The 57,671-nt window shown below is 34.6% G+C and carries 46 protein-coding genes (2 of these 46 cut by a window edge); 29 read left to right on the forward strand and 17 right to left on the reverse strand.

What is annotated here, in order from left to right:
* Nucleotides 1–5,897, forward strand: the 3' portion of a protein-coding gene (locus FGF67_RS12935; protein WP_139698181.1) for a S8 family serine peptidase. 1,576 nt of this gene lie to the left of the window's left edge; 5,897 of the gene's 7,473 nt are visible here — the last part of the coding sequence; its start codon lies beyond the left edge, outside the window; it ends in the stop codon at nt 5,895–5,897.
* Between the two features lie 107 nt (nt 5,898–6,004).
* Nucleotides 6,005–6,370 (forward strand): hypothetical protein, encoded by a 366-nt coding sequence (locus tag FGF67_RS12940; RefSeq protein ID WP_139698182.1) that lies wholly within the window; start codon nt 6,005–6,007, stop codon nt 6,368–6,370.
* A 472-nt stretch (nt 6,371–6,842) separates the two neighbouring features.
* Here the strand turns inward: FGF67_RS12940 and FGF67_RS12945 are convergent, their stop codons facing one another.
* Together FGF67_RS12945 and FGF67_RS12950 are read right to left on the reverse strand one after the other, a co-directional pair.
* Nucleotides 6,843–7,622, reverse strand: a complete 780-nt coding sequence (locus FGF67_RS12945) for a S1/P1 nuclease (RefSeq protein ID WP_139698183.1) — start codon at nt 7,620–7,622, stop codon at nt 6,843–6,845.
* A gap of 79 nt (nt 7,623–7,701) precedes the next feature.
* A complete protein-coding gene (locus FGF67_RS12950; RefSeq protein WP_139698184.1) occupies nt 7,702–9,414 on the reverse strand; it encodes a hypothetical protein in 1,713 nt (570 codons plus the stop codon).
* Between the two features lie 158 nt (nt 9,415–9,572).
* Here FGF67_RS12950 and FGF67_RS12955 point away from each other — a divergent pair, with 158 nt between their 5' ends.
* The 4 genes from FGF67_RS12955 (at nt 9,573) to FGF67_RS12965 (ending at nt 14,163) form a co-directional block, all read left to right on the forward strand.
* Nucleotides 9,573–10,151 carry an RNA polymerase sigma factor gene (locus FGF67_RS12955; protein ID WP_139698185.1) on the forward strand — a complete coding sequence of 193 codons (579 nt, stop codon included), beginning with the start codon at nt 9,573–9,575 and terminating at the stop codon, nt 10,149–10,151.
* On the forward strand, nt 10,151–10,324 hold the full coding sequence (locus FGF67_RS17450) for a hypothetical protein (RefSeq protein WP_199240688.1): 174 nt from the start codon (nt 10,151–10,153) through the stop codon (nt 10,322–10,324). Before FGF67_RS12955 ends, FGF67_RS17450 begins: the two co-directional genes overlap by 1 nt.
* 20 nt (nt 10,325–10,344) lie before the next feature.
* Complete coding sequence (locus FGF67_RS12960; protein ID WP_139698186.1) at nt 10,345–11,172, forward strand: mechanosensitive ion channel family protein; 828 nt, start codon at nt 10,345–10,347, stop codon at nt 11,170–11,172.
* A 378-nt stretch (nt 11,173–11,550) separates the two neighbouring features.
* Complete coding sequence (locus FGF67_RS12965; RefSeq protein WP_139698187.1) at nt 11,551–14,163, forward strand: MGH1-like glycoside hydrolase domain-containing protein; 2,613 nt, start codon at nt 11,551–11,553, stop codon at nt 14,161–14,163.
* Nucleotides 14,164–14,312: 149 nt separating this feature from the next.
* On the opposite strand, the gene FGF67_RS12970 is transcribed toward FGF67_RS12965, so the two are convergent.
* Nucleotides 14,313–14,798, reverse strand: a complete 486-nt coding sequence (locus tag FGF67_RS12970; RefSeq protein WP_139698188.1) for a threonine/serine exporter family protein — start codon at nt 14,796–14,798, stop codon at nt 14,313–14,315.
* 11 nt (nt 14,799–14,809) lie between these two features.
* Nucleotides 14,810–15,580, reverse strand: a complete 771-nt coding sequence (locus tag FGF67_RS12975) for a threonine/serine exporter family protein (protein WP_139698189.1) — start codon at nt 15,578–15,580, stop codon at nt 14,810–14,812.
* Between the two features lie 229 nt (nt 15,581–15,809).
* On the opposite strand from FGF67_RS12975, the gene FGF67_RS12980 reads away from it, so the two are divergent.
* Entirely contained in the window at nt 15,810–16,448 is a 639-nt protein-coding gene (locus FGF67_RS12980) for an outer membrane beta-barrel protein (RefSeq protein ID WP_139698190.1), read from the forward strand.
* A 59-nt stretch (nt 16,449–16,507) separates the two neighbouring features.
* Here the strand turns inward: FGF67_RS12980 and FGF67_RS12985 are convergent, their stop codons facing one another.
* Nucleotides 16,508–17,860: a DEAD/DEAH box helicase gene (locus tag FGF67_RS12985; protein WP_139698191.1), complete on the reverse strand. Its 1,353-nt coding sequence runs from the start codon at nt 17,858–17,860 to the stop codon at nt 16,508–16,510.
* 38 nt (nt 17,861–17,898) lie between these two features.
* Entirely contained in the window at nt 17,899–18,789 is an 891-nt protein-coding gene (locus FGF67_RS12990; protein ID WP_139698192.1) for an aldose 1-epimerase family protein, read from the reverse strand.
* 79 nt (nt 18,790–18,868) lie between these two features.
* Here FGF67_RS12990 and pabB point away from each other — a divergent pair, with 79 nt between their 5' ends.
* Nucleotides 18,869–20,161 carry an aminodeoxychorismate synthase component I gene (gene pabB, locus FGF67_RS12995; RefSeq protein WP_139698193.1) on the forward strand — a complete coding sequence of 431 codons (1,293 nt, stop codon included), beginning with the start codon at nt 18,869–18,871 and terminating at the stop codon, nt 20,159–20,161.
* Here the strand turns inward: pabB and FGF67_RS13000 are convergent.
* The gene (locus FGF67_RS13000) at nt 20,158–20,850 is read right to left on the reverse strand and encodes a hypothetical protein (protein ID WP_139698194.1); all 693 of its coding nucleotides are present in this window, start codon (nt 20,848–20,850) and stop codon (nt 20,158–20,160) included. The two genes, pabB and FGF67_RS13000, sit on opposite strands and share 4 nt — an antisense overlap.
* A gap of 122 nt (nt 20,851–20,972) precedes the next feature.
* Here FGF67_RS13000 and tilS point away from each other — a divergent pair, with 122 nt between their 5' ends.
* The 11 genes from tilS (at nt 20,973) to FGF67_RS13055 (ending at nt 34,558) form a co-directional block, all read left to right on the forward strand.
* The gene (tilS, locus tag FGF67_RS13005) at nt 20,973–22,295 is read left to right on the forward strand and encodes a tRNA lysidine(34) synthetase TilS (RefSeq protein WP_139698195.1); all 1,323 of its coding nucleotides are present in this window, start codon (nt 20,973–20,975) and stop codon (nt 22,293–22,295) included.
* Complete coding sequence (ade, locus tag FGF67_RS13010) at nt 22,292–23,911, forward strand: adenine deaminase (RefSeq protein WP_139698196.1); 1,620 nt, start codon at nt 22,292–22,294, stop codon at nt 23,909–23,911. The genes tilS and ade overlap by 4 nt, the downstream gene beginning before the upstream one ends.
* A 7-nt stretch (nt 23,912–23,918) precedes the next feature.
* A complete protein-coding gene (locus FGF67_RS13015; RefSeq protein WP_139698197.1) occupies nt 23,919–24,887 on the forward strand; it encodes a YheT family hydrolase in 969 nt (322 codons plus the stop codon).
* Nucleotides 24,888–24,985: 98 nt separating this feature from the next.
* Complete coding sequence (locus FGF67_RS13020; protein WP_139698198.1) at nt 24,986–25,447, forward strand: (2Fe-2S)-binding protein; 462 nt, start codon at nt 24,986–24,988, stop codon at nt 25,445–25,447.
* A 21-nt stretch (nt 25,448–25,468) separates the two neighbouring features.
* Nucleotides 25,469–27,694 carry a xanthine dehydrogenase family protein molybdopterin-binding subunit gene (locus FGF67_RS13025; protein WP_139698199.1) on the forward strand — a complete coding sequence of 742 codons (2,226 nt, stop codon included), beginning with the start codon at nt 25,469–25,471 and terminating at the stop codon, nt 27,692–27,694.
* Nucleotides 27,695–27,716: 22 nt separating this feature from the next.
* Nucleotides 27,717–28,742 carry an XdhC family protein gene (locus FGF67_RS13030; RefSeq protein WP_139698200.1) on the forward strand — a complete coding sequence of 342 codons (1,026 nt, stop codon included), beginning with the start codon at nt 27,717–27,719 and terminating at the stop codon, nt 28,740–28,742.
* 3 nt (nt 28,743–28,745) lie between these two features.
* Nucleotides 28,746–29,372: a nucleotidyltransferase family protein gene (locus FGF67_RS13035; RefSeq protein WP_139698201.1), complete on the forward strand. Its 627-nt coding sequence runs from the start codon at nt 28,746–28,748 to the stop codon at nt 29,370–29,372.
* A 180-nt stretch (nt 29,373–29,552) separates the two neighbouring features.
* Entirely contained in the window at nt 29,553–31,037 is a 1,485-nt protein-coding gene (locus tag FGF67_RS13040; RefSeq protein WP_139698202.1) for a xylulokinase, read from the forward strand.
* Nucleotides 31,038–31,064: 27 nt separating this feature from the next.
* Nucleotides 31,065–32,390: a xylose isomerase gene (gene xylA, locus FGF67_RS13045; RefSeq protein WP_139698203.1), complete on the forward strand. Its 1,326-nt coding sequence runs from the start codon at nt 31,065–31,067 to the stop codon at nt 32,388–32,390.
* Between the two features lie 2 nt (nt 32,391–32,392).
* Nucleotides 32,393–33,772: a D-xylose transporter XylE gene (xylE, locus tag FGF67_RS13050; protein ID WP_139698204.1), complete on the forward strand. Its 1,380-nt coding sequence runs from the start codon at nt 32,393–32,395 to the stop codon at nt 33,770–33,772.
* A 264-nt stretch (nt 33,773–34,036) separates the two neighbouring features.
* Entirely contained in the window at nt 34,037–34,558 is a 522-nt protein-coding gene (locus FGF67_RS13055; protein WP_139698205.1) for a lactoylglutathione lyase family protein, read from the forward strand.
* On the opposite strand, the gene FGF67_RS13060 is transcribed toward FGF67_RS13055, so the two are convergent.
* Nucleotides 34,534–34,896 carry a winged helix-turn-helix transcriptional regulator gene (locus FGF67_RS13060; protein WP_139698206.1) on the reverse strand — a complete coding sequence of 121 codons (363 nt, stop codon included), beginning with the start codon at nt 34,894–34,896 and terminating at the stop codon, nt 34,534–34,536. The genes FGF67_RS13055 and FGF67_RS13060 overlap by 25 nt on opposite strands.
* Nucleotides 34,897–34,968: 72 nt before the next feature.
* Nucleotides 34,969–35,994, reverse strand: coding sequence for a LacI family DNA-binding transcriptional regulator (locus FGF67_RS13065; protein WP_139698207.1), 1,026 nt, complete (start codon nt 35,992–35,994; stop codon nt 34,969–34,971).
* A gap of 98 nt (nt 35,995–36,092) precedes the next feature.
* On the opposite strand from FGF67_RS13065, the gene FGF67_RS13070 reads away from it, so the two are divergent.
* The 10 genes from FGF67_RS13070 (at nt 36,093) to FGF67_RS13115 (ending at nt 51,913) form a co-directional block, all read left to right on the forward strand.
* Entirely contained in the window at nt 36,093–38,387 is a 2,295-nt protein-coding gene (locus FGF67_RS13070) for an FdhF/YdeP family oxidoreductase (protein ID WP_139698208.1), read from the forward strand.
* Nucleotides 38,388–38,545: 158 nt separating this feature from the next.
* Nucleotides 38,546–41,059 (forward strand): nitrite reductase large subunit NirB, encoded by a 2,514-nt coding sequence (nirB, locus tag FGF67_RS13075; protein ID WP_139698209.1) that lies wholly within the window; start codon nt 38,546–38,548, stop codon nt 41,057–41,059.
* Between the two features lie 135 nt (nt 41,060–41,194).
* Complete coding sequence (nirD, locus tag FGF67_RS13080) at nt 41,195–41,572, forward strand: nitrite reductase small subunit NirD (RefSeq protein WP_139698210.1); 378 nt, start codon at nt 41,195–41,197, stop codon at nt 41,570–41,572.
* Between the two features lie 23 nt (nt 41,573–41,595).
* Nucleotides 41,596–42,180, forward strand: coding sequence for a DUF4202 domain-containing protein (locus FGF67_RS13085; protein WP_139698211.1), 585 nt, complete (start codon nt 41,596–41,598; stop codon nt 42,178–42,180).
* A gap of 10 nt (nt 42,181–42,190) precedes the next feature.
* The gene (locus tag FGF67_RS13090) at nt 42,191–44,008 is read left to right on the forward strand and encodes a sensor histidine kinase (protein ID WP_139698212.1); all 1,818 of its coding nucleotides are present in this window, start codon (nt 42,191–42,193) and stop codon (nt 44,006–44,008) included.
* On the forward strand, nt 44,001–44,390 hold the full coding sequence (locus tag FGF67_RS13095) for a RidA family protein (RefSeq protein WP_139698213.1): 390 nt from the start codon (nt 44,001–44,003) through the stop codon (nt 44,388–44,390). The genes FGF67_RS13090 and FGF67_RS13095 overlap by 8 nt, the downstream gene beginning before the upstream one ends.
* 52 nt (nt 44,391–44,442) lie before the next feature.
* On the forward strand, nt 44,443–45,108 hold the full coding sequence (locus FGF67_RS13100) for a response regulator transcription factor (RefSeq protein ID WP_139698214.1): 666 nt from the start codon (nt 44,443–44,445) through the stop codon (nt 45,106–45,108).
* Nucleotides 45,109–45,406: 298 nt separating this feature from the next.
* Complete coding sequence (locus FGF67_RS13105; RefSeq protein ID WP_139698215.1) at nt 45,407–46,834, forward strand: MFS transporter; 1,428 nt, start codon at nt 45,407–45,409, stop codon at nt 46,832–46,834.
* A gap of 124 nt (nt 46,835–46,958) precedes the next feature.
* Nucleotides 46,959–50,480 (forward strand): nitrate reductase, encoded by a 3,522-nt coding sequence (locus FGF67_RS13110; RefSeq protein WP_139698216.1) that lies wholly within the window; start codon nt 46,959–46,961, stop codon nt 50,478–50,480.
* A complete protein-coding gene (locus FGF67_RS13115) occupies nt 50,480–51,913 on the forward strand; it encodes a rubredoxin domain-containing protein (protein ID WP_139698217.1) in 1,434 nt (477 codons plus the stop codon). Before FGF67_RS13110 ends, FGF67_RS13115 begins: the two co-directional genes overlap by 1 nt.
* A 43-nt stretch (nt 51,914–51,956) precedes the next feature.
* Here FGF67_RS13115 and FGF67_RS13120 read toward each other — a convergent pair whose 3' ends face one another.
* The 8 genes from FGF67_RS13120 to moeB all read right to left on the reverse strand — a co-directional run.
* Complete coding sequence (locus tag FGF67_RS13120) at nt 51,957–52,484, reverse strand: hypothetical protein (RefSeq protein ID WP_139698218.1); 528 nt, start codon at nt 52,482–52,484, stop codon at nt 51,957–51,959.
* 21 nt (nt 52,485–52,505) lie between these two features.
* Nucleotides 52,506–53,234 (reverse strand): methyltransferase family protein, encoded by a 729-nt coding sequence (locus tag FGF67_RS13125; RefSeq protein ID WP_139698219.1) that lies wholly within the window; start codon nt 53,232–53,234, stop codon nt 52,506–52,508.
* Nucleotides 53,235–53,336: 102 nt separating this feature from the next.
* Nucleotides 53,337–54,200, reverse strand: a complete 864-nt coding sequence (locus FGF67_RS13130; protein WP_139698220.1) for a helix-turn-helix domain-containing protein — start codon at nt 54,198–54,200, stop codon at nt 53,337–53,339.
* A 41-nt stretch (nt 54,201–54,241) separates the two neighbouring features.
* Nucleotides 54,242–55,249: a GTP 3',8-cyclase MoaA gene (moaA, locus tag FGF67_RS13135; protein ID WP_139698221.1), complete on the reverse strand. Its 1,008-nt coding sequence runs from the start codon at nt 55,247–55,249 to the stop codon at nt 54,242–54,244.
* 54 nt (nt 55,250–55,303) lie between these two features.
* Complete coding sequence (moaCB, locus tag FGF67_RS13140) at nt 55,304–56,215, reverse strand: bifunctional molybdenum cofactor biosynthesis protein MoaC/MoaB (protein WP_139698222.1); 912 nt, start codon at nt 56,213–56,215, stop codon at nt 55,304–55,306.
* A gap of 97 nt (nt 56,216–56,312) precedes the next feature.
* Complete coding sequence (locus tag FGF67_RS13145; protein ID WP_139698223.1) at nt 56,313–56,597, reverse strand: four helix bundle protein; 285 nt, start codon at nt 56,595–56,597, stop codon at nt 56,313–56,315.
* Between the two features lie 28 nt (nt 56,598–56,625).
* Entirely contained in the window at nt 56,626–57,069 is a 444-nt protein-coding gene (locus FGF67_RS13150; RefSeq protein WP_139698224.1) for a molybdenum cofactor biosynthesis protein MoaE, read from the reverse strand.
* Nucleotides 57,059–57,671 carry the 3' portion of a molybdopterin-synthase adenylyltransferase MoeB gene (moeB, locus tag FGF67_RS13155; protein WP_139698225.1) on the reverse strand. It continues 485 nt past the right edge of the window, so 613 of the gene's 1,098 nt are visible here — the last part of the coding sequence; its start codon lies off the right edge, out of view; its stop codon occupies nt 57,059–57,061. Before moeB ends, FGF67_RS13150 begins: the two co-directional genes overlap by 11 nt.

Consider the following 57,671-nt stretch of genomic DNA (forward strand, 5'->3'; position numbering starts at 1 on the left):
ATGAAATACGATTAGCATGGACAGTGCCTAATGATGATGACGGATTTAGTCCTAGTTATTATTATTTAGCAATAGGGGAAGAACCCATAACGGCATCTAATTTTGAAAATCAAGGCCTCTTTTTGGTAGAAAATAATGTTGAAGCAGGGCAAACGTTCAATATAAATATTGGTGGCTTAATAAAAGAAACAGATTACTGGTTTGCGGTTAAATCTTTAGATCAGTTTGAAAATATTTCAGAGATCTCTAATATTCTGGCTACAACAACCTCTAGTGAGCCACATTTTATGGAATCGACCAAAAGTATCGATTTGACCATTGATGTAACCGATAATCCGTTGGCAAATGTCCCTGTTACTTTTTCAAACATTTCTGAAGGAATTATTTACTGGGAAAGCTTAATTTCTAACGAAACCTATTTCAGACCTCTAGAAACCGCCAGTGCTTCAGCTAAAACGGTCACATATAAATCCGATAGTATAGCAAATACTTCCAATGATGATTTAGGTGAGCCATTTGAAGCTATTCGCTATTTAACAGATAGTGACTTGTCTCAGGCCTCGCTATCATCCTTCGAGCACTGGAAAAATGATACTCCAGAGTATATCGCAGGGTTGTCATATGAAAATGGTACACCTCCAGCATTCTTAGCCGGAACAGGTAATACCAATGCGGGGTTAATTATGGGAACACGATTTGATATTCCGTACGATTTTTCATTTAATTTAACGCACCTTGAAGTAGCATTATTTCCTGAAACTAATGAGTTTCCTATCACTATTGAAATTAGAAAAGGTTCAAGAAATGATATGAATAAGGCTGAAACTGTATATCAGCAAGAATATTATCCTGATGTGGCGAACGAATTTAAGTATTACAGAATTCCTATTTATAAGCCACAAAAGTTTCAGGATAATGAATCGTTTTGGGTGGTGTTTAATTTCCCAAAGGAGATGCTTAATCCTCAGGTGATGCAATTTGGTGGGGGAGAGTTTAATGAACGTTTTGTTGTGTCTAGAGATAATGGAAGAACCTATATTATAGCAAGAGATTTATTGTTCAGACCGGCTATTCCTATGCTTAGAGCATTTAGTACGGGAGAAAACGGATCATTTGTTTTTCTAGATCCTAATAACGGTGAAATTCAGGAGTTCTCAAATCAAGACATAAATATTACGGTTGATGCAAATAATTTAACTAATGGCAATCATTTAGCATCGGTTGGTGTTTTAACAAACGATATTCATAAACCTGTCGTAAATATTGAACTAAAACTAGAAGTAGTTGGCCAGGTAGCCGTTGTTGACAATACAGCATTACATGAATATGAAGTATTTACCAACGTAGAAAATGATCTTGAATTAGAGGTTGAAAATAAGGGATTATCAAATTTTGAAGTGTATGGTTATACGGTTGAAGGAGCAGGAAATACTGAAGTATATGCAGATACGTTGATTGTGAATCCTGGAAATTTAGATAAGGTACCGTTTAAATATACACCAAGTCTTGAAGGCGCTATTAATGATAAAATAACGCTTAACACAAATATTGGCGATTTACCTTTTGCCTTACGCCTCATTAGTGAGCAAGGACCAGACATTGCGTTGAGTGTATCAGCTTCAACAATTGATGTTAATTATGAATCAAAAAGACAAGTGTCATTGTCTATTACAAATAATGGAACTGGGGCTTCTTTAAATTATGATTTGAATCATTACAATATTGCGAATAAAAACTCTGGTTTAATGGGGCAGAAGCTCCATTATACTATGAGTTCTTCATTAGATATTGATGGCCCGGCGGCAAACTTGTGGGATGATATTTCAGACTTTGGTACTGTGTTTTCAAGAGAAGAATTAAGAAATGCAATTCCTTTAGGTATGAAATTCCCATTCTTTAATCAAATGATGGAATCGCTAAGTGTTGATCTTTTAGGAACTGTAAATCTGTTTGGTTATAGAGCCTTAGTACCACTGAACATTCAGGGATCACCTTTAAATGTTAATCGATTAATTTATCATGCTTTTGGTGATAAAATTGTGTTAACATTTGAATGTCATTTAATGCGAAGTGGCTCTAAAGGGTATGCACATTATGGGGATACCGTAGAGTTTCAGGTTGTATTGTTTAAAAATGGCGCTATAGAATATCGTTATAAGGATGTAGATGACGTAACGCCAGATAAAGATTATACCATTTACGTGCAAGGGATATTGTCTGAAGATAAGCTAACGTTTAGAGATTACGGTGATACCCAAGAATTAGTAAATGGGTTGGTTGTAAGGTTTACGCCAGACCGAACTATTTCCATGATTGGAGAAACCAACAAATTAGAAGGAACCATTTTAAGTGGAAATACCGAAGTGGTCAATTTAAATATAGAACCTAAAGCTTATGGCTTAACTGAAGGCACCTACAATGATACTATTGTTGTTTATAATAATACAGCGGCAAAATTTAATAAAGTGCCTGTAGTGATTAATGTTTCAGGAACACCAGAAGTTACGGTTAATGATTCTGTTCATTTTAAAGAGCCAGTATTTATTGGTGCTTCGAAAACTAAGTATTTAAAGGTTGAAAACAAAGGGGCGCAAGCTATTAATATAACGGCATTATCATCTGGTTTAGCGCAGTTTACCATAGATGCTTCAGTGTTGCCAATAATGTTAAATGCCACATCTAATGTAATGTTACCCGTAACATTTACTCCTACAAATTCTAATGAGTTAGTAGGCAATGTAACGGTTGGCTTTGAAGATGGTTCTATTCAACAAGCGGTTTTAAGGGCTAAGGGGCTAGATGATGCGCACTACACACATGATTTACCACTACCTATTTCCGTGAGTTTAGGAGGTGGAGAAAAAACATCGGTACCTTTTAATATTACAAATACGAGTAGTGCTGTGGGACTGGAGTATGTGTTTAGAAACAGCACATTTGCATCGGTAGCGAATGAAAGTACTGGTAAGGCCATAGGAGCAAATAACAGAAAAGCAACTGAAGATTATGGGTATGCCTGGAAATTAAGCGATTCCTTAAAAGTGTTTCATAAATGGGACATGATTGATTTAAATGAAGGCAGATTAGAGCTAGAAGAAAATGGGTATACCTCTGTAGAATTACCTTTTGAGTTTCCATTTTATGGTGAATATTATAGTACTATTTGGATTTCTATTAACGGATATATCTCCGTTAAGAAACCAAGTAATCAACCAGGAGAACCAACCTTTGTAATTGGAGATGATTTCAATGGGGTTATAGCACCGTTATGGACTAATTTAAAGCTACTAGAAAACAATAATGGCTTAAATTATAAACTTGAAGATGATACATTGGTAGTGCAGTGGTATAAACTAGTAGGGCAAAATGCTTCAATGAGCCCTGGTGAAGTGTCTTTTCAAGTAGAAATAAATAATGACGGTTATATTAAATTTCATTATGACGATATTGAGACTTGGGGCGGATTAATACAATATGGTATTAAGAGTCCAGATGGTACTGAGTTTCTTCAAGAGGAAAAAGCATTAATAATGAGTTGGGCTAATATAAAAAACCATACCTCATACATTATAGCCCCACCACAGGTAGGAAGCGTTAGTACCCAACAGCAAGAAGCTTTAAACCTAACGGTTTCCGCTGAAGACATCTATTATCCTGGAATTTACAGTGATACTATTAGCTTAGTGTCAAATAGTAATAGTCAAAAAACTTTGGAAGTTCCAGTTGAAATACATGTTACAGGGGCGCCAAAAATAGCCGTTACTGACACGCTAAGTTGGGATAATATTGTTTTTAGAAATAACTTAATCTTAACTAAAACGCTAAAAATAACCAATAAAGGATACGATATTTTAAAAGTAACGCAAATCGCTTCTGAAGGCTTAGATGGATTTAATTTGTATGATGAAGCAGGTAATAAGATTATTAGAAGCAGTTCGGGTGTATTATTGAGTGCTATCAATATCAAGCCATGGGAAACTGTTACACTTACTGCAGAAATTGCGGTGTTGGTCAACCAAAACCAAATTGGGAAGATTATTTATACCAGTAATTCAGGTGCTGATGAAACGGTTGTAGAAGCTGCCATTGTAGATTCTCCAATGTTTAGTTGGAATGCTCAAGATCAAGAGTATACACTTACAAATATAGAGAAAGAGGTTTATACCTTTAATATAGAGAATAAAGGTGATTCAAAGTTATTCTATAATTTATCACCTGCAACGGTACCACAAGTTGCTCCTACGCCAACAGAGCCTTATATCTCTGACCTGGAAGGAGAATATGATTTGCAAAAAAGGGTGACCGTTGATTCATTAGCTATTGAAACCAAAGAAGTTGGTGATGGTGTGTTTACACCGTTTGCAGTAGGGGCTAATTTGGCATTCTCTAATCGGTTTACAGCTCCGACAGGTGGTTTTAGTTTAACCCATGTTAGAGCCTATACGTATTTAGATAAAATTGAAGAGCTTATCACTGTAATGGTTTATAAAGGAGGCGATTTGCCCCAAGATGGTGTAAAGCTATACGAACAACAATTTGTAATTAATCAAAGAGTAGATAGTGAATGGATTTATTTCCCTCTAGAACAACCATTTTTCATACCAGAAGGAGAACAATTTTATATAATAGTTACACTTCCTGTTTCTAATAAATATATGGGATTTGATAATTCTGAAGACGAATCTATCCTTGAGGAGAGTTTTTCAGGGGTATATCAAGGTAATGAAAAGTATTACTGGTGGGCAAATTATGTACAAAGCATGCGTGTTCTCTGGAAAATAAGACCCTTAACGGCATCAGGTAAAAACCAGTGGTTAACTCTAGATACGTATGAAGGCGAGGTTTTAGGAGGAGAAACAGTAGCTATTAATGCTACCATAGACCCAGAAATAGCTGGGAAAGGTACACATTCAGGAAAGATTATAGCAACCTCTAACGATATTAATAATCCAAGAGAGGAGGTAACTATTACCTTAAATGTGAATGGGGCTCCAGAGTTAAATTTCTATCCGAATATTTATAAAGATACTTTGAATCTTGTTGAAACCGAATCTAAAGTGTTTAATTATTTATTTGAAGATGTTGAAGGAGATGCTATTACTGTTTCTATTGATGATAGTATTAAAGGTATTGAATATGAGTTGACACAGACCGATGCAAACACAGCTCAGGTTACTGTAGAAACAGATTATGAAAGCGAAGGGAATTATAAAGTACCGCTAGCTTTTACGGATGCCGTAGGCAATGTGACTAATGATACGATTGTAATTAACGTAATTGAGAAAAACCGTGCTCCAATTTTTAATACAGATTATGAGGTTGTTACCCTTAATCTCGCTGATAAAAATAGTGCAGTAACCATAGATCCTAACGAGATTTTTACAGATCCTGACGGTGATGTTTTTCAGTTCTTAGCTGGTAATTATAATCCAGAGGTTGTTGATATGGCCTTTGGAAATCAGTTCATAAACTTAAACCCTATAAAAGTAGGCACAGGGCAATTGGTTTTTGCTGCAGATGATGGTAAGGAAGATGGTTTTGTAATTCATTTGGTTTACGTAAATGTAATTGATGATTCAGAAACGGCGTCGGGTGTTCCAGATGGTTTGTTTAATGATGTCCATTTTGATGCATCAGATTTGCCAGCCATATTCACTCCAAATCCAGTAGTGAACGGAATGGCTAAACTGTATTACAAACTAGATGAAACTGCTGATGTGAGTATTCAACTATTTAATTCAAATGGCCAATTACAATACACAACAAGCAAATCTAATGTGCCAGTTGGTGAACATGTGGAAGTATTATCATTGAATAAGCTAGCACCAGGTTTTTATATCTGCGTGTTAAATGCAGAGGATAAGGCGTATAAGAGTTTTAAAATAATAGTGAAGTAAAATTTATAATAAAATGGTTGGAGCATACCATGTGTTCCAACCATTTTAAAAGTTAAGGGATTGATTGACAATAACCAATTAACACCACATCGTTTAACTGAGTTAGTATGTATTGGGATAATTTAAAAATATTAAGGAATATGGGGAATCATAATCTAAATTCATCAAAAGACTCACCTGAGGAAGAGTATGAAATTATTAGTGCAGAAGCAAGACATTGTCATGGACAGAAGAAGGTAACAGGTGAATTAATGATTACTAATAAGCGCATTGTATTCTCTTCAAAACAAAATGAAGATGTTGTATTGGGCTTAGATGAGATTGAGTTAGTAAAGTCAAATAAACATTTATTTGCTGTAAAAGATAAACTTACCATTATTGGTAAGAAGAAAGAAAATGTATTCTGTCTTAATTATTCAGAAGATTGGATGGAGCTTATTCAATCTTTACTGCATTCAAGTGCGAATCATTAACAGAAAGAGTATTTAAAAACCTATGACATTTGAATATCTTATAATTTTGGGACTAGCCGCTTATTATATATTTTTCTATTTAAAAAATAGAAGATATAATACCAATACTACTATGAAATTTTTAGCTGCTTATAGTGCTTTAATAAGCATCATATTATTGTCCTTTCTAATTGTTTTTGATGGCTTTGATTTATTGTATGCCATGGGGTGGAGTATATTTCAAATTCTATGTGTTATGTTTCTATGTTGCTTGCCCTGTAGTATGTATTATATATATCTTTCAAAGGCCAAGCGGTTTGGTTGATGCAGATACCTTTAACGATTATACCTATTTGAACAGTTTATAATACTTAATAAAATAATTCATTTAGTAATCATCGCAGATTTCTGAGTTAGTCCGAAAAACCTTGTAACATTGTTATGAGGTTTTTTATGTTACAAAAAAAGAGCGCTGTTTGTGATTATTTAAAAACTAAAACAAATCATTCATAACCTTGGCAAGCCTGATACCTGCAATTTGTAATTGATTTCTAACCGTTTTAAAATGATCGTATGAATAGCGGTATCTTAAATTGTCACCAGGTTGGGCAGACTTGTAAACCGTTTTGGTGAGTTGGTGTGTTTCATTAACCCAATCAATTATAGAACCTTCTTGGATTGCTTTTATTTCCTTTTTTGATTTTATGTCAGCATTTTCAGCTAATTCGGCATAACTCATGCCATAGTGTTCAATCATTTCAGAATCCCAAACACGGTGTAAATTAGAATCTTCATAAAACCATTGCACTTTAAAGTCGTTTCCTCCTTTGTCTTCCTGCAGCCCCACATGCATCGGTTGATGCAAATCACCAATTAAGTGCACTAAAAGTTTTAAATAAAACGCTTTATCTTCGTCTGAACTGTTTTTATCTGTAATTACATTTTTACAATGCTCAATACCTGATACTAAATCGCCATTAGGGTTTTTTTTAGAAGTTTCATAATCCTGATTAAAAGGCATGTTGATATAATGCCAACTGTAAAATTTATTATAACGTTTATCTGATTTTATTTCATCTGCATAGGTAGAAACAAAGGCTAACGACTGTCTTTTTAGTAAGCGTTTTACTTCTCTTTTAGTTTTTCCTTTTAAATAACTATCAGCTATTTTACCTACTACACGATGACCTGTTGGACCCCAAAAGTCGTCAGCGCTTGCAGTTGCGGTACATAAAACGAATGCAGTAAAAACAAAGATATAAATAGATTTCATAAATTAAATTTTGACAAATTTATAAATTCTATTCTGAAGCCATCAGGAAGAATGATTTTGTTAACAATAGTTTAATTTTTTATAAAATGTCAAAATCAGCAAAAGCCCAACTTTTTAAAAGTTCTTTATTAATTTGTTCTAGATTTTCTTGGTCATTTATAGCGGTATAGGCCTTTTTTAGCCCATGATGTGCCCATCCGTTTTTAGGAAAGTAAAATAAGTCTTTTTTATATGTTTTTATGGCGTCTTCATATTGTTTAGCTTGTATTTGAACTTCCCCTAAATGATGTCTTATCGAGAAAAACCAGTCTGGAGGTTCATTATAATTTAAGGCATCTTCCATGGCTACAGTTTCTTTAAGTGTTTTTATGCTATCGGTTAAATTGCACTCATGTGCCATAATTTCAGCATTTAAAACATTATAGGCTATATTTACTAAATCAGCGACATTGTTGATTTCCCAAATAGTGATTTCTTTTAGTTGGGCATTATTTTTTAATGTATTTAAAGCGTTTAATTCTGCTTTGGCTTGTTCTATATTGCCTTTTCCTAAGTACGCCATACCTTCCGCATAATGTCTTATAGCTTTTGGATATGGTAAATTGTAAGATTCAAGTTTCATATTCAAAATAGCATCCCACATTTTAAATTTAATAGCAACGTAGTACGGTATGGAGTAATAATGTTGCAAAGTGCCCCATCCAGGTTCTTTCATAATATCGGGGTGTACATGATTAGATACCTTTTGAGCCCCTATCATGGCCCAATAACTATTACCTTCAAGGGTTGCAGTAGCAGCCAAAAAATGATAATTATGCGGGTAATACCCTAAAGGATAAGCACCTTGAGCATGGCAAGCCGAAACATATGTACTATCAGCTTTTACTGCCGCAATATTAGAGAGTGTGCCTTTATGATATTCGCCAGTTCTTATATAGGTGTGAGAAGGCATGTGTAATAGGTGACCAGACCCAGATACCAGACCATCATCAAATAATTGAGCAGATGTATTGGCTCTTTCGGGGGTGTTAGACATTTCAACAGCATGAATATAAAAATGATGCGCTCCTGGGTGCTTTGGGTTGTGTTTTATAATGTCTTCCAGCGTAGATACAATCTCTGGAGCCCATGGTTTTGGTTGTCCGGATTTATCAAAAAGATCCCAAGGATGTAAATTCATCAAAGATTCTACATAAAATGTTTTAATTTCGGCATCCTCGGGGTATTTAGCAGACAGCTTTTTCAAGGCATTGGAATAGGTAATATCTAAAGGCATTCTGTCTTCAGGTGGAACAGGAGCGTAGCGTTTAGCCATTACTTCAATAAACGCTTGTTCTTTTTTTGAAGCATATTTTGAAAGCGATTTGGCCTTTTGAATAGCTTCATATGCACGTTCATAATTATCGGGTTCCATCCCTGCATTATAGTTTGGACCTAAAACGTATGCAAATCCGAAATAAGCCATGGCACAGTCTGGCTCTAATTTTGTTGCATAATAAAATGAACGGGCTGCTTCGGCATGGTTAAAGGCATAAGCAAGTGCTAACCCTTGGTTAAAATAACGTTGCACTAATTCATTACTTGTTGTTATTGGATAATTTACAACATCATATCCGTCTAAAAGGGGGGCTACATTATCCGCTGTATACCATTTTGCATCTGTTACAGGTGGTGCACATTTATATTTTGAACTAGACGTTTTAGTAACCACAAGTTCAACAGGTTTTTTTTCAGGTTTTTTGCAGGCTGTAAACAAAACTAGGGCAGCTAAAAAAATGAATATGCTTCTCATGGTTTTGTAAATATTTGATTTTTAATGGTTTGTTTGAAATAAAGTTATGCAAATTTTACGTAAGTTTAAGATAAAACCAGAATAATTGATTTGATTGTGTGACCTCTTTATAAAAGTTGTGTCTTATTGTGTGAACCGTTAATTGGCGTGAGCTACATTTGAAAACCATAGACAACATTAATAAATTATCTGATGAAGATTTGGTAGATGCTATTGTAAAAACCAATAATACCTTACTTTTTGAAATTTTGTATGATAGATATGCAGATGTAGTTTACAATAAATGCTTTAGTTTTTCTAAGCATTTAGATGAAGCAAAAGATTTAACACAAGATGTTTTTTTGAAGCTTTTTGTTAAACTGTCAAGTTTTAAGGGAAAGTCTAAATTTTCAACTTGGTTGTATGCCTTCACCTATAATCATTGTGTGAATTATGTAACCAGAAATTCAGCTAAAAAAATTGAAAAACAGTCAGTTCAAATTGAAGATATTAAAAATTTATCGCTAACAGATCAAAAAGAAGAGTTTAGCTTTTTAGCCATGAGGGTAGATAAGTTGAAGTTGGCTTTAGAATTAATTTCTCCCGAAGAAAAGATGATTTTGTTGTTAAAATATCAAGATCTTTTATCAATAAAAGAAATAGAAAGTGTTTTAGGTATTGGTGAGAGTGCTGTGAAAATGAGAATAAAGCGCGCTAAAGATAAATTAAAGACTGTTTATAATGACAATATAGAATAATGGATAATCCGTTTAAACAATTAAATCAGCCGCTTAAGGAAGTTCCAAAAGAACTTAAGTCGAAGGTAATGAATGATATTGCTGTGGCTAAGTTGTTAATGGATTTGGCTATGTTATTTTCTGTTGATGCTGCAAAAATTATTGAACAAACTATGAAGAAAAGAAAAAATTAACTGAACTAAACGATATTAAAATGGAGAAAATAACAGCATGGAATGACGGTGTTATAACATCGCTATCTGCAATGACAGGAGAAGTAGCCAAAGTTATCCCTAATATTTTGGGAGCTATAGTGGTTTTGGTTTTAGGTTGGTTGCTTACCAAGGTTATTGTTAGTATTGTGAAAAAAGCACTCAAACTAGCAAAAGCCGATAAACTTGATGATAAGATTAATGATATTGAACTTTTTGGAAGTAAAAAGTTAAACTTCAATGTGATTACCATCATTACAAATTTTGTAAAGTGGATTTTCTATTTCATCATATTAATTGTAGTTACAGATATTTTAAATTTAACCTTAGTTTCAGAGGAAATAAAAAACTTTTTGGGGTATGTGCCGCGGTTATTTTCTGCATTAATCATTTTTACCGTTGGGCTGCTTTTAGCAAACTTTATTAAAAAAGCTGTTGTAGCATTTTTTGAATCCATGGATTTGTCTGGAGCCAGACTGATTAGTCAAATCGTATTCTTATTGCTAATCATTTTTATATCCATTACTGCGTTAAATCAAGCAGGAGTAGATACGGCCATAATAACCAGTAATATTACATTACTACTTGCTGGTTTTTTGCTAGCTTTTGCACTAGCTTTTGGTTTAGGAGCCCAAAGGGTTATTACAGAATTATTAAAAGCTTTTTATGCAAGGAAAACTTATGAAATAGGACAATATATTGAATTTAATGATATACGTGGTGAAGTGTTATCAATAAACCATATTTCGGTAACTTTAAAAACAAAAGAAGGAAAACTAATTGTTCCTATTAGCGATATTGTAGAGAGCCAAGTAAGTGTTCGGGATTAACTTTAAGTTAGGGTTAAAATTTGGTTGGTTACTTTTCTGAACACCGAATATCTCTACCGTCCCTTTTCATTAATTTGAAAAGGGACTTTTTTATATACATTGATACCTGAAAAATATTTACAATAACAAATGCAGCATTGAATTTTAAAAAAGGATGAATTGATATTAAAAACATGATTCAATTTTGAAAATGAAAAAAAACTGCATCAATTCTATGAATAAAGCAATACTTAAGTAAGGGTACAAGAAATTAATGAAATAAATATTATTTTTACCTCATACCTAGTAGCAGATGGAAGCTTTTAAATGAGCAAACCGCCCCACTAACATCAGTTAATAGCATATGTAAATCTGCAAGGCAAGATAATTTTGTAATTTATGAGTAAAGGAAAAGAAGCAGAAAGATTGGCTACGCAAAATCCATACAATAATTGGAAAAAATGGGGGCCATATTTAGCAGAAAGACAATGGGGAACCGTTAGAGAAGATTATAGTTTACATGGCACAGCTTGGGATTTTATTGATCATGATAAAGCCAGAAGTAATGCCTACAGGTGGGGAGAAGAAGGTATTGCTGGATTTACCGATTGCCGCGAAATTTTATGTTTTGCCCCTGTTTTTTGGAATGGTAAAGATGCTATTTTAAAAGAACGTTTATTCGGACTTACCAATAACGAAGGTAATCATGGCGAAGACGTTAAAGAACTGTACTTTCATCAAGTATCTTCACCAACGCACTCATACTGTAAATATTTATACAAGTACCCTCATAAGGCCTTTCCCTATGGAGAGTTGATTGAAAAAAATAGAAGGGAACGGTACGAAACAGAGTATGAATTATTAGACACAGGATGCTTTAAAGATAACGCCTATTTTGATTGTTTTGTAGAATATGCTAAAGCAGGAATCGATGATATTTTAATGAAGATTACTGTGGTGAATCGTGGTAAAAAGAAAGCTCCCATTCACATATTACCCCATTTATGGTTTAGAAATTTTTGGAAACATAATGAGCGTTTTGAAAGACCTAGTATGAATGCTATTAATTCAGAAACGGTACTATCTAGAAGTATTAGAAACGGACGTTATTATTTATATCATGAAAAAGGCAAGCAGTTATTCTGTGAAAATGAAACAAACAATCAGCGCATTTATAATGTTTCAAATCATACAGAGTATGTTAAAGATGGCATAAATGATCATGTTGTAAATAAAAAAGCAACGGTAAATCCAAAGAAAGAAGGATCTAAATTTGCGGTATGGCATAAGTATAACTTAAAACCAGGAGAAGAAGTTTCAGTTAAAGTAAGGCTCAGTAAAAAGAAGAAAGAAGATCCTTGGGCAGATTATAATGCTGTTTTCAATGAAAGACAGAAAGAATGTGAAACGTTTTACGATACTATTCTTGATTGCAACGTACCAAAAGCACATAAACATATAGCGAAAAGAGCCTTTTCAGGGTTACTCTGGACCAAGCAATTTTACTACTATGATGTTTTTAAATGGCTATTTGGTGGCCCAGAAGAGCCTTCTCCAGTTAGGCATAACCCAAGAAATTTTAATTGGCAACATTTAACTAATAGACATGTTATTTCTATGCCAGATAAATGGGAATACCCTTGGTATGCAGCGTGGGATTTAGCATTTCATATGGCTTCTTTTGTTGAGATTGACCCCGACTTTGCTAAAGAGCAACTATTACTTGTTTTACAGGAAAATTACATGCATCCTAATGGGCAAATTCCAGCCTACGAATGGAATTTTAGTGATGTAAATCCTCCTGTTCACTCTTGGGCTGTATGGAATGTTTATGAAAAAGATAAAATAAAAACAGGCAAAGGCGATATTAAGTTTTTAGAAAAAGCGTTTCAAAAGTTACTTATCAATTTTACATGGTGGGTAAATCAAAAAGATAAAAACGGAACTGATTTATTTGAAGGCGGATTCCTAGGGCTTGATAATATTGGTGTATTTGACCGAAACCATATGCCGCAGGGTATTACGAGAATGCAACAGGCCGATGCTACAAGTTGGATGGCCATGTTTACTCTAAACATGATGCGCATGTCTTTAGAATTGGCTAAAACAAATAAAATTCATGAAGAGTCTGTTTCAAAATTTTTTAGACATTTTTTAAACATTGCCTGGGCCATGCATCACATAGGGAAACGCGATATTTCACTTTGGGATGATAAAGATAAATTTTACTATGATGTGGTTGAGATGGCTAGTGGTGTTACAGATAGATTGAGAGTGCGTTCGTTAGTAGGAATTATACCTCTTTTTGCAGTAGATGTCATTCATCAAGATTTGTTCGCTCAGTTAAAAAAGTTTAGGGTTAGAGCTGCAAATATTGTTAGAACACGGCCAGACCTAGCTTCGCTAATTTCTAATATAGAAGAAACAAATGCTGATGGTAACTACTTGTTTTCAATAATGCGCGGGTATAGACTAGAGCATTTACTAAAGCGCATGTTGGATGAGGATGAATTCTTATCAGATTATGGTATCCGTTCACTTTCAAAATACCATGAAAAGCATCCATTTGTATTCGTACATCACGGGTTGCATCAAATTCAATATGAACCAGGAGAAAGTCAATCTAATATGTTTGGTGGTAATTCTAACTGGCGCGGGCCTATTTGGTTACCATTAAATTATATGATTATTCAATCCCTACGTAAATATTATGAATACTATGGTCCAGAATATGTTTATGAGTTTCCAACAGGTTCAAGTAATAAACTAAACTTGAAAGAAATAGCAAACGAATTAAGTAAACGATTAATAAAGCTTTTTGAACGTAATAAGAAAGGCAAGTTTCAATATCATACAGATGATGAAGACAAAGTGTTTACTAATGATGAACATTTTAATAACGAACACTTTTTTTATGAATTCTTTAATGGTGATACAGGTAGAGGACTAGGGGCGTCGCATCAAACGGGATGGACGGCACTTATTGCCAACTTAATCATGGAAATGGAATAGTTAAAAAGATTGATTCATACAATACAAACCGCAAGTAAATAGTGATTAGCCAAGCCTATCTTACCCTGAGGAAGGCTTTTTACTTCCATAGTATTCAAGAATTAATAAAGTGTTAGCACTCAAATATAAAGCAGCTGTTTTTTCTATTTTTATTTTAAGCTTTTTACACTGCTTTTGTTTAGTATTAACATGGGCAAAGAAACGCCTATGGTTAGTGACAGTAAAATATAAATCATTTGAAAACCATTAGCAAAAATTGCATCAATTAGCATAAGTCTTTTGCCTTCATCGGTTTCAATAAAAACAAAATTCATGATAGATAAAATAGTTTCATAAGCAAAATACCCTGGTATCATAGGGATTACAGCTGGTATAGAAAACACGACTGGTGGGTGATGTATTTTGTGTGCAATAGGAATGCTAATAAACCCAACAAATGTGGCTGCTACTAAACTTGATAAAGCAACATGACAATCAAAATACAGTAAAAAGAATTTTATAAGTCCGGCAGAAGAGCCTAACAAGAAAATGGTAAATATGGTTTTTTTGGGCACATTAAATATAATGCCAAACCCTAAAGCAGCAATACCAGACCAAAAAGAGACTTCTAATAAACGTAATAAGAGATCAATCATCTAATTAAAATTTATTTATTAATTGAAAAAATATACATGGCTACAAAAAGACCTGTAGCAATGGCAAGTACGGTCATAGTACCAACAACAAACCGTACAATACCGTTTAATATGTTGCTTTCTAGTAAATCGGTGAATGAATTAATAAGGGCCACACCAGGTACTAAAAAGAGAATGGACGTGGCTAAAGCTGTTTCTGGGTTTGTTCCAATATTAAAAACAACACCTAAAGAGGCAACTAAGGAAGCTGTGAGTGAAGCTAGAAAAATTCTAACATACATATTGTACTTTAATTTATGAGCCTGTTGCGACACCAATAACGCGATAAAAGCGCTAATAAATGCGACTAACATGTTGAGGTAGTCTCCCTTAAAAATATTACAAAACCCTGCTACGGCTAAGCTAACAGCAACAAGAACTACAATTTTTGGATATCTTCCTAAGTTCTTAATACGTTCTATTTCAGCTTTAATTTCGTCTAAAGACCAGTTTTCATGTGTAGCTGTCCAGCTAGCTTTACTAATTTCAGAAATCGTTAAAAAATTTAACGCATGGTGCGGTAGGTTTTGCACCTTGGTTATTGTTTTTTGGGATGACTTATCAGTTAAAGTCATGATAATGGTTTTTTGATTTATCCAACTGTGGGTATCGATGTTAAGGATGGATGAAAACCGTTCAATACTTAAGTTGATTCTTTCGGTGTTTGCTCCAGAAATCATTAAAAGTGTAGTGATTTCTAGAAGCAAATCGGCAGTTTTAGTGAACTCTTCAGAATTAGACATTGGGTTGATAGAAATTTTGTGCAAAAATATAATTGTATGCTTTTATAGAAACTGATTCATATCAGTTAAAATTAACAATTATACATTTAATAAGTTATGTTTTCTAGTGTCAATATTAAGTCTTGTGATTAATTATAAGTTAACATAATAGTTACAAAAACTTTATGTAGTGCTTGGGGTGGCGGTATAAGCTTTGATACATACTTGCTATAACTTTTAATATTTTATTATGAAAAACATTTTATGTATTGCCGTGTTATTTGTATCGTCTATTTTTATGGCTCAAGAGGCGAATGACACATTTAGTATTCCTAAAAATCAATGGGTTTTAGGGGGGAGTTTAAGTGTTAGTAGTTTTAATTCTAGTAGTGATGATTTAAAATCAAAGTCTGATAGTTTTTGGTGGGAAATAGCTCCAGACGTGGGGTATGTTTTTGCCAATAATTTTATGGTTGGTATAAAAACACAATATCGATTTGGGGATGGTGATGATAATTTTGATAATGGTAATGCATATAAAAGATCTTTTCAGTCTTTTAGTGTAGCGCCTTATATAAGAAAGTACTTTTTTGTAGCCAAGAAATTAGCGCTTACATTAGAAGGAGGAGTAAAAGTTTCAAAGCGTTGGGATGAATTTACAGAAGTAAATGCTGAAAAAGAAGAAACTATATCAAATGATTTCTTTGTAGGTATTAGTCCAGGGTTGGCTTATACATTATCGAAAAAGGTATACTTATATTCTAGTTTAGGAAATGTAGGCTATTACAAAACAAAATCTGAAAAAGAAGGAGACATAACAAAAACCGATGCTTTTTCATTTAATGTGTTTACAAGTCATTTAAACTTTGGGGTTCTATTTTTACTTTAGTTATAATAGAATTAAAATATAAACAAAACGGGAACCTTTAATGGGCTCCCGTTTTATTATTATTTCTTTTTGTTACGTTTATTATAGTTTTTATCACCACGGGTTTTAGGCTTTTTATATTTTTTTGCCATTTCCCTACGGTAAGAACCTCCTAAGTTTTCTTTTTGATTTTTTGCTTTTTTCTCATGAAAAGCGGGGCCAGGAGCATCTTCATCACGTCTTTTAGCGGGGTTATGACGCTCTTTTATTTGAGGCCGTTCTTCCTCAATAAGTTCATTTGAATTTTCAACCGTATCAGGAAGTTCTAAAACAGGTATCTTCATTTGCATCAAGTTTTCAATATTTTGTAAAGCCTCCTGTTCGTTTTCTGTTGAAAATACCAGCGCCTCACCTTCGCGTTCTGCGCGTCCTGTTCTTCCTATTCTATGCATGTAGTTTTCAGGATATTCAGGGGTGTCAAAGTTTATAACGTGCGACACATTATCAATATCTAAACCACGAGCCATAACGTCTGTAGCAATTAGTATACGGTTGTGGCCTTCTCTAAATTGTTCAATACTTCTTAATCTGTAATTTTGGGTTTTATTGGAGTGAATAACGCACAATTCTTCTTTAAAATGTTCATCAAGTTTTTCAAAAAGTCTATCGGCCATGCGCTTATAGGCTACAAAAATGATGACTTTATTAAAACGTGCTTCATCTTGAAGTAAATCAATAAGGAGATTCACTTTTGTGTAAAAATTAGGAACATTATAACGGTGCTGAGAAATATTATCTAGGGGAGTCCCTGAAACTGCTATAGATACGCGCTCTGGATCTTTAAAAAAATCATTAATTAACAAATCAACATCCTGTGTCATGGTAGCCGAAAACATAATATTTTGTCTGCGTTCGGGAAGAATATCAAAAATATTTATAAGCTGATGTCTGAACCCTAAATCGAGCATCACATCCACTTCATCAATAACCAGTTTTTGAATAGACTTTAACTGCAACACCCTACTCATAGCCAAGTCATAAAGACGACCAGGAGTGGCAACTAATATGTCTAGTCCTTCAGCAACTGCTTGTTTTTGTGTGTTTATGTTAGTACCTCCATAAACACCAAGTACCCGGTTATTTATGTATTTAGAAAGTTTTTCAATTTCATCTACCACCTGTACCACCAATTCACGAGTAGGCACTAAGACTAAAACACGAGGTGTGTCTTGTTTTGAAAATTTCAGGTTTCTTAATATAGGTAGCATATAAGCAAACGTTTTTCCAGTACCTGTTTGCGCAATACCTACAACATCTCTACCAGAAGCAACAACATTAAAGGCTTGTTCTTGAATAGGTGTTGGTGTTGTAAAACCTAAATCTTCTATTGCGTTATATAGTGGTGTGTTTAAATTTAAATCGTGAAAGGTCATAGTGGTCTTTAATTGGGCGTAAAGTTAAGCTTATTATTTTACTCTAAATGTGTGTTGTTTATTTCAATGCTGTAACTGGCTTTAAAGTCACAATTAGACGCTAGTTTAATAATGCCTTCTTTTGAAGTGAAATCTTGATTGGTAGATTCATAATCGGCTATACCTAACCATGGTTCAATACAGATATAATCTCCATTTGGTTTTGCCCAAATACCTAAGTAAGGAAAGTCTTGAAACAAAACCGAAAGAATTCTACCTTTATTAGAGCTGTTTAAACTAATCTTTTTTGATTTTAAATCTTTGAAAACAAGCGCATCTCTATTAAAAAGCTCGTGCTTTAAAGGAAGCGTTTTTGTGTTGTTTAACATGAGATGTGTTTCAGACGAAATCAATCCGTTTTCCATGTTAATAAGGTGCCTTTTAGAATGTTCAGTGTGTTCAAACTCCAAAAAATAATCCTGATAGTTTTCATTTTCAAAAACGGGACATTTAAAAGCTGGATGTCCACCAATCGAAAAATACAAAGCTTTTGTATCCAAGTTTTTTACGTGATGCAGCACTTCAATTTTATTGTTGGTTAATTTAAAAGTGATATAAAATTCAAATTTAAAAGGATATATCTTTAGTAAGTTCTCATTATAAGTTAGTTTAAAAACAAGTGTATTTTCAGTTTGATCTTGTAATTCAATATTTTCATTATGTCTTACAAAACCGTGTTTTGGGAGTTTATAGTGATTATCATTAAAAATATATTCACCATTTTTAAGAGCTCCAATAATAGGAAATAAATTGGGAGCATAACTTCCCCAAATATTAGAATCGGCATGCCACATAAAATTAGTTTTATGTTTTACACTCTCTATTTTACAAAGTTCAGCTCCTGTTTTTTTTACAGCAATTTTCAACTTTTTATTTTGTAATGTATACATTTTTAGTGGGTTTAAACTTATTTACAAAAATCTCAATTTTTTAAGTATTCTAATTAAATTTGTAGAATAAAATAGGCCATTGAGAACTACTGAGATTCATAAACTATCAGATATACCTAATTTTAAAAAACAATTACTTGTTTGGGCACAACAATATGATGATGTTATTTGGCTAGATTCCAATAATTATGAGCAAAAGTATTCTAGGTACGATGCTATTTTGGCCGTAGACGCTTTTACAAGTATTAGAACAGATTTTCATCAGGGTTTTGATAAATTAAAAGAGTATCAAACGTATGCCAAAGATTGGATTTTTGGGTACTTGTCTTATGATTTGAAAAATGATGTTGAACATTTGGAATCAAAAAATTATGACGGATTAGGGTTTCCTGATCTTTGTTTTTTTCAACCCAAACGCTTGTTTTTGCTAAAAAATGACACCGTTGAAATACAATATTTGAATGCCGTTTCAGATGAATTGCAAGAGGATTTTTTTGCTATTAAAAACGCCAGTGAAGGGGTAAGAGGTCATGCATTTTCAGATTTAAAAATTAAGCTCCGTATTCATAAGGATGACTATTTTGATAAGGTTAATCAAATGCTTAACCATATCCATCGGGGGGATATTTATGAGGCTAATTTTTGTCAGGAGTTTTATGCAGAAAATATGGTAATCAACCCGTTTGAAACTTATCAAAAGCTGAATAAAATATCTAAGCCACCTTTTGCCTCATTTGTGAAGTTTAATGATAAGTATATTCTTAGTGCCTCACCAGAACGCTATATTCAAAAACATGAGGATTGTATTTTGTCACAACCCATTAAAGGAACGGCAAAACGCTCATCAAATCCAATGGATGATGAAGGGTTAAGAACTAAATTGTCTCAAAATATAAAGGAGCGCAGTGAAAATATTATGATAGTAGATTTGGTGCGTAATGATTTGTCTAAAACCGCACAAAAGGGTAGTGTTACGGTTGAAGAACTGTGTCAGGTATATACGTTTGATCAGGTGCATCAAATGATTTCTACGGTAACTTCAAAAGTAGAAGAAGGTGTACACCCTGTAGATATTATAAAAAGTACATTTCCTATGGGAAGTATGACGGGGGCTCCAAAAATTTCAGCCATGAAAATCATTGAAAATCTAGAAGAAACTAAACGTGGTGTTTACTCAGGAGCCATCGGTTATTTTACGCCTAAAGGTGATTTTGATTTTAATGTAGTGATAAGAAGTATTCTTTATAATCAAACCAATAAATACGTTTCATATTCAGTAGGAGGAGCCATAACTGCTAAAAGTGACCCGCTCCTTGAATATGAAGAGTGTTTGGTAAAGGCCAAAGCCATGAGAACGGTGTTAGAAAGTTAGTCTAAATGTGTTCTAAAGCTTTTAAAGACCAAATTTAACACGCGCTCCACACGTTTGGGTTCTATGTTTTTAATTTCGGCAATGTCATTGAAATTTAACTTTCCAAATACAAGTAAATCAACAATATCTGATACTTTTAGTGGTAACCAAGAGTAGAATCTGCCTAATAAATTATTCTGTTTTCTTAATGTAGGTTGATCTATGTCAACATGGTTTCCTGGTGAGTTATCGCGGTCAGAATAAAGAAATAACTGCCAATTTTTATCGTCTTGATGGTATGAGATGTCATCTAATTCGTCATTCATAATTAAATCCAAACCTTCGTCAATGGTGAATTTCTCTTCAAGGCTATCTAGTTCTTCTTCTAAAATGATATGTGTACTCAAAGTGTTTTTATGAAATGCTTCCTTTTTAAATAAATCGTCTAAATCAATATTCACAATTTTAAACAGTTTCATTTTTATGCTTTGGTTATCCATGTCAATGTCATAGCCCTGTTCATAAAATTTAGCAACAGCTTCGTCTATAAAATCATGCGAATTATACATGTTTTTGGGTATAGTTTTAGTTCGCTCAGAAATGTATAATCTGTGTTTTACATAAGCCTGAAGGTGTTGTGTGTTTGAAACTACCTTTTTATTGAAAGTAGTTTGAGTAGCTCGGTCGTTTAATTTTTCTATCGTACACATAACATATATATTTAGTTTCCTGCTTAAAGTTACAAAATAAGTTGTCACTTGGCATGACAATTATCATGGGTTATTATGCGTGTTATATGTAATTACAAGAGCAATGTTGTATCTTTGAAGTCATGCTTAATCTACTACAAAAACATATTGATGATAAACTAAGTTTTCTAAAAACAGGAAAACTACTCATTGCTATTTCTGGAGGTGTTGATAGTGTGGTTTTAACATATTTGTGCCATACATTGAAATTAAATATTACACTGGCCCACTGTAATTTTAATTTGCGTAGTGATGAGAGCGATGCTGATGAAGATCATGTTGTTCAATTGGCAGATTATTTGAATTTGGAGGTTTTTGTGCAGCGGTTTGATACGCAAAAATATGCGCAAGAAAACAAACGATCTATACAAATGGCGGCTCGTGAGTTACGCTATGCTTGGTTTAGTGAAATAGCAGAACAATTGCAATTTGATTATATCTTAACCGCGCATCATGCCGATGATAATTTAGAAACGTTTCTTATTAATTTTAGTAGAGGGACAGGCTTGGAGGGCTTAACAGGAATACCTGAAATAAACGGTAAGTTTGTGAGACCGCTATTGCCTTTTTCTAGTGAGTTTATTAAAGCTTATGCGATTGAACATAACATAACATGGCGTGATGATAGCAGCAATGCTTCGGTAAAATATTTAAGAAATAAATTACGACATGAGGTGATTCCAATTTTAAAAGAGATAAACCCTAATTTATTGTTTAGCTTTCAAACCACACTGAATAATTTAAACGATGCTTCTTTGATTATTAAGGAGACCATGACATCTTTTTTAGATCAAGCTATTGAGGTGCATTCAGAACAGGAAATCAAATTTAAAATAGCGGTGTTTAAGAATACTAGTCATCCTAAAGCTTATGTGTTTGAAACTTTTAAACCATATGGTTTTACACAATGGGACGATATTTTAGTTTTGCTAGATGGAGAAACCGGAAAACAAGTATTTTCAAGTACACATAGACTCATAAAAAACAGAGAACATTTGCTTTTAAGCCCTATAAAAGCATCTGATTATAAAACCATTTTAATACCTCATTTAGAAAAATCTGTTGAAATACCGGAAGGCATACTACATTTTGAGGACGCTAAAGCTATGGATGATAAAGATGATAACGTGTTGTATGCAGATAAAAGTAAACTAGAGTATCCAATCATACTTAGAAAAAAGCAGGAAGGCGATGTGTTTTATCCTTTAGGAATGCAGGGCAAGAAGAAATTGAGTAAATATTTTAAAGATGAAAAATTATCGCTATTAGATAAAGAGCATACTTGGTTGCTTTGTTCAAAAGAAGCAATAGTTTGGGTAGTGGGCAAACGTGCCGATAATCGTTTTAAAGTAGATGCAAATACTAAAAACATTTTAAAAATAACCTTTGTAAAACATCAAGATTGAAAATATTAGGTCACATTGTTGATATTAAATCCAGACGGATTTTTAAGGGCGAAGTCACTGTTTCTAACGGGAAAATTTTATCTATTGTAGAAAAAGATCATAATGTCAATCAATATATCTTACCTGGTTTTATTGATGCGCATATTCACATAGAAAGTTCTATGTTAGTGCCATCAGAATTTGCAAAACTAGCCGTAGCCCATGGCACAGTTGCCACCGTATCAGATCCACATGAAATAGCCAATGTTTTAGGTATTGAAGGCGTTGAATTTATGATTGAAAATGGCAAGCAGGTACCTCTTAAGTTTAATTTTGGAGCCCCTTCCTGCGTGCCAGCCACAAATTTTGAATCTGCGGGTGCTGTTATAGATTCTGAAGCCATTAAAACACTCATGGAAAACCCAGATATTAAATATTTGGCTGAAATGATGAATTACCCAGGTGTTCTTTTTGATGATGATGAGGTATTAAAAAAAATAAAATGGGCAAAGCTAAATGATAAGCCTATTGATGGTCATGCGCCAGGACTCCGTGCGGAGGCTATTTCTAAATATATCGATACAGGCATTTCAACCGATCATGAATGTTTTACTTATGAAGAAGCTCTGGAAAAACTTCAAAAAGGCATGAAGATTTTAATACGGGAAGGGTCTGCTGCTAAAAATTTTGATGCGTTAATTGATTTGTTACCAGAACATTTTGAAAACATCATGTTTTGTAGTGATGATAAACATCCTGATGATTTAATTTTAGGACATATCAACCAACTCTGTGAAAGAGCCGTGTTTAGAGGTATTGATGTTTTTAAAGTATTGCAGGCGTCCTGTATAAATCCAGTTGAACATTATAAATTGGAGGTTGGTTTATTGAAAGAAGGAGATGCGGCCGATTTTATTGTGGTAGAAAATCTGTTAAACTTTAAACCCATTAAAACGTTTATTGATGGAGAGTTAGTATATAGTGAAGGAACGCATAAAATAAATACTATAGCCTTTAAAAAGTTGAATAACTTTAACTGTGCGTTAAAGGAAGAAAAAGACTTTCATGTGCCTGTTAATGCCCGTAAAATAAGAGTTATTGAAGCTTTAGAGGGGCAACTAGTAACCAATGAAATAATTACAGATGCGTTCATAAACCAAGGGAATGCCGTTTCAGATGTTCATCGTGATATTTTAAAAATGGCTGTTGTAAATCGCTATAAAAACACGAAACCAGCCATGGCTTTTATTAAAAATTTCGGACTCAAAGAAGGGGCTATTGGGTCTTCAGTGGGGCATGATTCGCATAATATAATAGCTGTAGGAGCTTCAGATGAAGCTATATGCAGAGCTGTAAATTTAATTATTGAAAATAAAGGTGGTATTTGTGCCGTTTCAAAGAGGGAGGAGCATATTATTCCGCTTCCTGTAGCAGGTATTATGAGCGATTTAGATGGTCATGCCGTAGGTGAGGCATATGCCAAACTTGATGCTTTTGCAAAAGCATTAGGAAGTTCGCTTAATGCGCCATTTATGACACTTTCATTTATGGCACTTTTGGTAATTCCTACATTAAAATTAAGTGATAAAGGTCTATTTGATGGAAATACTTTTAAATTTACACCGTTAGCGGTTTAAAAAAGATATGCCAGTTATAGAATCAACATATAAACCAAGGTTTTATTTTAAAAACGGGTTCGTGTCTACAGTATATTCAGGGTTGATAAGACGCGTTTCTTTAACACAACATAGAGAGCGATTCTTTTTGCCTGATGAAGATTTTTTAGATTTAGATTGGAGTTTTGCTAAAAGCCAGTCAAAAAAGTTAGTGATTGTGTTGCACGGGTTAGAAGGCAATGGTCAACGACCTTACATGAAAGGTGTAGCCAAGCTTTTTAATAATCACGGAGTTGATGCCGTATGTGTAAATTTTAGAGGGTGTAGTGGCGAAGATAATCTTAGTTTTAAAAGTTATCATTCAGGCGAAACAGGTGATTTAGAAGTAGTCATAACACATGTTATAACAGAAAAAAAGTATACAGACATATATTTGAGTGGCATAAGTTTAGGCGCTAATGTTATTTTGAAGTATTTAGGAGAGCAAAAAGAGGTACCTTTTGAAATTAAAAAGGCAGTGGTGTTTTCGGCACCATGTTATCTGCCTGGGGCAGCAAAAGAATTGCATACACCTAAAAATTTTCTTTATCACAATCGTTTTTTAAAACATCTTTTAAATCGCCTAAAACGTAAACAGATACGTTTTCCTGAGTTATTAAGTTCAGAGGAATTTAATTCAATAAAAACATTAACCGATTTTGATCGTGTATATACAGCGAAAGCACATGGTTTTGAAGATGCATTAGATTATTATTTGAAATGTAGTAGTTTACAGTTTTTGGAGCATATATCAATTCCAACACTGGTTATAAATGCTTTAAATGATTCTTTTCTGTCTTCAGAATGCTATCCAGTAAAAGAAGCTAAAAACAACCCTAATCTTTTCTTAGAAATGCCTCAGTTTGGCGGGCATGCCGGTTTTATTGACAAAAAGAACGTGTATTACAATGAAAAAAGAGCATTGGAGTTTATTCAAAATAAGATAAAATCGATATAAACAAGGGTATATTTGGTTTAGTTAAGAGTCTGTTAAAATAATAAGTTCGTCAATAGGCCAACTATTTTTTTTAATAACTTGATACAAAAATCTAAACTATGCCAACATTTAACTTAAACATTAATAAAAAGAACTATACTGTTGAAGCAGATATAGATACACCATTACTATGGGTTTTAAGGGATAAAATTAATCTTGTTGGAACCAAATTTGGGTGTGGAATAGGACAATGTGGTGCCTGTACAGTTCATGTTAATGGCAATGCCATGAGAAGTTGTTTGCTTTTGGTGTCACAAGCTGAAAGTATGGATATTACCACTATTGAAGGATTGTCAGAAGATGGTAGTCACCCAGTTCAAGAAGCATGGAAAGAAGTTGATGTGCCACAATGCGGTTATTGTCAATCAGGGCAAATAATGACAGCCTCTGCTTTTTTAAAACAAAATTCTAATCCGAGTAAATCACAAATTAGAAATGCCATGCACGGTAATATTTGCAGATGTGCATCCTACAACAGTATTGAAAAGGCCGTTGAAGTTGCTGCAAAAAAAATGCTGTAATCACTTAATCCATAATTACCAATGACTACTTCAAAACAACAAATAACCTTCAATAGAAGATCTTTTATAAAAACTACAGCATTAGCTAGCGGAGGCATGCTCATCGGTTTTAATTTATTTCAAGCCTGTAAAGAAGGTGTAGTGCCTCCTGTAGACATCAGTCAGCTAAATTTTAATGATTTCAATGCCTTTATTAAAATTTCTGATGAAGGTAAAGTCACTATTTTTTCTCCAAACCCAGAAATAGGTCAAGGTGTAAAAACTTCAATGCCTATGCTTATTGCAGAAGAGTTGGATGTAAAATGGGAAGATGTTTATGTTGAACAAGGCAAGTTAGATACAAAGAATTATACCCGTCAGGTAGCTGGAGGGAGTCAGTCTATACGGTTTAGCTGGGAACCTTTAAGGCAAACAGGAGCTACTGCAAAGCAAATGCTTATTAATGCCGCAGCTATCAGGTGGGGCGTTGAGGCTTCAAGTTGTTCTGCTAAACAAGGTGTAATTACTAACTCAAATGGTGATGTTTTAGGCTATGGTGATGTTGTTAAAGAAGCGGCTCTACTTGAGGTGCCAGAAAAAGTAATATTAAAAAAGCCTGAAGCGTTTACTATAATTGGTAAAGGACAAAGTAATGTTGACATTGATAAAATAATAACAGGTAAACCTTTGTTTGGTCTTGATTATAAAGAAGAAGGCATGGTATATGCTTCTATTCTTCGTCCGCCAGCCTTTGGACAAAAACTGGAATCTTATGATGATACTGCAGCAAGAGCAATGCCAGGTGTTTTAGATGTGATTACCATAGGAGAAAAACTAAGACAATATAAAGATAATAAGAAGAAAAGCTGGACCGCACAATTGGTCGATTCAGATAAAATTGTGGTTATAGGAAAATCAACTTGGGATGCTTTAAAAGGTGTAAAGGCTATTAAGGCAAGTTGGGTGACAGATTCTGATTTAGAAAGTACAGCTGACCATGACAGGATACTTTTTGAATTACTAGATGGAAAGAAAACCTTTACAACAAAACGATCTGATGGAGATGTAAAAAAAGCGTTTGATGAGGCTGATAAAGTTTTAGAACGTACGTATGAAGCACCTTTTTTACCTCACAACTGTATGGAACCTATGAATTTTTTCGCAAATGTTACCGCTGAGAAAGTACATTTGGTAGGGCCCATTCAAACCCCCGAAGAAACGGCAAAAGTTGTAGCCGATTTGTTAGAAAGAGATCTAAATCAGGTAGAAATAGAAATGACACGTATGGGAGGTGGCTTTGGAAGACGATTATACAGTGATTTTGTATTGGAAGCCGCCGAGATTTCTAATGCCATTCAAAAACCAGTAAAAATGGTGTCTTCCAGAGAAGGTGATATGACCACAGGCGTTTATCGGCCTTCCGTAAAATACAAAATTGCAGCCTCTATTAAAGATGGAAAAGTTACAGGCTATCATTTAAAAGAAGCTTGTATTAATGGAGGAATGTATAATTTGATTCCTAATTTTTTTCCAGCCGGGGCCATAGCGAATTATCAAGTAGATACGGTAAGTTATAAAAGTAATATCACTACCGGCGCTTGGCGTGCACCATACACCAATTTTTTAGCAAGTGCAGAGCAAAGCTTTTTTGATGAACTAGCAGAAGCGCTTGGTGTGGATAGAATAAAGTTGCATTTAGACTTGTTACAAAATGTAAAGGGAACAACTGATGAACGTATTCAATATAGTCCAGAACGTTTAGAAGGCGTTATAAAATTGGCTGTAGAAAAATCAAATTGGGGACAACCTAAAGCAGGCGTTTATAAAGGGTTTTCAGTGTATTATTGCCATAATACTCATGTTGCTGAGGTTGCCGAAGTAGCTATGGAAGACAACATGCCTGTTGTGAAACGTGTGGTTTGTGCTGTTGATTGTGGTATTGTTGTAAATCCTCTAGGTGCGTTAAATCAAGTTAAAGGTGGGGTTATTGATGGTGTAGGCCATGCTTTGTATGGCGATTTTTCTTTTAAGGATGGCGTACCTCAATTTAATAATTTTAATACCTATCAACTCATAAGGATGGCGCAAACGCCTGAGGTAGAAGCATACTTTGTAGAAAGTGATCTAGCACCAACGGGCTTAGGAGAACCAACATTACCGCCTGTAGGAGCTGCGGTTGCTAATGCTATTTATGCCGCTACAGGAAATAGGGTTTATAAGCAACCGTATTTAAATAATATGAAGGTTGAACAAAACATTCTAGGATAAAAAAAGACGATTTTAATTTTTCATGACGCACGAGTTTAAGAAAATAGTTTTTGAGGCTATGAATGCCAAAACAAAAGGGCTTAAGTCTGTTTTGGCTTCAGTAGTAGCATTAGATGGTTCGTCGTATCGCCGCCCGGGCGTAAGAATGCTCATATTAGAAAACGGCAAGATGATTGGAGCTGTAAGCGGTGGCTGTGTAGAAAAAGAAGTGCTCCTACAATCTGAATCTGTTTTTAAAACAGGAGTTTCTAAAGTAATGACCTATGATGGAAGGTATAGATTGGGCTGTGAAGGTGTGTTATATATCTTAATAGAATCGTTTAGTCCTTCGAACCAGTTTTTTGAATCTTTTAAAAGTATATTGAAGACAAGAAAAACGTTTAAAATGGTATCGCATTTCAATAAAATAGCAGAGGAGTCTCCTTATTTCGGATCTTTAGTTAGGATAGAAGATAAAGTTTTGTCTTTAAATAAAAAGCATGAGCCTAAAGACATAACAGGTAATATGTTGTTTGAAGAAAGCATGCCACCATGTTTTAAATTAATGATTATTGGAGCCGAGCATGACGCGGTTCAGTTGTGTCAGTATGCGTCATTAACAGGCTGGGAAGTGTCTGTTTTAGCGGGGCATTCTGAGCATAAATCTATTACCGATTTTCCTGGAGCACTTTCTTTACAGGCTATAACCCCCGAAATGGCAAATTTTCAACAGGTAGATCAACAAACGTCAGTCGTTTTAATGACACATAATTTTGCTTATGATTTAAGATATTTAGTAGCTTTAAAAGACACGCTTCCAAATTATATAGGGCTCTTAGGGCCTACAAAACGCAGGGACGATTTATTATCGCAATTTATAGAGTATGTCCCAAATATAAGTGATGATTTCTTAGAAAAGATTCATGGACCAGCGGGTTTAAATGTAGGTTCTGAAACCCCGCAAGAAATAGCCATCTCTATTGTTTCTGAAATTTTAGCATTTACCAGAAATCAAGAACCTATGTCTTTAACCAAAAAGGTTGGTAACATTCATTCTAAACCAGAATAAGGCTTGTCTGTAACTCTTTCAAAAAATATTGCTATAGCTATTTTAGCAGCAGGAAGCTCTTCTAGATTTGGAAGCCCCAAACAGTTAATAGCATGGAACAAGACTACATTAATTAAGCATCGTGTTAAAACAGTTTTAGCAAGTGATGGCGCGCAAGATTTTATAGTTTTAGGCGCGCATTTTGATATGATTTATAAGGAAATTAAGGATGCTAAAATCACCGTTTTAAAGCATGCAAGGTGGGAAGGTGGCATTGGAAGTTCTATTGCTTATGTTGCTAAGCATTTGATGAAAACCTCCCATAAAGTTAATGGATTACTGATTGTTTTGGCAGATCAACCGCTTATTACGTCCGCATATTTAAATAATCTTATTGCCCAATTTACTATAGGTAACAATCAAATTTTAGTGAGTTCCTATAAGGATGGAACCAAAGGTGTTCCTGTATTATTTGACGCGTGCTATTTACAAGAATTGTCTGGGATGACAGGCGATTTTGGAGCTAAAAAGATACTTAAAAAGTATCATAATGCTGTTATAGAAGTTGATAGTAACGTTCAAAATTTTGATATTGATTCAGAAACAGACTATTTAAAGCTACAAAAGATTATTGCTCGTTCTAAGCAATAAATTTTTGAAAGTTACGAAAACCTTTAAGTAATAAATATTATTTTGTAATATATTGTTTTTTAGGTGTTTATGGATTTTTGTGCCTTTGGTGAAATAGGAAGTTTTTAGGTGTTTGTTGCAAGCATATAGCATCTGTGCTTAACTTTGGTAGAACTCATTTTACTTAAAAAACCAATCAGTTTGTATTACATAGGATATGATTTAGGAAGCTCTTCTATCAAAGTTGCCATAGTTGATGCTAAAACAGGAAAAAATATAATTTCGCTTCATGAACCACCCAATGAGATGGAAATTGAAGCGCCACAAATAAATTGGGCAGAGCAGAATCCTAACATGTGGTGGCAATACATATGCAAAGCAACAAAACGTGCTATAAAAGAGGCTCATGTTGACGCCTCAAAAATTACAGGGATTGGCATTTCTTACCAAATGCATGGTTTAGTAGTAGTTGACAAGCAGGGAGAGCCTTTGAGGAATTCAATCATTTGGTGTGATAGTCGTGCTGTTGACATTGGAAACAAAGCGTTTTCAGATTTAGGACATGAAAAGTGTATGGAGCACCTATTAAATTCACCAGGTAATTTTACAGCTTCAAAACTAAAATGGGTTAAAGATAATGAGCCAGAACTTTATGCTAAAATTTATAAATATATGCTGCCTGGAGATTTTATTGCCTTAAAGTTAACAGGAGAAATCAACACTACAAAGAACGGATTGTCAGAAGGCATTTTATGGGATTATAAAGAAGATAAGGTGGCCGATTGGTTATTAGACTATTATGGTATCAATCCTGATTTAACACCAAATATTGTAGAAAATTTTAAAACCCAGTCCGTTGTAAATGAAAAGGGTGCTTCAGAAACGGGGTTACCAGTAGGGATTCCTATTGTTTACCGCGCTGGAGATCAGCCCAATAATGCGTTGTCTTTAAATGTGTTTAATCATGGTGACGTGGCTGCAACGGGAGGTACTTCAGGTGTCATTTATGCTGTAACTAATCAGAAAAAATCAAAAGAAGGCTCTAGGATAAATCAGTTCGCGCATGTCAACTATTCCAAGAAAACAACCAATTTAGGAAAACTTTTATGTATCAATGGGGCTGGCATACAGTACAGATGGTTAAAAGATAATTTAGCGTCAAATGCGTATGAGGAGATGAATGAAAAGGCCAATAAGGTACCGGTAGGTTCAGAAGGTGTTTGTGTTATTCCTTTTGGAAATGGTGCCGAGCGTATGCTGAATAATAAAACCTTAGGAACACATATTTGTAATTTAAATTTGAACAAGCATGGAAATGGTCATTTGTGTAGAGCAGCCCTTGAAGGTATAGCGTTTTCATTTGTATACGGTATGGATATTTTAAAACATGACAATGCGGAAATTAAGGTGATTAAAGCTGGAAATGATAATTTATTCCGATCAGAAATATTTTCAGATACGGTAGCAACACTGATTGGACATGATATTGAAATATATAATACTACGGGGGCTATTGGTGCGGCACGAGCGGTTGGTTTGGTTGATGGCGATTATAAAACGTTTGGTGATAACATATCGGCAAATGACCATGTTATGACCTACAAGCCTATGGAAGATAAAGTACCTTATGCAAAGGCGTATGATAACTGGAAAAAGGAATTAGAGATATTATTAGCTAATAAATAAAAAACAAAAGATAAATAAAATAAGATTATGGCATTAATAGGAAGTAAAGAGTTTTACAAAGGTATTGGAGAAATAAAATACGAGGGCAAGGATTCAGATAATCCATTAGCGTTCAAATATTATAATCCAGATCAAGTGGTGGCAGGAAAAACCATGCGTGAGCATTTTAAGTTTTCTGTAGCCTATTGGCATACATTCTGTGGTCAGGGAAGTGACCCTTTTGGGCCTGGTACACAAAATTTTGAATGGGATAAATCATCAGACCCTATTCAAGCTGCAAAAGATAAAGCGGATGCGGCTTTTGAGTTTATCACAAAAATGGGTTTTGGATACTACTGTTTTCATGATTTTGATTTGATTCAAGAAGCACCAACGTTTGCAGAGTCAGAAGAACGATTAGCTTTAATAACAGATTATTTAAAAGAAAAACAAGCGGCTTCAGGCGTAAAATTATTATGGGGAACGGCCAATTGCTTTTCTAACCCAAGATATATGAATGGAGCGGCAACCAATCCTGATTTTGATGTGGTAGCCAGAGCAGGCGGACAAATAAAATTAGCTTTAGATGCAACCATTAAATTAGGTGGTGAAAACTATGTGTTTTGGGGTGGTCGTGAAGGCTATATGTCATTGTTAAATACAGATATGGGACGTGAATTAGACCACATGGGACGTTTTTTAGGCATGGCCAGAGATTATGCAAGATCACAAGGATTCAAAGGGAATTTCTTTATTGAACCTAAGCCTATGGAACCTTCTAAACACCAATATGATTTTGATACAGCTACGGCAATAGGTTTCTTAAAAGAATATGGACTAGATGCAGACTTTAAAATCAATATAGAAGTGAACCATGCTACCTTGGCACAACACACCTTTCAGCATGAATTAGAAGTGGCCGCAAAAGCGGGTATGTTAGGAAGCTTAGATGCCAACCGTGGGGATTATCAAAATGGCTGGGATACCGATCAGTTCCCAAATAATATTCAGGAAACTACTGAAGCTATGTTGGTTTTCTTAAAAGCAGGAGGCCTACAAGGCGGTGGTGTTAACTTTGACGCTAAAATAAGAAGAAACTCAACCGATTTAGAAGATGTATTCCACGCTCACATTGGAGGGGCAGATACTTTTGCTCGTGCTTTGCTGATTGCTGATAAAATTATCACATCTTCACCGTATGAAAAATTAAGACAAGAGCGTTACAGTTCTTTTGATTCTGGAAACGGAAAAGCATTTGAGGAAGGAAAGTTAACCATGGAAGATCTTTATAAAATTGCACAAGAGAATGGTGAGCTAGCTTTAAAAAGTGGTAAACAGGAATTATTTGAAAACATTTTAAATCAATACATATAACTATGAAACAGAACAAGTCATTTATTTACGTCGTAACACTTGTCGCAACGCTTGGTGGCTTGCTGTTTGGGTATGATACTGCGGTTATTTCAGGGGCTGAAAAATCTATACAATCTTTTTTAATTGATAGCCAAGGGCTAGGCTCTTTTGTACATGGCATGACCGTGTCTTCAGCACTTATTGGCTGTATTATTGGAGGAGCCATTTCAGGATTGGTTTCTTCTCGGTATGGTAGAAAAAATGCCTTAATCATTGCGGGTGTATTATTCTTATTGTCTGCTTTAGGTTCAGGAAATCCAGAATTTTTGTTTTTTGAAAAAGGAGTTCCTTCTATAGGTTTACTGTGGATATTTAATTTTTACCGTGTTATTGGTGGTATTGGTGTTGGTTTAGCCTCAGCAGTGTGTCCTATGTATATTGGTGAAATTGCGCCAGCCGATATTAGAGGAAAGTTGGTGTCCTTAAATCAGTTTGCCATTATTTTTGGTATGCTCGTAGTTTATTTTGTGAATTGGGGCATTGCAGACGGGCAAACCATAGAATGGATTAATGAGATTGGTTGGCGACGTATGTTTTTATCTGAAGCCATTCCAGCGTCCATTTTTGCCATACTGATGTTTTTTATGCCTGAAACACCAAGATATCTGGCGTTACAACATAAAGATGATAAAGCGCTTTCTATTTTGACACGTTTCAACGGACTTGATAAAGCAAAAGAAATTCTGGGCGATATTAAAAACTCGGTAGACTCTTCGGTTAAAGGAAAGCTATTTTCTTATGGTAAGGTTGTTATTATAGTAGGTGTTCTGCTGTCTGTTTTTCAGCAATTTGTAGGTATCAATGTGGCTTTGTACTATGCGCCTAGAATTTTTGAAAGTATGGGTGCGGCAAAAGATGCCTCCATGCTACAAACAATTATCATGGGGCTGGTTAATGTGATTTTTACCGTAGTGGCTATTTTAACGGTTGATAAATGGGGAAGAAAACCGTTATTAATCACTGGATCTATAGGTATGGCTGTTGGCATGATTGCTATTTCAATATTAGCTTTTCAAAACATTATTGGTATGGCAACCTTAGTATTTATTATCATTTACACGGCTTCGTTTATGATGAGTTGGGGTCCAATTTGTTGGGTGTTAATTGCTGAGATTTATCCCAATAAAATAAGAAGTCAGGCTATTGCCATTGCCGTAGCAGCACAATGGGCAGCAAACTTTTTTATCTCTTCAACCTATCCGCCCATGATGGAGTTTAGTAGTGGTGGCACCTATTTGTTTTATGGGGTAATGAGTGTCCTTTCGGCAATATTTGTTTGGAAAATGGTACCAGAAACAAAAGGAAAAACTTTGGAAGAAATGGAAAATATTTGGAAGAAGTAAAATAACAGCTTCCTACGAATTCGTCAAAAACAGGCTTAATCAGTTATGGTTGAGCTTTTTTTATTTAGGATGGTTCTATTTTAAAAAACATTTAATCTTTTATGGTCTTTAAATCAGCAAAATACACATTGGTGTAACTATCTGCATAATTTGTAACGTATTGTTTTTTAGTTAATTAAATTTTATTTTTGCCTTGAATAATGATTATAAATTTTCCGTTTCTGATTAATTAAATTAAAAGATTACGGGTAACACACAACGTATATGAATCAATTAAACGAAGTAAACAAACCTTATCCAAGGACATTTTCCCATGTTGGAATAACGGTGCCTAACTTAGAAGAAGCTGTAAAGTTTTACACCGAGGTTTTGGGGTTTTATGTGATTATGGAGCCTACAGAAGTTACTGAAGAAAATGAAACCGCTATTGGTAAAATGTGTATTGATGTATTTGGTAAGGGCTGGGGTAATTTTAGAATAGCGCATCTTTCTTCAGGTGATAAAATTGGTTTTGAATTGTTTGAATTTAAAGAGAGTAAAGATCTAAAACCAAATTTTGAGCCCTATAGATCGGGGTTGTTTCATTTTTCAATTCAAGATCCAGATGTTGAAGGATTATTGGAAAAAATTGTAGAAGCTGGTGGTAAGCAGCGTATGCCAATTAGAGAATATTACCCAGGGGAAAAGCCGTATAGAATGGTGTATGTAGAAGATCCGTTTGGAACAGTTTTCGAAATCTATTCACATTCTTACGAATTGCATTATTCAGCAGGAGCATACAAATGATTATTTGTGGCAAAATCTTCTCCCCATTTATTTAGTTCAAGAATAATGGGGAGAAGAGACTCGCCTTTAAAAGTTAAACTATATTCTACTTTTGGGGGTGTTACAGGATAAATTTTTCGTTTAACCAGGTCATCTTTTTCTAAAGCTCTAATAGAATAAGTAAACATTCTATTTGAAATATCTGTGATGCTCTTTTGCAATTCACCTGACCGTACGGGGCCATCTTTTAAATGAAATATTATTAGGCTTTTGTATTTATCACCAATTAAGTGTAATGTAAAAGCTAGCGAACAAGAAAAAGATTTGTTGCTATATTGAATACGTTCAGTTTTTGCCATAATGTTCATATTTGTTGAAAATCAAAAATAGCGGTTAGCAGGTAGTGGGTTTATTAATGGCATGTTAAAACTTCAGTTTAATTTCTTTGTACTGTCACGCTCAATCAAACTTGTTTTTACTATTTTGGTGACATAAGGTTTGTTTTCAGTCTCATTTTCTATGCGGTCAATAAGCATTTTTGCGGCGGTTTCCCCAATGTGTTTACCATGCTGGCTTATAGCTGAAATAGATGGCGATAAATATTGAAGTAGTTTGCCATTGGTAAAACAGGCAATAGACATGTCTTCTGGTATTTTATAGTCCATTTGTTTAATCAGTTTTAAAGCATTCACAGCCGAACTTTCCTCTAAACAAAGTAAGCCGTCAATGGTTTTGTCTGCTAAAACTATTTTTAAGGCTGTTTCAAAATCTTCATTTTTATGGATACGAACAATCAACTTTTCTTCAATACGCATGTCACATTCTTGAAGCGCTTTTTTATAGCCTTCTACGCGTAATTTTCCAACACTTAAATTGTCAATAACCGAAATAAGACCCACACGTTTACAGCCTGATAATATAAGATGTTTGGTTGCCTGAAAAGCACTTTCTAAATCATTAACAATTATTTTATCACACTCAATATCTTCTGAAATTCTATCAAACATCACCATAGGGATGCCTTCATTTAAGGTATTGGTGAGATGCTTATAGTTTTGTAAAACCTGAGTTTCTTCGGCTAAAGATATAATTAAGCCATCTAAGGAACCATGTTTTAATAAATCAATGGTTTTAACCTCTTTTTCGTATGATTCATTTGAAATACACGATACTAAGTGATAGCCTTTTTCAGAAGCGATATTTTCAATACCAACAAAAACTTTTGCAAAAAAAGAATTCATGATATTGGGTATTATAACCCCGATAGTTTTGGTGTTTTTGTTAAGTAGATTTAATGCTGTAACATTGGGTTTGTAATGATTAGATTTGGCGTAGTCTTGAATTTTTGTTTTTGTACTGGTACTTATTTCATGACTGTCTTTTAGCGCTTTTGAAACTGTAGCTATTGAAACCCCAAAATGCTGTGCAATATCTTTAAGTGTAATTCTTTTCTTCATTCAGATGAGTTAAAATAGTGCTACAAGTTATAATATTTAATTTAATAATTAATTTGATTAAATTGTCGAATGTAATTTTGTAACAAAACCAATAAATAATGAGTAAAACAGCACAAAATAAAGCTTTAACTCCAGAAGCGTTTGAAAACCTGAAGGTAAAAACACCTCCAACAAATAGTGCCGGATTTGGCGGGTTAAAGGCAGCTGTTACTCATGCGTTTAAATATATAAAGCCCTCACATCTTTTACAGATTTCACAACATATTAATCAAAAAGGAGGGTTTGACTGCCCAGGTTGCGCGTGGCCCGATCCTGATGATGAACGTTCCTCATTAGGAGAATACTGTGAAAATGGGTTAAAGGCTATGGCCGAAGAAATGCAGAATAAATTAATAGGACGCGACTTTTTTGCAACACATTCTATTGATGAACTATCGGGGTGGTCTGATTTTGAAATAGGAAAATCAGGACGCTTATCTGAGCCTATGTATATGGCAGAAGGAGCTTCACATTATATTCCCATTGCATGGGAAGATGCTTTTAAAAAAGTGGCCACACACTTAAATGCACTTAAAAACCCTGATGAGGCCATATTTTATACCTCGGGACGAACAACTAACGAAGCGGCTTTTTTATATCAATTGTTTGTAAGGGCGTTTGGTACATCAAATTTACCAGATTGTTCTAATATGTGCCATGAAGCTAGCGGATCTGCCTTATCAGAAACTTTAGGAATTGGAAAAGGATCGGTTACCCTTGATGATTTATATAAGGCCGATTTGGTTATGGTTATAGGCCAGAATCCTGCTACTAATCATCCTAGAATGTTAAGTGCCCTTGAAAAAACTAAAAAAAATGGCGGAAAAATAGTAGCCATTAATCCCTTACCAGAAGCGGGATTAATGAAATTCACAAATCCGCAGAAGCCATTAAAGTTACTTAGTGGCGGTACCAAGCTTTGTGACGTATTTGTACCCATCACCATTAATGGAGATGTAGCCTTTTTAAAGGCACTACTGTTAAAATTACTTGAAAAGGAAGAACAAACAGGTGCCGTTTTTGATAAAACGTTTATAAAAGAATATACAAGTGGATATGAGGCCTTTATTGCAGATTTAAAAACTTATGATTTTGAAACATGCTTAAAAGCTTCTGGAGTTTCAAAAGAGGTGTTTGAAGAGGTCTTAGAACTTGTTTTAAACAAGGAAAAAATTATCATTTGCTGGGCCATGGGATTAACACAGCACGAAAATGCAGTGGATAACATTCGTGAACTGGTAAACCTTTTGTTATTAAAAGGAAGTATAGGAAAAGAAGGCGCGGGTACTTGTCCGGTTCGTGGGCATTCTAATGTACAAGGCGATAGAACAGTTGGTATATGGGAGGCTGCACCGCAAGCTTTTTTAGATAAAATTGAGATAAAATACGGATTTAAACCCTCTGCTAAACATGGTTATTCTGTTATTGATGCCATTAAGGCCATGCATGAACATAAAGCAAAGGTGTTTTTGGGGTTAGGGGGCAATTTTATTTCGGCGGTTCCCGATACGGTTTATTCTGCCCAAGCTTTGGCGAGCTGTAATCTTACAGTTCATGTGAGTACCAAGTTGAACAGGTCTCACTTGGTTACTGGTAAAGAAGCGCTGATTTTACCTTGTTTAGGGCGGGCGGAAAAAGATTATCAGAAAACAGGTGTACAAATGCAGAGTGTTGAAAATTCTATGGGAGTGGTGTCTTCAACTAAAGGTGTCTTAGAACCCTGTTCAAAACATCTTTTAAGTGAGGTTGCAGTAGTTTGTGGAATAGCCCATGCTACTTTAAAAGACCGTACTCAAATAAATTGGTTGCTTTATAAAGAAGATTACGGTTTGGTGCGTTCAGATATTGCTGAAGTGGTTGAAGGGTTTACCAATTATAATGATAAGATAAAACAGCCTGGCGGATTTTACTTGCCCAATGGTGCTAGAAATAGAGAATTTAATACAAAAACAGGAAAGGCACAGTTCTCTATTAATATGTTGCCTAAATGGGAGTTAAAACCTGATGAACTCATTATGATGACTATACGTAGTCATGATCAGTTTAATACAACAATTTATGGACTGGATGACCGATATAGAGGCATTTTTAATGAAAGAAGGGTGATATTTTTGAATAGAGATGATATGAAACTACGTAGTTTGCAAGATCAAGACGTGGTAAATTTAAAGTCCGAATTTCAAGGGGTCATTCGAGAAGCACATCAATTTAAAGTAGTGGGCTATGATATTCCTAAAAGTTGTTGTGCTACGTATTTTCCAGAGGCCAATGTATTAGTGCCTTTAGGGAGTTACGCACATACGGCGAAGACGCCAGCTTCAAAAAGTGTAAAGATCACTATTGAAAAAGTTTAACATTTCGGTAAAAACTAAACCCTTTATTTTGCTATTAAGCAATTATTCTTCTAGCTATTTGAGAAATTAGTAATAATACATGTTTTACGTGATTTTTTCTTAGTTTTATAACTAAAAATAAGTATAAATACTTAGTTTTGTTTTCAAATACGTAATTTATGAAGCATATTATTGTAGTTGGAAACGGAATGGTTGGATACAAATTTTGCGAAAAATTTGCTGAAAAATCGGAAGCTAAAAACTTTAAGATCACGGTTTTTGGTGAGGAACCAAGACCCGCATATGATAGAGTTCATTTAAGTGAATTTTTTGAGAATCAGGATGCTAAAGCACTTGAAATGGCTCCGGCAGAATGGTATGCTGATAACAATATTGAACTTATCACTGGTGAACGCGTTTGTGATATTCATAGATCCAAGAAAACAATTACTACAGTCTCAGACCAAGAGTTTTCTTATGATTATTTGGTTTTGGCAACAGGATCCTCTGCATTTGTTCCGCCTATTAAAGGGGTTGAAAAGCAGGGTGTTTTTGTATATAGAACCATTGAAGACCTAGAAGGTATGCTGGCATATGCAGCTAAACTTAAAGAAGAAAAACCAAATGCGAAGGCCGCGGTATTGGGTGGTGGTTTATTAGGATTGGAAGCGGGTAAAGCGGTTAAAGATATGGGCTTAGAACCTCATATTGTTGAGTTTGCTAACAAATTAATGCCGAGACAACTTGATTTGAGAAGTAGTCAGGTATTGCAATTAAAATTAGAATCTATAGGATTAAATATTCATTTGAGTAAGGCTACCAACCAAATATTGGGTGATAAGTTTATTACGGGAATGGAGTTTGGAGAAGATGATGTGCTTGATGTTGATATGCTGGTTATTTCGGCAGGAATAAGACCTCGTGATGAGTTAGGAAAAACCTGTGGTTTAGACATGGGCGTTCGTGGCGGTATTGTGGTTAATAATAAGATGCAAACATCTGATGAAAATATTTATGCCATTGGAGAAATTGCACTTTACAATCAAATGATTTATGGCCTTGTAGCGCCTGGTTATGATATGGCTGCGGTTGCTGTTGATCAAATTATTGGTAAAACGGAAACATTAATGCCTGAGGATATAGATATGTCTACCAAATTGAAACTTATTGGTGTTGATGTAGCTAGTTTTGGAGAACCGTTTATGCCAGCATCAAAAGGGCATTCTATTATTTTTGAAAATAAAACGCAATATTTATATAAACGAATTAATGTAAGCCATGATGGTAAACGCTTACTAGGAGGTATTCTTGTCGGCGATGCAACCGATTATAATATGTTGCACCAAATATACCTAAATGGTATGGCTATCCCAGAGGATCCATCGCAGCTTATCTTGCCAGCAAGTGAGGGCGGTGCGTCATTTGGAAGTGTGTTAGATTTACCAGATACAGCTCAGGTTTGTTCTTGTGAGAGTGTAAGTAAAGGTGATATTTGTTGTTCTTTAACTGAAGGCGAGAGCAATAATTTAAGTGATGTGATTGAAAAAACCAAAGCAACCTCTGGTTGTGGAGGCTGTAAACCTATGGTGGTTGATTTAGTTAATGAAACCCTAAAATCACTAGGGAAAGAGGTTAGAGAAGTGCTTTGTGAGCATTTTAATTTTAACAGACAAGAGCTTTATGATTTAATAAAGGTTAATAAGGTGGCCGATTATGAAGAGGCTTTAAATTTATTTGGAGAAGGTCATGGTTGTGAAATTTGTAAGCCTGCTTTAGCTTCTATTTTTGCCACCATTACCATGGAAACACCTAATCGACAGCCTGGTATTCAAGATACTAACGATAGATTTTTGGCTAACATTCAGCGTAATGGTACATATTCAGTGGTACCTAGAGTTGCTGGTGGGGAAATTACACCAGATCAACTGATCGTCATTGGTGAAGTGGCTAAAAAATATGATTTATATACCAAAATTACTGGTGGTCAAAGAATAGATTTATTTGGAGCACAAATTCATGAATTACCTATGATTTGGAAAGAGTTGATTGATGCTGGTTTTGAAAGTGGTCATGCTTACGGAAAATCATTAAGAACCGTTAAAAGTTGTGTAGGATCTACCTGGTGTCGATACGGTATGCATGAGAGCGTGACCTTTGCAATTGATATTGAAAATAGGTATAAAGGCTTACGTTCACCACATAAATTAAAAGGGGGCGTTTCAGGATGTATTAGAGAATGTGCTGAGGCCAGAGGTAAAGATTTTGGATTAATAGCTGTTGATGGTGGGTGGAATTTATATGTATGCGGTAACGGAGGTGCTACCCCAAAGCATGCTATACTACTGGCAGAGCAGTTAGATGATGAAACTGCTGTAAAATACTTAGATCGATTTTTAATGTACTACATACGTACGGCGGCTCCATTAATGCGAACAGCACCTTGGTTAGAAAAACTTGAAGGTGGTATAGAGTATTTAAAACAGGTGGTGATTGAAGATTCTTTAGGGATTGCCGAAGAGCTTGAAAACGAAATGCAAGGTTTAGTTAACAAATATGAGTGTGAATGGAAACAAGCTATTGAAAATCCTGAGATGATGAAACGTTTTAAACACTTTGTAAACTCTGATGATACGGATGATAATTTAGTGTTTGTGCCTATGCGTGAGCAAAAAATGCCAAAGGCTTGGAGTTAAACACCTGCTATAGCAAATAGGCTGCGTTAGGGATTGAAGCGGCATCCTTTTTTGAGGAAGGAAAAAAAGATATAGCGAAAAGCCTGACCCTTGGGTAACGCTAAAAAAAGAATAACGGATACAAATTTTAAAGATATGCAAGAAATACTTAGTCGATACGAAACGGTTACAGAAGATGCCGTAAACGAATGGTTTAGAGTGGGGGAAGCCACTGATTTTCCAGAAAATAGCGGCGCCTGTATTAAGTATAAAAACAAGCAAATAGCTGTTTATAATTTTTCTAGAATAGGAAAATGGTACGCTACTCAAAATTTGTGCCCGCATAAAATGGAAATGGTGCTTTCTTTGGGAATGATAGGTGATAAAGATGATATTCCTAAAGTAGCTTGCCCCATGCATAAAAAGAACTTTTCTTTAGAAGATGGAAGTGGTTTAGGAGGTAATGATTTAAAAATAGCAACTTATCCTGTTAAAATTGAAAACGGAAATGTGTATATTGGCTTTTCGGATTAACGAATAGACCAAAATACATAAAAATGAAGCCGACAAGATTTGAAACCGCAATAGCTTTAATTGATAAAGCCAATTCTGAAGATATAAATACATACCAAGTTGCGGGTATGGACTACCCTAAAGAGTTATTATACTCGCAGCGTATGACACGCAAATTATTACAGTTTGAGCCTAATGCTTCAAAGGCGTTACAAATTGCAGCAAGAGCACAGCATATATGCCGTTGGAAAATTGCGCGTGATGAATATCCAATGGATAGGGTGGGCTATTTAAAATGGCGTGAAACCCTAAAAAAGATGCATGCTGATTTAACGGCCGATATCTTAAAATCGGTAGGCTATGATGATCAGTTTATTGATAGAGTAAAAGCTATTATTCTTAAAAAACTGATTAAGAAAAATGAAGAATCACAAACACTTGAAGATACCATATGCTTGGTGTTTTTAGATTATTATTTTGAGGAGTTTGCAGATAAGCATAACGACGAAAAGATTATTGATATTCTTAAAAAAACCTGGGTTAAAATGTCTGATAAAGGGCACGAAGCAGCTTTAAAGCTTCCGTATTCAGATAAAAGTTTGGCCTTGGTAAAACAAGCTATTTCTTAAATGTAGGCCAATGACAAAAAACAGTAATTCATTAGACCAAAGTACGTTTGATAAATTACGCAGTTTATATGTTCTTGCCTTAAGTACTATTGCGGTATCAGTTATAGTAAGTCAAATTTTAATACGAACACATCTTAGTAGGCAAGAGAGCGACTCTACGGTTATAAATGTAGCTGGGAGACAACGTATGCTAAGTCAGAAGTTAACTAAGGATATCGTCTCAATTGCTTCAGAAACCAATTTTCAAAGAAAGGTTGAGTTAAAAGATAAGATTAAAGAAACCTTGCATCTTTGGGAATTGTCGCACGTGGCCTTGCAGTATGGCAATGATAGTTTAGGGTTACCTAAAACCAATAGTAAGGTAGTAACTTCAAAGTTTAAACTAATCAATCCTATTTTTGATACCATTAGCTTGGCTTCTAAGGCTATTATTGAAAAGATTGAAAACGTACCACCGCTTCCGCTAGAGGCCTACATGGCGGATATAAATAAGGTAACGAGTCATGAAGCGGCTTTTTTGACATTGATGGATGATATTGTGAATCAATATGATTTAGAGGCCGATGAAAAAGTAGAGTGGTTAAGAAAGTTAGAGCTATGGCTTACAGCTTTAACCTTGATTATTTTGTTGGGTGAATTTTTATTCATTTTTTGGCCTGCGGCAAAATCGGTAAAATCTATTCTGGCCGATTTGTTGTTGGCAGAAAGTCGCGCTAAGAAAATGGCTTTTGATGCTGATATATTAAGTGCAGCAAAAGAAAAATCTATTAGAGAGCTGAGAGCTTTAAGTCGCGCCATGGATGACACTCTATTATTTGCCAGAATTTTACCAAATGGGAGTGTGGTACATATGGGGAATAAATTTTCAAGGTTATTTAATTATTCAAAATTTAATGATAATGTGTTGTTTTGGAATGTGATTTCTCCCAATGAAAATGAAAGAGTGGTTATTGAAGATTTGATAGTGAAGCATAAAAAAACGGGATGGCAAGGTGAGGTTAAAGCAGGAACTAAAGAAGGTAAAGATATTTGGTTAGAGTTAGCAATGATTCCTTATACCCCAACAGAAGAAAAATCTGAATTGTTAATCATAGCCTCTGAAATAACAGATCGAAAGAAAGCACAAATTGAAATTGATAGGTTGACTACAAAAAGCTTTGAGGAAAAGATGAGTCAGCAGAAAATTATTTCAAGTAAAATCATTGAAAATCAGGAGAAAGAACAGAATAGGATAGCCAAAGATGTTCACGATGGCATTGGCCAAATGCTCACTGGTTTAAAATATAACTTAGAAAGCATTGATGCCAATGATGTAAAAAAAGCTGCTGCTAAAATTGAACATTTAAAGGAGCTAACGTCAAACATTATCAAAGGGGTTAGAACAGCAACTTTTAATCTTACACCGCCAGAACTAACAGATCATGGTATTGTACCAGCTATTATAAAGCTAACACATGAGTTAAGCAGACTTACAGGAAAAGAAATTGTATTTTTCAATAAAACAGACTTTAATCAACGATTAGATTCACTTACTGAGATTAATATATATCGTATCACTCAAGAAGCCATAAATAATGCCATTAAGTATGCTGAATCTACGCATATCATTGTATCCTTATCACATAGTAAAAATATATTGAGCTTGGTAGTTGATGATAATGGTAAGGGGTTTGATCCTAGGACCATAAAGCGCATAAAAACAGGTGATGGAGGAATGGGTATGACCTTTATGCGTGAGCGCATCAATTATATTGGAGGACGTTTGTTTCTAACGTCTGAAGAAGGAAAAGGGACACGTGTAACACTTAATATTCCTTTAAATGAATAAAACACAACGAACATTAATTAGTTCAGGCTCTACATTTGAAAAGGAGATTGGATATTCAAGAGCTGTTGTTCAGGGTGATTGGGTGTTTGTGTCTGGCACAACAGGGTATAATTATACTAATATGACCATTAGTAATGATATTGTTAAGCAGACCGAACAATGCATTTTAAACATTAAAGAGGTACTCGAACAAGCAGAAAGTTCTTTACAGGATATTGTACGGGTCTCTTACATTTTACCCAATGCTGATGATTTTAAGAAATGCTGGCCTGTTTTAAAGAAATATTTTGGAACGGTAAAGCCAGCAGCAACTATGATTTCTGCGGGATTAGCTAATGATAACATGCTGATTGAGATAGAAGTAACAGCCCTTAAAAGATAAAATAAGTAGTATTACTTAATTTTATTACTTTTGCAGATATAATTTGAACCGTATGGATGTAATAAATGTTGTACTTGCTGATGATCACGTGTTAGTACGTGATGGTATTAAAGCATTGTTAGAAGACCAATCAGGTGTCGTGGTTATTGATGAAGCTTCTAATGGAAAAGAGGCTATAGATATTGTTGATAAAAATAGACCTCATGTTTTAATTGTAGATATCAGGATGCCAGAAATGAATGGTATTGAGGTAGTAGGTGAGGTTAAAAAGCACTATCATGATGTGAAAACATTGGTGCTATCTATGCACGATTCAGAGGAATATGTGATTCAAGCTATACAAGCTGGAGCAGATGGGTATTTGTTGAAAGGAGCTAGTAAGGAAGAGTTTTTAAAAGCTTTGAATAAGGTAGCTTCCGGAGGTAAATATTTTACAGGTGATGTTTCTGCTATTATCATGAACAATTTTGTAAATGGTAATACCAGTACCGCTGTAGATGCAAAAGTAGAAGTAAAAGAAGATCCGTTTAAGCTTACTAAGCGTGAAAAGCAAATATTGGCTTTGGTGCTCCAGTTAAAAAATAATAAAGACATTGCTGAAGAATTAAAAATTAGTAAAAGAACAGCCGAAGTACATCGATTTAATCTCATGAAAAAAATGGATGTTAAAAATTTAATGGAGCTTAGTAATAAGGCCAAAGAATTTCAGTTAATCTAATCAACTTCACCTTCTCTGTTTTTTTTAAGCAAATACTTTTTTATCAAGCATGTATTTGTCCTTGTATTCTAGTCAATTTTAAGTAAGTCACTGCCAAAATAAGGAGGTTTACGTATGATTCAAGAGTTTTTACAACATTAAATTCTTAAAATCGCATTAATTTTAAATCATATTTTATCAAATAGTTAAAATGAGACTTCTAAAATTATCAACCTCACATTTTTTCCTACTTACTTAATTTTTGTAAGCATAAATTAAGTATTAATACGTAGATTTGTACGTATAAAAGTACTTGATTATGAATACTACAGCACAAACTAAGTCTACAACATTAAATTTGTTAAATCTGAAAAACGTTTCAATACGCACCTTTTGGATTACCGCCATTTCCTTTTTTCTTTGCTTTTTTGCATGGTTTGGTATAGTACCATTTATGCCAGATGTGGTTAAAGATTTGGGTTTAACGCCAGACCAGAAATGGAATTCTATTATCCTTGCCGTGTCAGGAACAGTATTTGCCCGGTTACTTATTGGTAAATTATGTGATAAGTATGGGCCAAGATTATGTTACACTTGGTTGCTTATGCTAGGCGCTATTCCTGTAATTTTATGTGGATTGGTGCAAACGCCGTTACAATTTTTAACATGCAGATTGTTTATTGGTTTTATTGGCGCCTCTTTTGTTATAACTCAGGTACACACTTCTTTAATGTTTGCGCCAAATATAGTGGGGACAGCTAATGCTACTTCAGCAGGCTGGGGAAATCTTGGCGGAGGAGCCAATAGATTAGGTATGCCAATTATTGCAGCCGCTGTTGTTGGTTTTGGAGTTGCCGAAGGAGAGGCCTGGAGATACTCTATGGTTATAGCGGGTATAGTTTGTTTTGTTATGGGTATTGTGTATTATTTTTTCACCCAAGATACACCTCAGGGCAATTTTAAAGATTTGAAAGCTTCAGGAATTGAAATAGAAAAGAAGAAAGATCAAGTTGGTTTTGCTACCGTTTTAAAAGATTATAGAACATGGATATTATTTTTAGTATATGCCTCTTGCTTTGGTATTGAATTGACGGTATATGGTACTATGGATGATTATTTACAAAATACATTTCAGCTTGAGCGTGTAACCGCTGGAAATATAGTGTTGTCTTTTGCACTTATGAATATATTTGCCAGAACTTTAGGTGGTTTCTTTGGCGATAAATTTGGAAAATTAAAAGGGTTACGAGGTAGAGTATTGTTCTTATCTGGTATTCTTGCTGTTCAAGGCGCTATGTTGATGACCTTCTCAACAACTACTAGTGTTGTTGTTGGTATCGCATTTTTAATATTATTTAGTTTATCAGTTCAAATGGCTGAGGGAGCTACATTTTCTGTGGTGCCATTTATAAACAAAAAAGCAATTGGATCTGTTTCTGGTATAGTTGGGGCTGGAGGTAATGTAGGGGCATTTTTAGCTGCTATGTTATTAAAATCACAATCGGCTGTAGCCGAAAAAACAGCTATTGCAGCAAATCAGGGTTTAGGTGAAGAAGCCATAAAAGCTGCACAATCTGCAGCTTCAGCTACCGCAGTGTCTAGTGGGTATTTCATAATTGGTGCCATAGTGGTTGTAACTGCGGTAGTTTCTTTAGCTATTCGTTTTTCAAGTGAAGATGAAAGTGTGGCCGCTAATGATGCAAATGTTAGAGCAGAAGACTTAGTGCCAGTAAAAGTAAAAAGCTAAATTTAAACATTGATTTTTATTAAATCTGGAAAATAGAGAATCAATTTTATAGTATTCAGAATAATGAATGAACCATTTGTTTCTCGTTATAATATTGTATTACTTAGTATAAAAGTTTGTCTGAATGATTAAAAGTGAAGTAAAAACAACGTGTTCTTATTGCGGAGTTGGCTGCGGAATTATTGTAAAAAAAGACAATAATAATAAGGTTTTTGTTGAGGGCGATAAAGACCACCCGGTTAACAAAGGGATGTTATGTTCAAAAGGTATGAACTTGCATTATGTGGCTAATGATACTTCAGATAGAATTTTATACCCTGAAATGCGTTGGAGCAGATCACATCCTAGAGAGCGCGTGAGTTGGGATGATGCTTTAGATAGGGCTGCAAGTGTTTTTAAATCGATCATAAAAAAGCATGGGCCAGATAGCGTTGGTTTTTACGTGTCAGGACAAAGTTTAACCGAAGAATACTATATAGCCAACAAGCTAACCAAAGGTTTTATTGGTACTAATAATATTGACACCAATTCCAGACTTTGTATGAGTTCTGCTGTGGTGGGCTATAAAAAAACCTTTGGAGAAGATAGTGTTCCCATTTCATACGCCGATATCGAATTGGCAGACACGTTTTTAATTACTGGAGCAAATCCAGCATGGTGTCATCCTATATTATTCAGAAGGCTTGAAAAACATAAAGAAGAAAACCCTCATGTAAAAATAATAGTTGTAGATCCTAGAAAAACTGATACAGCGAATTTTGCAGATTTGCACTTACAATTACTTCCAGGAACCGATGTTATTTTATACAATGCCATTGGCCGTTGTTTATACAAAAGCGGATTGATTGATGAAGGTTTTATTTCAAAATATACAGATGGTTTTCAAGAGTATAAAAGTTTAATTTTATCTACATCTTTAAAAGAAGCTTCCAAACAATGTGGCGTTTCAGAAGATGATATTAAAAAGGCTGCAAAATATATTGGGCTTTCTAAAGGCTTTATCAGTATGTGGGCCATGGGATTAAATCAAAGTGTGGTGGGTACAGATAAAAATGTATCCTTATTAAACCTTTCATTAATCACAGGTCAAGTAGGTAAACCAGGTTCAGGACCGTTCTCACTTACAGGACAACCCAATGCTATGGGAGGTAGAGAAGTAGGCGGCATGGCTAATTTATTAGCCGTTCACAAAGATTTGATGAATGAAGAACACCGCCGAGAAGTAGCGCAGTTTTGGGGAGTAGGAAAAATAAATCCGAAACCAGGCTTAACAGCAACTGAAATGTTTGATGCCCTTGAAAGTGGAAAACTGAAAGCGGTTTGGATAGCCTGCACCAATCCGTTGGTTAGTTTGCCAAATTCAAACCGTATTGAAAAAGCCATGAAGAATGCCAAGTTTGTAGTGGTTCAGGATATTTCTTATAAATCTGATACGGTGCATTTTGCCGATTTGGTGTTGCCTGCAGCCGCATGGTTAGAGAAAGAAGGTACCATGACAAATTCTGAAAGACGGATTTCATATTTACCAAAAGAGATAGAAGCGCCGGGCGAAGCTAGACCCGATGTAGAAATATTCTGTGATTTTGCAGAGCGCATGGGCTACAGAGGTTTTAATTTTAATAATGCCAGTGAGATTTATGACGAGTATGCTTCTATGACCAAAGGAACTAATATTGACGTGTCTTTTCTCAACTATGACAGACTGAAAAATGAAGGCACTTTTCAATGGCCAGTACCAGAGTACAGACATCAAGGAACAGCCCGATTGTTTGAAGATAAAAAATTCTATACGCCTTCAGGAAAAGCACAGTTCAATGTTCCAAGTAAAACATATAATACATCAGTACAGCCAAATTCTGATTTTCCGTTGATATTAACCACTGGTCGTGTTAGAGACCAATGGCATACTATGACAAAAACCGGTAAAGTATCACGATTAAAAACCCATTACCCTAAGCCCGTTTTAGAAATAAACCCTATTGATGCTTATTTATATAAGATTGAAGACGGTGATATTGTAGAGATTAAAGGAGAAAATGGAGTAGTACGCGTGCGTGCTAATGTTACAGAAAATATAAAAAAAGGCGTTGTGTTTTTGCCTATGCACTGGGGAAAACAATTGCAAAGTAATTTAAACAGAGCCAATAACTTAACAAATACGCATGTAGATCCAACTTCTAAAGAACCCGATTTTAAGTTTACCAGAGTTTCAGTATCAAAATACAAAAAGAAAGTTGAAAAAATCATTATTGTAGGTGCTGGTGCTGCGGCATTTAGGTTTGTTCAAAATTACAGGGAATACAATCAGGCTGATGAAATTCATGTGTTTTCTAAAGAACCCAATCTTTTTTACAATAGGGTGTTACTTCCTGAATATGTAACCGAAGAATTAACTTGGGAACAATTATTAAAGATTAAAGAGAAAGAACTGGGTAAGTTAAATATTCATCTGCATCCAGAAACATCCATATCAAAGATTGATAAGGTTAGTAAAGTAGTAACTGATACTAATAATGAAAATCACAGTTTTGATAAATTGATATTGGCAACAGGCAGTAGAGCGTTTATTCCTAGTGATGTTCAAATTGATTTACCAGGACGCTTTACCATGCGTAATAAAAAAGATGCAGACGATTTCAAGGCGTATTTAGATGCTACAGGTTTGCCTCCAGAAGAGCAACATGTAGTTATTGTTGGAGGTGGTTTATTGGGCTTAGAATTAGCTGCTGCTATGAAGCACAAAAATGCTAAGATCACCATTGTTCAAAGAGCTTCACGCTTAATGGAGCGTCAGTTAGATAAGATATCGAGTAAGTTGCTAGCCTTAGATGTTCAAGAACGTGGTATTCAAATTTATTTTGATAATGAGGTAAGTACCGTATTTGACGATGATGAAACAGGTGAATTAAACATCACACTAAAAAGTGGAAAATTCATCACGGCCAACGCTATTGTTTATGCTATTGGAACCATTCCCAATGTTGAAATAGCCAGAGAGAATGGTATTTCTTGCAGAAGAGGGGTTGTTGTAAATCAGCATTTACAATCATCACATCCAGATATTTTTGCCATTGGAGAAATAGCAGAGTTTAACAATCAACTCTTCGGAATTACATCGGCAGCTGAAGAACAAGCTAATATACTGGCCAATTTTATTGCTGGAGATATTAGTGTAGCTTATAATGGTTCTGTTTTAATGAACATACTTAAGTTCAATGATTTAAGTTTGTGTAGTATAGGGGATATTAATGTGCCAGAGCATGATGATAGCTATGAAGAAATTATCTTTACAGATATCAAAAAGCGTTATTATAAAAAATGCATTGTAAAAGATGATTTATTGCTAGGAGCTGTTTTAATGGGTGATAAAAATGAATTTGCCGAATTTAAAACCATGATTGAGAGCAAGATTGAAATGGCTGACAAAAGAGATAAATTACTTAGAGGCGCATCAAATGACACGCCAGTTTTAGGTAAGTTGGTATGTTCGTGTAGTCAAGTTGGAGAAGGCAATATTCAAGATGCTATAGCAAAAGGTTGCACAGATTTTACAGAACTTTGTAATAAAACAGGAGCAGGCTTAGGTTGTGGTAGTTGTAAAACAGAAGTGAGAGAAATTCTTCATAATTCAAAAGTATTAGCGTAATGGTAGAGCCATATAGATTAATGATTAACGGCGGTGTATTATCACCAGGAGAATTGAAATATATTTGTGAAGCTGCTGAACATTTAGGTTTAGACTCTATTTCTTTTGGATCAAGACAAGATATTATTTTTCCAGAGGAAATAGATGAAAGTAAATTTTCCCAGTTTGATAAAATTAGTTTTGTAAAGCCTAAACAAGATGGTGTTGAAAATATTTCATCCTCATACGTTTCTGCTGAAATTTTAGCAAGTACCTCATGGCTTACAAGTGACAAATATTTATATGTTTTAGAGCAGTTTAAACATCATCCTAAACTTCGAATTAATGTTACAGACCCCAAGCAGCGTTTGGTACCGTTATTTACAGGTAATGTTAATTTTATAGCTTCAGAGCATGAAGATTACTGGTATTTGTATGTAAGACTTCCCGGTTGGGATAAAACCAAAATGTATCCAGCGTTAATTTACAGCTGGGACATGAATAAAATAGAAAAGGCTATTGAAAACATTCTTATTGAAGAACCCGAAACTATTGAAATGGTTTTTGATTTGGTGAGTGATGCTATCGATACCAATAACAGAACGGTAGACAAGCCTTTAGAAGTGCCATTTTATCCTTTTCCTTATTACGAAGGTATGAACAGAATTGGAACTGATAGGTATTGGTTAGGCCTGTATTGGAGAAATAATCGTTATGATATTCCCTTTTTAAAGGCCATGTGTGAGTTGTGTTCAGAAAATAAAATAGGAAAAATTTCCATTACACCATGGAAATCGTTTATCGTGAAAGGAATTCCTTTAAAATCAAAGTTACAGTGGGAGAAACTGCTTGGTAAGTTTGGTATTAATGTGCGTCATTCTATGTTAGAAATGAACTGGCATGTTCCTGTAAATGATAAAGATGCATTAAGTTTAAAAAAATACTTGGTAACAAACTTTGATCAAAACGATATTAGTACGTATGGCTTAACTTTTGGTATAACCAGTTATGATAGCGATACCTATAATTTTACGTCTATAGTTATAGAAAAAAACAGACAGCCTGAGTTAAAAGGAGGTTTTAAAGTGAGAGATACCTATAATTTGCTTTACGCTAAAAACTTTGATCCTAATACCCGAAAATATATCATGCATGTTCAAGATGTTGATAAGGTGGAATTACCTGGGTTGTTAATGGAACTTAGTCAGTTATACTTTGAACAATTAGGTACAGAGCGAGAAGAGGAAGAAGTACAACTGGTAGAAAAAGAAGCATTTGAGGAGGAAGTGTACCAATGTTCAGACTGCTTAACCGTGTATAATGAAAATTACGGAGATATTACTCAAAATATTCCTCCTAATACACCTTTTGAAGAGTTGCCAGAAACGTATGAATGTTCGCTTTGCGAAGCACCTAAAGGCAATTTTAAAAAAAAGGTTTTGGTAAAACAATAAAAAATAGCTGTGTGTGAACACAGCCATTTTTATAAAGGTGAATTTATAAGTTAAAGCTTATCGTCTTTTTTAAATCGCCCTTTGTTACCACTGCTGTAAAGCATTTGGCAGATGGTTGGTGCTTATTGTAGCGTACGGTATACAAGGTACTTTTAATGTTCCATAGTGGATATGCTTGAGAAATCAATTTTCTGATAGGAAGTGGTGTACTGATATTTTTATATACTTCTTTTGAAGCAATTAGAATCCCTTCGTTATTATAAGTCACTAAGGCTATACCGTTGCTGTTTTTAAAACGAATATCGTAAGTTGCCTCTTCTGAATTATCAAAGACGTGCGTTGTTCTTATATTGAAATCAATAATCTTATTTTGAAGCTGCTTTACTGGTTTTGAAGAATTAACACTAGCTATACTATAAAAATAATGATTTGAGTGATGCGCTGTTGTGCGCTTTGCTTTTGTTTTGAGTAAATCAATGTGCTCAGAGGTACTAACATGGGCAATGGCATGATTTTGTGCATTTGTAATCCATACTGTTGCAAAGCATAGGGTTATGAGTATGTGTTTCATGACTAATATATTTTAAGTTATTTATTTTGTAAAAGGTATAAGCATACCAGTTTTAGATTGATAGTCTGTATATGTTTGTCCAAATTCCTCTTTTAAGTCGCGTTCCTCAAATAAAGTTCCAATAATGAAATAAGCGGTGAGGCTTAATGCGAAAATAAGATGTGTTACGGTCATGGTTGGTGTGGCCCACAAGCCAATGATACCACCAAAATATAACGGGTGACGTACGTGCTTATAAAAAGAAACCACTTTAAATTGTAATTTGGTATAAGGTTTATTGATGAGCTCAAGATAGGTTTGTCTAAGACCAAACAAATCAAAATGATTGATTAAAAAAGTACTTATAAATAAGATAATCCACCCAGCGAAGAATAATACATAAGCAATATAATATAAGGTTTGATCTTTTTCAAAACTCCATATACTGCCACCCATAGGTTCCCATTGAAATACTAAAAGCATTAATAATACACCAGAAATAAGTACATAGGTACTTCGTTCTATAGGTTTCGGGAAATATTTAGCAAATAGGGTTTTAAATGATTGCCTTGCCATAATACTATGCTGAAGTCCAAATAGAGATACAAGAGCCATGTTTTTTATCAAGGCATAAAACAACGGTTTAGTTGGTGTTTGGTCAATGGAGATTTCAGGAACTAAGTGACTTACAGAAAGAATCCATAAGAGTAAAGAGGCAAAGCCTATTAAGTAAGCAACAATGGAATACAAAAACATAAATACTTTTTTCATGACATATTGGTTTTAAGTTATATGTCAAAAGTATTTCTAAACGCTTGGCTAAGATTTTCTTAAAAGTTCAAAAAGTTTGTTTTAAAGTTCAACGCTATAAAACTAGTTCATGCTTTTTCTAAATTGATAAGGAGGTGCACCATATTTCTGCTTAAAACTCTTATTAAAATGAGACGTATTTTTAAAGCCACTTTCATAACAGATATCGTTGATGTTTAACTTAGGGTTTTGTAATAAGGTTTTAGCATATTCTAATCGTTTTTCTGCAAGCCATTTGCCAGGAGTTTCATTAAAAAGTGCTTTAAAATCTCTTTTGAAAGAGGAGAGACTTCGTCCGGATAGTCGGGCAAATTCATCCAGTTGTAAGTCGTTATGAAAATGCTTTATCATCACCTCATACATATTGGCTTTGTCAATATTTTTTAAGGAATGAAAGTAAGTAACCAAATCTTTATTTAAAGGGTTGAGTGCAATATTAAAAAGAAGTTCATTAAACTTTATTTCTACCAATTCCTTTGGAATGTCCCCACCCATATTGAAGTAATTAAAAACACTTAAAAACAAAGTGTTTAAAGAATCTGTAACATCAATAGGAAAAACTTGGGAGTTTTCGTTGCTGATAGAAGGTTTTTTAATAAGGTTTTCGTTGCTCGAAATAAATTTTCGGATAAAATCTTCGGTTATAAAAAATACTATGGTGCAGTAATCTTCTTCAAAATATTGTTTTGTATTATATACACCTTTTCTTAAAAAAAGCGCATCACCAGAATGTAGAGGATATGTTTTATTCACAGAAGTCCAGTCCTTTTTACCACTAATAACATAAGTTATAAAAGGGATGTCTGTCCAAAGTTTAAATTGCTCAACGTCAATAGGGCATTTATATTCAACAAACATATAGTCATTTCCTATAAGTTTATTGTACTTAGGATTGTCCTTAAAAAAATCAAATACATTAAGCGTCATGGTCAACTTTTCTAAATCTAAATGTAATAAAAACCATGAATTTAACCCCCAATCGTCGTCATATTTCTGTTTTGGGTATGAAATTTTGGTTCCTGAAGTTTCTTTAAAGTATTCATGCCGCCTCTCATCTTCTGCTTGGCAAGCACCGCTTTTTGAATAATAGGTTCAATAGATTTTCCTGCTCTAAGTGTGGTTAACAAATCAGATTCAGTAGAGGAGAATAGGCAGTTTTTTAATTGCCCGTTCGCGGTAAGCCGTAATCTGTTGCATGAATCACAAAACGGATTGGTTACCGAGCTAATAATGGCAAAACTTCCTTGGTAATCTTTTATTTTGTAGTTCTTAGCCGTATCGTTAGGAGCATCTTTTAAACGTTCTATTTGATCTTGAGTAAAGGCTGTATTTACTTGATTCATAACATCAGCATAAGAAACCATTTTGCTCATATCCCATTTGTTGCCATCAAACGGCATAAACTCTATAAAGCGCATAGAAATAGGTAAGTCTTTCGTCAATTTAATAAAATCGATAATCTCATTGTCGTTAAAATCCTTAATAAGTACCGCATTTACTTTTACTTTAAAACCTTCTTTAACTAGTAATAAAATGTTGTTATACACTTTTTGAAACTCTTGTCTTCTGGTAATATGCTTAAATTTCTCCTTATCTAAAGAATCTAAGCTTACATTGATTTTTTTAACCCTATGAGTTTTTAAAATATCAATAAACTTATCAATAATTACGGCGTTTGAGGTAATAGAAAGCTCTACAGGGAGTGTGGCTAATTTTTCTAAAATTACGGGAATGTCTTTTCTGATAAGAGGTTCACCTCCAGTAAGTCTAATTTTGGTAACACCATGTTGAACAAAGGTTTTGGCTATACTATAGATTTCTTCATAGGTCATTAAATGGCTTTTAGGAGAAAGCTGTACCCCTTCGGTAGGCATGCAATAGGTACAGCGTAAATTGCACCTTTCTGTAAGCGATATGCGCAGATACGTATGCTGTCTGTCAAACCTGTCTTTTAATATGTTTAAATTTTTCTTCATTTTATTTTTCAACTAAAACCAATAACCAATAACTAATAACCATTAACCAAATTATCAATCGTGTCTAGCTCCTTTTAAAATTCTAAAACTATGTAAAACTCCAGGGAATATAGCATCCATAGACTCTTTGGCACCATTAGTAGAACCTGGTAGAGCAAGTATTAAGGTGTCTGCAATGGTTCCAGCAACGCTTCTTGATAACATTGAAAATGGCGTGCGTTCTTGGCCGTAGTTTCTAATGGCTTCTTCAATACCAGGAATACGTCGTTCTAAAATAGGCAACAGGGCTTCGGGGGTTACATCTCTACACGAAAGGCCTGTGCCCCCTGTATAGATAACCATGTCAATACCTTGTTCTTGATAAGACCTAGCCTTTTGTTGAATGACATGGGCTTCATCAGGAATGATGACATATTCTGCAATAGTCACATCGCATGATTCCAGTTTGTTAATTATCGCTTTCCCTGCTTTGTCTTCTTTGTGACCTGCCGAAATAGTATCGCTGCAAACCACAACTGCGGCGTTCAAATCTTTTCTAAACTTATCTCTAAAATCAGATTTACCGCCTTTTTTATTGAGTAATTTAATATCGTGTATTTCAATGCCTTTATCAATGGGCTTTAACATGTCGTACATATTTAGTGCAACCACACTAGCGCCATGCATAGCTTCAACTTCAACCCCTGTTTTGTAGATAGTTTTCACCGTGAATAGAATCTTGATGTTCAAACCATCAAATTCATAGGAAACGCTGGTATATTCAATAGGTAGGGGGTGACAATCGGGTAAAATATCAGGCGTACGTTTTACTCCCAATAATCCTGCCGCCTTACTCATAGCTAATACATTTCCTTTTGGAACGGTGTCAGTTTCAATAGCCTTTATTGTATCAGGTTTGCTTACTTTAACAATAGCCTGTGCTACGGCCGTTCTTAATGTTGTTACTTTATGTGTGATATCTACCATTTTGTGAAATTGAATATTTGTAATATAAAATTGATTATTTTGTACTTGCAGTTTTTCTAGAAGCCATAAAGATTGCCGTCAATTCTTTGGATTCTTTTCATAAAAATTCTAAGTTTTTATTTTGAATTAAATTTTCATCTAATGCAAATTCTAGCCAAAAATTTGATTCATCTATTTCTTCAATGACAATACTGATTTTTGATACAAAACTAGCTTTAGATTGTGCTATAAAAGTTGCTCTATAATTGGTAGCAACCGAAGTTGAAGATCTAATAAGCTGTCCTTTTATATGATTGGCTAAGTACGTATTTGGTAATAACCCCGTAATTTTAACACAATTGTTAGCAAATATTTTAGTTCTACTTTTTAATTGTTCTTTCATAAAAAAATCAATTATCAATAGTCAATTATCAATTATTAACCTTCCATTGGTGAGAGGCGTCTTCAAAAATTTCTTTCCCAAAAACAGGCGCATCAGCTTTTATAGCTTCTACAATAAACTCTAAAGCTTCAAACACTGCTTTTCGTCTTGGAGAGGATACAAATACAAACAAACATATTTCTCCAGCTTTAACAACTCCTAAACTATGGTATATATGCATGCAAGTTAAATCGAATTTCTCAAAGGCCGCTTCTCTAATATTATGAAAAGTTTGGTTGGCCATATCTTCATAAGCGGTATATTCAATTGCGGCTACTTTTTTGCCATCAATATCATCTGATCTAACTTGCCCAAGAAAAATGTTATGAGCGCCAATACTGGTTTTGGTTTGATGTTTATAAATTGAGTTTCCTATAAAGTCTGAACTTATCGGTCCTTCTATAAAAACATTTTTTGGTTTTTTAATTGTCATGATGAAGTGTTTTTTGTGTTTCTTTAATGTAAATGTTAAGTGCGTTGGCGCCTTCTTTTAAACTAAAAACATTGTTAATATTGTGCTGTATTAAAATATTAAGTGCTTTTTGACTTCGAATACCTGATTGGCAAAACAGGATTTTCTTTTTGTTTGGTTCAATGCTTTTTAGTCCATTTTGAAATTGACTTAACGGTAGCTGTGTTACGGGTAATCCTAATACCTTTGGTTGCTCATGATGCTCACGGACATCTATAAATTGGATGTTTTCATCAAAATCAATATCAGCTATGGCAATCGTTTTGTCGTTTGAAGGACAACTTATATTTATCGTTTTATTTTGAAACTGATATCCTGCAGTTAAAACCATTTGAATAGCTGTTTCATTTCTACGAATCTTTAAAGTTGAGGTTTTGGCAGTTAGAGCATTATAGTAGAGTATGCGGCCTGATAATACAGAGCCTAAATCTAATATGATTTTAAGCACTTCATTAGCTTGCATGTTTCCTATTATGCCAGGTAGCACCCCAATTACTCCCATGTCAGCGCAGTTAGGTACAGCATCCTTTTTTGGAGGCGACGGAAAAACACAACGATAACTT

This window comes from Allotamlana fucoidanivorans, from assembly GCF_006265225.1.
In the GTDB taxonomy this organism is placed as follows: Bacteria; Bacteroidota; Bacteroidia; order Flavobacteriales; family Flavobacteriaceae; genus Allotamlana; species Allotamlana fucoidanivorans.

What these genes read in the sequence shown, in the direction of transcription:
- FGF67_RS12990 (WP_139698192.1), bottom strand. Translation starts at nt 18,789, where the DNA reads ATGTATACATTACAAAATAAAAAGTTGAAAATTGCTGTAAAAAAAACA.
- FGF67_RS17450 (WP_199240688.1), top strand. Translation starts at nt 10,151, where the DNA reads ATGGATAATCCGTTTAAACAATTAAATCAGCCGCTTAAGGAAGTTCCA.
- FGF67_RS12940 (WP_139698182.1), top strand. Translation starts at nt 6,005, where the DNA reads ATGTATTGGGATAATTTAAAAATATTAAGGAATATGGGGAATCATAAT.
- FGF67_RS12975 (WP_139698189.1), bottom strand. Translation starts at nt 15,580, where the DNA reads ATGTCTAATTCTGAAGAGTTCACTAAAACTGCCGATTTGCTTCTAGAA.
- FGF67_RS12945 (WP_139698183.1), bottom strand. Translation starts at nt 7,622, where the DNA reads ATGAAATCTATTTATATCTTTGTTTTTACTGCATTCGTTTTATGTACC.
- FGF67_RS13120 (WP_139698218.1), bottom strand. Translation starts at nt 52,484, where the DNA reads ATGAAACACATACTCATAACCCTATGCTTTGCAACAGTATGGATTACA.
- FGF67_RS13030 (WP_139698200.1), top strand. Translation starts at nt 27,717, where the DNA reads ATGACGCACGAGTTTAAGAAAATAGTTTTTGAGGCTATGAATGCCAAA.
- FGF67_RS13085 (WP_139698211.1), top strand. Translation starts at nt 41,596, where the DNA reads ATGAAGCCGACAAGATTTGAAACCGCAATAGCTTTAATTGATAAAGCC.
- moaCB (WP_139698222.1), bottom strand. Translation starts at nt 56,215, where the DNA reads ATGGTAGATATCACACATAAAGTAACAACATTAAGAACGGCCGTAGCA.
- FGF67_RS13145 (WP_139698223.1), bottom strand. Translation starts at nt 56,597, where the DNA reads ATGAAAGAACAATTAAAAAGTAGAACTAAAATATTTGCTAACAATTGT.
- FGF67_RS12965 (WP_139698187.1), top strand. Translation starts at nt 11,551, where the DNA reads ATGAGTAAAGGAAAAGAAGCAGAAAGATTGGCTACGCAAAATCCATAC.
- FGF67_RS13025 (WP_139698199.1), top strand. Translation starts at nt 25,469, where the DNA reads ATGACTACTTCAAAACAACAAATAACCTTCAATAGAAGATCTTTTATA.
- FGF67_RS12980 (WP_139698190.1), top strand. Translation starts at nt 15,810, where the DNA reads ATGAAAAACATTTTATGTATTGCCGTGTTATTTGTATCGTCTATTTTT.
- FGF67_RS13100 (WP_139698214.1), top strand. Translation starts at nt 44,443, where the DNA reads ATGGATGTAATAAATGTTGTACTTGCTGATGATCACGTGTTAGTACGT.
- moaA (WP_139698221.1), bottom strand. Translation starts at nt 55,249, where the DNA reads ATGAAGAAAAATTTAAACATATTAAAAGACAGGTTTGACAGACAGCAT.
- FGF67_RS13095 (WP_139698213.1), top strand. Translation starts at nt 44,001, where the DNA reads ATGAATAAAACACAACGAACATTAATTAGTTCAGGCTCTACATTTGAA.
- FGF67_RS13110 (WP_139698216.1), top strand. Translation starts at nt 46,959, where the DNA reads ATGATTAAAAGTGAAGTAAAAACAACGTGTTCTTATTGCGGAGTTGGC.
- FGF67_RS12985 (WP_139698191.1), bottom strand. Translation starts at nt 17,860, where the DNA reads ATGACCTTTCACGATTTAAATTTAAACACACCACTATATAACGCAATA.
- tilS (WP_139698195.1), top strand. Translation starts at nt 20,973, where the DNA reads ATGCTTAATCTACTACAAAAACATATTGATGATAAACTAAGTTTTCTA.
- FGF67_RS13015 (WP_139698197.1), top strand. Translation starts at nt 23,919, where the DNA reads ATGCCAGTTATAGAATCAACATATAAACCAAGGTTTTATTTTAAAAAC.
- FGF67_RS13105 (WP_139698215.1), top strand. Translation starts at nt 45,407, where the DNA reads ATGAATACTACAGCACAAACTAAGTCTACAACATTAAATTTGTTAAAT.
- FGF67_RS13090 (WP_139698212.1), top strand. Translation starts at nt 42,191, where the DNA reads ATGACAAAAAACAGTAATTCATTAGACCAAAGTACGTTTGATAAATTA.
- nirB (WP_139698209.1), top strand. Translation starts at nt 38,546, where the DNA reads ATGAAGCATATTATTGTAGTTGGAAACGGAATGGTTGGATACAAATTT.
- FGF67_RS13125 (WP_139698219.1), bottom strand. Translation starts at nt 53,234, where the DNA reads ATGAAAAAAGTATTTATGTTTTTGTATTCCATTGTTGCTTACTTAATA.
- FGF67_RS13065 (WP_139698207.1), bottom strand. Translation starts at nt 35,994, where the DNA reads ATGAAGAAAAGAATTACACTTAAAGATATTGCACAGCATTTTGGGGTT.
- FGF67_RS13020 (WP_139698198.1), top strand. Translation starts at nt 24,986, where the DNA reads ATGCCAACATTTAACTTAAACATTAATAAAAAGAACTATACTGTTGAA.
- FGF67_RS12960 (WP_139698186.1), top strand. Translation starts at nt 10,345, where the DNA reads ATGGAGAAAATAACAGCATGGAATGACGGTGTTATAACATCGCTATCT.
- xylA (WP_139698203.1), top strand. Translation starts at nt 31,065, where the DNA reads ATGGCATTAATAGGAAGTAAAGAGTTTTACAAAGGTATTGGAGAAATA.
- FGF67_RS13150 (WP_139698224.1), bottom strand. Translation starts at nt 57,069, where the DNA reads ATGACAATTAAAAAACCAAAAAATGTTTTTATAGAAGGACCGATAAGT.
- FGF67_RS13070 (WP_139698208.1), top strand. Translation starts at nt 36,093, where the DNA reads ATGAGTAAAACAGCACAAAATAAAGCTTTAACTCCAGAAGCGTTTGAA.
- FGF67_RS12950 (WP_139698184.1), bottom strand. Translation starts at nt 9,414, where the DNA reads ATGAGAAGCATATTCATTTTTTTAGCTGCCCTAGTTTTGTTTACAGCC.
- FGF67_RS13060 (WP_139698206.1), bottom strand. Translation starts at nt 34,896, where the DNA reads ATGGCAAAAACTGAACGTATTCAATATAGCAACAAATCTTTTTCTTGT.
- FGF67_RS12970 (WP_139698188.1), bottom strand. Translation starts at nt 14,798, where the DNA reads ATGATTGATCTCTTATTACGTTTATTAGAAGTCTCTTTTTGGTCTGGT.
- nirD (WP_139698210.1), top strand. Translation starts at nt 41,195, where the DNA reads ATGCAAGAAATACTTAGTCGATACGAAACGGTTACAGAAGATGCCGTA.
- FGF67_RS13130 (WP_139698220.1), bottom strand. Translation starts at nt 54,200, where the DNA reads ATGACGCTTAATGTATTTGATTTTTTTAAGGACAATCCTAAGTACAAT.
- FGF67_RS13000 (WP_139698194.1), bottom strand. Translation starts at nt 20,850, where the DNA reads ATGTGTACGATAGAAAAATTAAACGACCGAGCTACTCAAACTACTTTC.
- FGF67_RS13115 (WP_139698217.1), top strand. Translation starts at nt 50,480, where the DNA reads ATGGTAGAGCCATATAGATTAATGATTAACGGCGGTGTATTATCACCA.
- xylE (WP_139698204.1), top strand. Translation starts at nt 32,393, where the DNA reads ATGAAACAGAACAAGTCATTTATTTACGTCGTAACACTTGTCGCAACG.
- FGF67_RS13055 (WP_139698205.1), top strand. Translation starts at nt 34,037, where the DNA reads ATGAATCAATTAAACGAAGTAAACAAACCTTATCCAAGGACATTTTCC.